Here is a 57,671-nt window from a genome sequence, read left to right on the forward strand (position 1 = left end):
CGTGACGCCGCCACCGCCGCAAAAGGCGCAGCAGGCTAAAATGAGCCCAACGCGCTCGCTGGATATGGAAGCGCTCTGCAAAGATCAGGCGGCCCGACGTTACAACACGGACACGAAAGAAATTGATGTCACCGGCTTCGAACAGTTTCAGGCAAGCTATGAGATGCGCGGTTATACCTTCCGTAAAGAGAGTTTTGTCTGCTCTTTTGACGCGGATGGGCAGTTTTTACATCTTTCCATGCGCTAAGCCCTGCCTTTTTCCCGTTACGTACTGTATATCTTGCAGTCAGCGGGTATACTGGACCCTTCCTTTAAATCCACACGTATCCAGCACGAAATAATATGCAAAAGTTTGATACCAGGACCTTCCAGGGCTTGATCCTGACCTTACAGGATTACTGGGCTCGCCAGGGCTGTACCATTGTTCAACCATTGGACATGGAAGTCGGCGCGGGAACTTCTCATCCCATGACCTGCCTGCGCGCGCTGGGGCCAGAACCGATGGCGACTGCTTATGTGCAGCCTTCTCGTCGTCCGACCGATGGTCGTTATGGCGAAAACCCGAACCGTTTACAGCACTATTATCAGTTCCAGGTGGTGATTAAGCCGTCTCCGGACAACATTCAGGAACTGTATCTTGGCTCGCTGAAAGAACTGGGTATGGACCCGACCATCCACGATATCCGTTTCGTTGAAGATAACTGGGAAAACCCGACGCTGGGCGCCTGGGGACTGGGCTGGGAAGTGTGGCTGAACGGTATGGAAGTGACGCAGTTCACTTACTTCCAGCAGGTTGGCGGCCTGGAGTGTAAGCCGGTTACCGGTGAGATCACCTACGGCCTGGAACGTCTGGCGATGTACATTCAGGGCGTAGACAGCGTTTATGACCTGGTCTGGAGCGACGGCCCGTTGGGTAAAACCACCTACGGCGACGTGTTCCATCAAAACGAAGTGGAGCAATCCACCTATAACTTCGAATACGCGGATGTGGATTTTCTCTTTACCTGCTTCGAGCAGTACGAGAAAGAAGCGCAGCAGCTGCTGGCGCTGGAAAACCCGCTGCCGCTACCCGCTTACGAGCGTATTCTGAAGGCCGCCCATAGCTTCAACCTGCTGGATGCGCGTAAAGCCATCTCCGTCACCGAGCGTCAGCGCTACATTCTGCGCATTCGCACCCTGACCAAAGCAGTGGCAGAAGCTTACTACGCTTCCCGTGAAGCCCTCGGCTTCCCGATGTGCAATAAAGACAACTAAGAGGCGGCCATGTCTGAGAAAACTTTTCTGGTGGAAATTGGCACTGAAGAGCTGCCACCAAAAGCCCTGCGCAGCCTGGCTGAGTCCTTTGCTGCGAACGTCACTGCGGAGCTGGATAACGCTGGCCTCGCACACGGCAACGTTGAATGGTTTGCCGCGCCGCGCCGTCTGGCGCTGAAAGTGGCGAACCTTGCGGAGTCCCAACCCGATCGCGAAGTGGAAAAACGCGGTCCGGCGATTGCGCAGGCTTTCGATGCAGAAGGCAATCCGAGCAAAGCGGCTGAAGGCTGGGCGCGCGGCTGCGGTATCACCGTCGACCAGGCCGAGCGTCTGACCACGGACAAAGGCGAATGGCTGCTGTATCGCGCTCATGTGAAAGGCGAGCGCGCCGAAGTATTGCTGCCGAACATGATCGCCACGTCTTTGACGAAGTTGCCGATTCCGAAACTGATGCGTTGGGGCGCGTCTGACGTCCATTTCGTGCGTCCGGTTCATACGGTAACGCTGTTGTTGGGCGACAAGGTGCTGCCGGCAACGATTCTGGGTATCCAGTCCGATCGCGTGATTCGCGGTCATCGCTTTATGGGCGAGCCAGAATTCACCATCGACAATGCCGATCAGTATCCGCAAATTTTGCTGGAGCGCGGTAAAGTCATGGCCGACTATGAAGCGCGTAAAGCGAAAATCAAAGCTGACGCCATTGAGGCGGCGCGCAACATTGGCGGTAACGCCGACCTGAGCGAAAGCCTGCTGGAAGAAGTCACCTCGCTGGTGGAATGGCCGGTGGTGCTGACCGCGAAGTTCGAAGAGAAATTCCTTGCGGTGCCGTCTGAAGCGCTGGTTTACACCATGAAAGGCGACCAGAAATACTTCCCGGTTTACGCAAATGACGGCAAACTGCTGCCGAACTTTATCTTCGTCGCCAACATTGAATCCAAAGATCCGCAGCAGATCATCTCCGGTAATGAGAAGGTGGTTCGCCCGCGTCTGGCGGATGCGGAGTTCTTCTTCAATACCGACCGTAAAAAACGTCTGGAAGATCATCTGCCGCGTCTGCAAACCGTATTGTTTCAGCAGCAACTGGGTACGCTGCGTGACAAAACCGATCGCATTCAGGCGCTGGCTGGCTGGATTGCCGGTCAGATTGGCGCAGACGTGAACCACGCGACCCGGGCGGGCTTGCTGTCAAAATGCGACCTGATGACCAATATGGTCTTTGAGTTCACTGACACTCAGGGCGTCATGGGCATGCACTATGCTCGCCACGACGGCGAAGCAGAAGATGTGGCCGTCGCGCTGAACGAGCAGTATCAGCCGCGCTTTGCGGGCGACGCGCTGCCGTCTAATCTGGTAGCCTGCGCGCTGGCGATTGCGGACAAAATGGACACTCTGGCGGGGATCTTCGGCATTGGTCAGCATCCGAAAGGAGACAAAGATCCGTTCGCGCTGCGTCGAGCCGCGCTGGGCGTACTGCGTATCATCGTCGAGAAAAACCTGAATCTGGATCTACAGACACTGACCGAAGAAGCGGCGCGTTTGTATGGCGACAAGCTGACCAACGCGAACGTCGTGGACGATGTGATCGACTTTATGCTCGGTCGTTTCCGCGCCTGGTACCAGGATGAAGGTTATAGCGTTGACACCATTCAGGCGGTACTGGCGCGTCGTCCGACGCGTCCGGCAGACTTTGACGCGCGTATGAAGGCCGTCTCACACTTCCGTACGCTGGAAGCCGCGTCGGCGCTGGCGGCAGCAAACAAGCGTGTCTCCAATATTCTGGCGAAGTCTGATGAAACGCTGAATGACATTGTTCACGCATCCGTACTGAAAGAGGCGGCGGAAATGGCACTGGCCAGAGACCTGGTGATACTGCGTGACAAGCTGCAGCCATACTTTGCCGAAGGTCGCTACCAGGACGCGCTGATTGAGCTGGCTTCCCTGCGTCAACCGGTGGATGAGTTCTTTGAGAATGTGATGGTCAATGCGGAAGACAAAGAGGTGCGTATCAACCGTCTGACGCTGCTGTCTAAACTCCGTGAGCTGTTCCTGCAAGTCGCGGATATTTCGCTGCTGCAATAAGCGAATCGTTAATAATAAAAAGCCTGCCACCGCGCGGGCTTTTTTATTGTCAAAAAATGATTAATAGAATCGCTAATAATATTCTGCTAAATGACAATGTATAATTCATTGAGCGGAAGAAAATACTTTAGGAATTTATTAACGAAGGCAAACACGATATTTGCAGTAGAATGCAGACGGGTGCTTGAGACTGGCTGTCTCAGGTATTCACCAGATGGCAGACAGAGAAAAGCCCCACCTGACAATAAATCAAAGTGAGGCCGCCTCTATGCTTCAACACCATAAGAGTAGCCTCTTACCTGTTGAAAATCAACACCGGAGGCTGATGATGCCGCAAAGATGTATATTGTGCAGTTTAATAGTGATATGTCTCACTATTTTATTATTTACCTGGATGGTTCGTGATTCATTATGCGAATTACATATCAGACAGGGAAATAATGAACTGGCGGCGTTTTTAGCCTGTGAAGTGAAACAGTAAGAGCATCTGGCGGGGCGTTGTCCCCGCCATTCTTCTGGTGTGAAGCATTCTCAATGCACCCTTTTACTCTTTGCGTTACTGTGTTTTTCGCCCGATCGGCATAGCGCTATCGGGCATTATCATTATGCGTTTATTGTAACTGCAATTCCGTCAGACAGGTCTGGCTGTCTTCTCGTGTCGCAAAAGCATGAGACGCCATTTTCCCGTTGTAGCTCACCTCGATTATCCCTTCCATATTGCGCGGCAGCCACACGCCGATAAAGCCGTTCTGATGGCTTTTCATCGGTTTCTCAATTAGCACATCGCCTTTGCTGTCCGTGATTTTGACGTTAAATGTGGTGTCAGGCATTTCCCCCTGGCAGCCGGAGAGGCTGTGGTTAAAGCAGGGATGGGTCTGGCGCTGGTAGGGCGCAAAGGAAAGATAAAACTTTTCGCCCAACGGCAGTGTATACGACTGCTCGCCGGAAGAGAGTTTCAGCGCCGTACTGGTAATGGAGGCAGACAGGGGGAGCGGGCGCGCCTGCGGCGTCTGGTCAAGCGCATCGACCATCTGTTCGACGGTTTTACCGGCAAGCCCATGTTCCGCCAGGAAAGCGGCTTGAGGAGAAGCAGCGAAAACAGTGCCGCTGGCGAACAGGCCCAGCGTCAACAGCAGAGGACGTATAGACATTGTATCAATTCCATGTGAAAAGAAAGGATATCACTATAAAGCTTTCCCTAAGGGGAAGGTCAAAGCCAGACGAGGTAAAGTAATGCAAAGACAGGAGGGCAGGACGGAGATAAAAAAAATCCCCGCCGTCTGGCAGGGATTCTGAATACTGAGCTTTTAAAGCTTACAGGCTGGTTACGTTGCCAGCTGCCGGGCCTTTAGCGCCGCTTTCGATGGTGAAGGAAACTTTCTGACCTTCATCCAGAGATTTGTAGCCATCGTTCTGGATAGCAGAGAAGTGTACGAACACGTCTTTAGAGCCATCGTCAGGAGTGATGAAGCCGAAGCCTTTGTCAGCGTTGAACCATTTTACGATACCAGTCATTTTACCGGACATAGTGTATTACCTTTTAAAAAATAAGTGTGCCTTTCGGCGATATGGCGTGCTTTACAGATTTTTTAAGCGTTAAAGGAAATGCGCACTACGAGGGGTATCAACGATAACTCTTGAAGGGGACTGCCTTACTAAACTGCTTTAATGGTCTGTACGTCAAACCGTTGAACGCATTAACTCATGTTACGCCGGGTGATGCAACTTTTATTTTACTTCTTTCTGCTTTATGGTCGAAAAACGGTCCTGAAACAGGACCGTTCATCCTAAGAGACAGGTCATTCCATCAACTGCTTACTGAGCGCCGGGTTAGCTTGTATCAGGCGCATCAGCTTCAATTCGGTACTCGAAGGCTTCACGCGTTTCGATTCCCATTCCTGAACCATGGCGACAGACACGCCTAACGCTCTGGCGAAATCGTCAATTTTAAGTCCGCTGCCCCGTCTGCACTGTTCAATGTCAGTGAGGGAGGCGGATTTTTGCGTCAGGGTCGTTCTCGGCAATTCATCTTTAAAAACAATTTGTTCCAGGCTGCTCAGCAGCTCAAACATCGGATCTTTATATTCCATTTAGAACTCCTGTAAATCACACAGCGGGATCGTGAATTTCATCGAAGCCAGTTAAGAATAGTCGTAAAAGAGAAAGTTTGTGGGCCGTCACAGTTTTTAGTGGATGAAAAGACACGTTTCAGCGCCGCGCAGGATTATTTTGTAGCCTGCTAAGTATCTGATAATGAGCGGATTACGCTACGGTAAAGGACGTATTGTAAAGATTGCAAAAATATGACGCTTCCCGACAGGCGCGCACCTGTCGGGAAAACATCAGGCTTTTTGCGTGGCGTTGCCCGGTTCTTTTGCCGTCCCCGGCGAGGTGGAGAGCTGGCGATTACCCACCCAATATTTCACCATCAGGGCGAAGGCGGAAACCAGCGCAGGGATCGCCAGGAAGGTGAAAATGGTTTCAAAAGCCAATTGCGCCTGCATCAGGAACGCGCCGCTAAACGCGCCAAGAATGCCGCCGAAGCGTCCCAGACCCAGCATCCATGCCACGCCGGTGGCGCGCCCCTGAGTCGGATAAAACCCGGCGGCCAGCGCGGGCATGGACGATTGCGCACCATTCATTATCGTCCCGGCGATAAAGACCATCACGCCCATCAATACCAGACTGCTGGTAGAGAACCCGACCAGGCAGACGAACACCCCGGTCAGCAGCCAGCCCACCGCCACCACTTTGTTCGGGTTGAACTTATCCATTAACGCGCCGAGCACCAGAACGCCAATACCGCCGCCCAATGGGAAGAGGGCGGTAATAATCGACGCCTGGCTCAGGGTCGCGCCCGTTTCGCGGATCAGCAGCGGCAGCCAACTGGTCAACAGATAAAAAATCAGCAGACCCATAAAGTAGGTCAGACAGAGCATGACTGTCCCGAGCGCATAGCGCGGTGAGAAGATCACGCCCAGCGCCGATTTCTCTTTTACCTGGCCGGTTTCATGCAACACAAAATGGGTGGCGTCGGGAACGGGGGCGATGCGGCGCAGAATCGCGCCAATTTGCTGTTGGGATCTGTTTTTAACCACCAGATAACGGGCCGATTCCGGCAGCAGAAACACCAGTATTACCGCCAGCGCCAGCGGCATCACGCCGCCGAGGATCAGTACGCTCTGCCAGCCGTAGTGTGGTATTAACCACGCAGAGATAAAGCCACCCATTGATGAGCCGATCGGAAAGCCGACAAACATCAGGTTCACCAGCAGCGCGCGGCGGCGCTCCGGGGCATATTCGCTCATTAAGGTGGCGGCATTCGGCATCGCCGCCCCCAGCCCCAGCCCGGTTAAAAAACGCAGCGCGGTCAACTGATTGAGCGAACTGGCAAAGGCGGTCAGCAGGCTGAAGCCGCCGAAGACGATGATCGACATGATCAGCACCTTTTTGCGGCCAATCCGGTCCGCCATCGGACCTGCAGTCAGCGCCCCGACGGCGAGGCCGACCAGCGCAGCGCTCATGACTGGCCCGAGCGCGGATTTTTCCACGCCCCATTCGGAAACCAGATCGGAGGCAATGAAGCCAATAATGGCGGTGTCGAATCCGTCCATCGCGACGGTCACAAAGCACAGCACGAGAATCATCCACTGGTATTTCGAGAAAGGATGCTCGTTAATAAACGCTTGAATATCAGTCGTTCTGTTTGTCATGCGGTTATTCCTGCAAAAGCAAGGCGGGGGGACAGAGGCTTTTTTATATTCTCCACCGCAGGCGTTGAAATTGAATGTGCGATTATCGAACATTTATTCGTTAATCGTTCGTTTAATCAAAACATTGAAGTGACGCCTGGGCAATCGTTCCGCCGTGGTTAACGTGCGATAATCGGTCGAATTAGCCGGATATTGTCGGTAAACGGAGTAAAAGCGCTGATAAATCATAGTGCTATTTCTGTACCGCGCCATTCTTCTGACCGCGGTAATTGTGATGTAATTAACAATAAAGTAACAAGTCAGGGAAGGATGTCTGGTGATATAAATTCCGCCACAAGATTATGCAGAAGGGGTATCCTGCGAAGCTGACCTGGACTATCCTTGTGAGCGTCAGGCACGCGTATTGCGTTGTGCGCATTTTTGGGTGAAAGGAGTATAAAAATGGCGACAGGTAAGTCCTGCTCTCGCTGGTTTGCGCCTCTTGCGGCGTTATTAATGGTAGTTAGCCTGAGTGGGTGTTTTGATAAAGAAGGCGATCAGCGTAAAGCGTTTATCGATTTTCTGCAGAATACGATGATGCGTAGCGGTGAGCGCTTACCGACACTGACTGCCGATCAGAAAAAAACATTCGGTCCGTTTGTATCTGATTACGCGATTTTGTACGGCTATTCGCAGCAGGTGAATCAGGCGATGGACGCCGGTCTGCGCCCGGTCGTTGATAGCGTAAACGCCATCCGTGTGCCGCAGGATTATGTCACGCAACGCGGGCCTCTGCGCGACTTAAACGGTTCGCTGGGCGTATTGGGCCAACAGCTACAGAACGCGAAGCTGCAGGCCGATGCGGCGCATGGCGCGCTGAAACAGGGCGACGATCTGAAGCCGGTGTTCGATCAGGCGTATAAAAAAGTGGTAACTACTCCAGCCGAGGCGTTACAGCCGCTGATCCCGGCCGCGCAAATCTTTACCCAGCAACTGGTGCAGGTGGGCGATTTTATCGCGCAGCAGGACACCCAGGTGAGCTTCGTGGCGAATGGTATTCAGTTCCCGACTTCGCAGCAGGCAAGCCAGTACAATACATTGATTGGACCGCTGGCTTCGCAGCACCAGGCTTTTAACCAGGCCTGGAGTGCGGCGGTGAATGCCGTTCAGTAACCGTTAAAAGCCCGAGGGCGAAGTGGCCGGTCGGGCCAGTTCACACCCCTGCCGGACGAGGCGACGCCGCCCTCCGGCAGGGGTATCCATTACCCCGCCACCTGCGGATTCACGCAGTTCTTCCTGACCTTTCCTTGCAGTGCGTCAAGCAAATTATCCACCGCGCAGGCCGCCATGTTGTAGCGGGTTTCATGCGTTGCCGAGCCGATATGCGGTACCGCCACGACGTTGTGCATTGACAGCAATGGAGAGTCAACCGGCAGCGGCTCCTGTTCAAACACATCCAGACCGGCGGCCTGAATCTCACCGTTTTGCAGGGCGGTCACCAGCGCCTTTTCGTCGACCACCGGACCGCGCCCGGCATTAATGAAAATAGCCGAACGCTTCATATGGGCGAACTGTTCCGCGCCAAACAGATGATGCGTTTCGTCGGTCAGCGGCAGGATCAGACAGACAAAATCTGCTTCCTGCACTAGCGTATCAAGATCGCAGTAACGCGCGTTGAAACGTTCTTCCGCTTCGGGATGGCGGCGGCGGGCGTTGTAAAGAACCGGCATACTGAAGCCAAAATGCGCACGCTGCGCCAGCGCGAGACCAATACGTCCCATACCGACGATCCCCAGCGTTTTATGGTGTACATCAGTGCCAAACCAGTCAGGGCCAATACTTTTGGTCCATTGGCCCGCTTTAACGCGTTCGGCGACGTCCACCACCCGGCGGGCGGTCGCCAGCACCAGCGCCATGATCGTGTCGGCCACGGTCTCCGTCAGTACGGTCGGCGTGTGCATCAGCAGCACGTTACGCGCGTTCAGCGCCTCCACGTCAAAATTGTCGTAACCAACGGAAATGGTTGAGGCGGCACGCAACCTCGGCATCTTCTCCAGCAGCGCGCTGTCGACGGTTTGACTGGAGCCGAGCAGACCTTCCGCGTTGGCAAACGCCTGGGCGTACTGTTCAACCGTCTCCGGGCGCAGATTCGGCACCTGGGTAACGGTGACATGTTCTTCCAGGCGGTGCAGTAAATCGTCGGGTAACGCTTTATAGAGAATAATGGACGGCTTCATACGACTCTCCATGAATGTGATTTTACGCGTGGCGTGCGCCAGTCGGTAACTGCTGATTATTCGCGGGTCTGACAATCAGAGTTAGCCATACGGAGGCGAAAAGCGCCACCCCCATAAAAATGTACGAGGCGGACGGGCTGCCGGTGACGCCGTTCAGGTAGCCGACGAACCATGAGCCTAAGAACGAACCCAGCGCGCCCATACTGTTGATGAGCGCCATCGCGCCGCCAGCGACGTTACGCGGCAGCATTTCGGGAATGATGGCGAAGAAAGGCCCGTACGGGGCATACATCGCCGCCCCGGCAATCACCAGCAGGATGTACGAGGCCCAGAAATTATTCGCGCCGACCGCCCAGGAGCCGATGAAGGCGAAAGCGGCAATCAGCAGCAGCGGCCAGACGAACAGTTTGCGGTTCTGCAATTTATCCGATGCCCAGGAGGCCAGAATCATCGCGACCGTTGCTGCCAGGTACGGCACGGAGGAAAGCCAACCGACTTCGACCATGCCGAGGTTCGCGCCACCGTCGCGAATAATGGATGGCAGCCACAGCACGAAGCCGTACACGCCGATGCTCCAGGTAAAATATTGCAGGCAAAGCAGGATAACGTTACGGGAGCGAAACGCCTCGCCGTAGTTACGGACGGCCTTGATGCCCTGTTGCTCCTGTTCGAGTTGGGTTTGCAGCGCTGTTTTTTCCGCATCGGACAGCCAGCCGACCTGCGCCGGTTTGTCGCGAACCAGCGCCCACCAGCAGAATGCCCACAGAATGGCGGGAACGCCTTCGATGATAAACATCTCGCGCCAGCCGAGCGCCTGGATCAGATAACCAGAGACCACCGACATCCACAACACAGTCACCGGATTGCCGAGGATCAGGAACGTGTTGGCGCGGGAACGCTCCGAACGAGTAAACCAGTTGCTGATGTAAATCAGCATGGCGGGCATAACTGCGGCTTCGACCACGCCAAGGATAAAGCGGATCGCGGCCAGCGCGGGAATGTTGCTGACCACGCCGGTCAACGACGCGCAGCCGCCCCATAAGATCAGACAGACGAAGATCAGCTTGCGCACGCTGCGGCGCTCGGCGTACACCGCGCCGGGGATTTGGAAGAAAAAATAGCCCAGGAAGAACAGCGCGCCGAGCAGCGATGAGATCCCTTTGGTAATCCCGAGATCCTCGTTAATGCCCGCTGCGGAAGCGAAGCTGAAGTTTGCGCGGTCAAGATACGCCAGGCTGTACGTGATAAACACGATTGGCATGATGTACCACCAGCGTTTTGCTGCATTTGTTGAGCTTGCCATAGTCAACCTCTGTTGTTTATGCCGCCGCTGTCTGTAGGGTACAGGGGGCCGTTATCATGACGTGACGTTATTCGCCTAACGTTTCACGTGTGGGTAAACCTTCGCTGTCGCCCTGTACCTGAATCGCGAGCGCGCCAATTTTATTGCCGCGGGCGACTGCCTGAGCCAGCGTGCGGCCTTCCAGCAGGGCGCTGATAACACCGACGGCGAAACCATCTCCGGCACCGACGGTGTCTACAACGTTGTCCACCTTGACCGGCGCAACGCTGCCTTTTTCACCGTCGTGGGTTTTATACCAGGCGCCGTCTGCGCCCGTTTTCAGCACCACGGCCTTCACGCCGTGACGCAGGTAGAAATCCGCAATCCCTTCCGGCGTCTGCTGGCCGGTTAATATCATTCCTTCCTTCAAGCCCGGCAGCACCCAGTCGGCCTGAAAGGCGAGACGGTTGAGCTTCTCGACCATTTCTTCTTCGCTTTTCCACAACGTTGGGCGCAGGTTGGGGTCGAAAGATATACGCTTTCCCTGAGCCTTAAAGGTGCGTGCGGTATGCGCCAGTAATTCATATGAACTGCTGGACAGCGCTGCCGCCACGCCGCTCAGGTGCAAATGACGGGCGCGGGAGAAGTATTCTGCGTCAAAGTCTTCCAGTGAAAGACGGCTGGCCGCAGAGCCTTTACGAAAATACTCCACAATGGGATCGGTTCCATTTTCAACTTTCGATTTCAGCTGAAAGCCCGTAGCGTAACCGTTGTCAACGGTCACGCCCTGCGCGTCAATCCCCTCTTTTTGCAGGGTATTGAGCACAAAGCGCCCGAAACTGTCGTTTCCTACCCGGCTTACCCAGCCGACCTTCAGGCCGAGCCTGGCCAGTCCGGTCGCAACATTCAGTTCGGCGCCGGCAACGCGCTTGATAAAGCGATCGACGTCCGCCAGATCCCCGGTTTCTGTCGCGACAAACATCGCCATCGCTTCGCCAAGGGTGATGACATCCAGTGCATTTTTCATGGGTTACTCCTTGCGTAAAACGTCGACGTAGCGGCGGGTGACGGCGGTCAGATCGGTCCCTTCCAGCGGAAACTCGATACCACGCGGTACGTGTGCAGGCAGCGCTGAGAGAAGCGCCAGCCAGCGCGGGTCGGCCCGATCCGGCGGGATAGCGCGGTAGCTGTCGTGGTGCCGTGTCGCTGCCTTAACGTGGACGTATCCAACAGAGGACGCCAGTGCATTGGCGGCCTCTTCCGGCGAGTCGCCTACCCACAGCCAGTTGCCCATATCAAACGTCAACTGTACCGTAAGCGCCTGCTGCTGGCAGGCGGCGTTAAAGCGCCGCATTGATTCAAGACGACCGCAGGCGGTTTGGTCGTTTTCCACCACCAGCGCCATGCCGCTGCTTGTGAGCCAGTCGCGCAGCGTGTCAAACGAATCAATATGCTGAAAATGGCCGAGTGAAACTTTCAGCCACAGCGCACGCAGCGTTTGCGCTTCCTGAAGCAGCGCGGGTAACTGCGGGTTGAGGCTGGCGTCGGTGACGAACAGCGGTTGCGGCACGGAGTAGCAGGCCTGCAGCCCGACGCTTTCGATGGCTGAGGCCAGCGCCGGCAGGGCGTTCAATTCCGCGTCGGTAAACATCTCGCGGCGTATCTCAACGCCGTCGGCGCCTGCGTTGGCGATCACCGGCAGCATCGCGATTTGTCCGCCCGCATCGCGTACGGTGTCATAACCATACGCGGCGGTGACCACCATAATTTTTCTCTGCATGAGGACCCCCGATCTTGCGTGCTTTTTATTACGCTAGATGGAACCGGTTCCAAAGAAAAGTATAGTGTGTCGAAATTATGATCGCCATCACGAAGGGAGATTAACGGGCGGTAGAACCGCGGACGATCAGCTCGCCGGAAAAAACCTGCTCATGGATAGCCTCGCTGCCGCCTTCTATGCGGCGGACTACCTGCTCTACCGCGGCGTAGCCAATCTGCCAGGTGGGTTGTTTTAACGTGGTGATGCCAACACCCGCCAGCTCTGCCCATTCCAGCTCGTCAAAGCCCAGCAGGCCGATGTCGCTGCCCCAGTTGAGGCCAATGCGCTTCAGCGAACGGGCGACCTGCAAAGTCAGCGCGCCGTTAGCCGAGATAACCGCCTTACGCATGCCACGGTGCTGCTGGTGAAATTGACGCAAGGTGTTATCTAACTGCGCGTTTTCCGCCAGCGGGACTTCGGCGTTCTCTGCGACCACGCCAGGGTAGCGCGCCAGCGTGGCGCGAAAAGCGTTGAGGCGTTCGCGGCGGGTATTGACGGTCCCTAACGGCTCGCTAAGAAACAGTAGCGCCTCAAAGCCTTGCTCGAGCAAATGCTCAGTGGCGGTGGTTGCGGCCTGCGTGTTATCCAGTCCCACCACGTCGCAGGCGAAGTCAGGAATTTTCCGGTCGATCAGCACCATTGGCAGCGCGGATTGTTGCAGACGGTTTAAGCCATCCTCGCGCATACCGACAGCGTTCACAACAATCCCTTCGACCTGATAGCTGCGCAGGAGATCAAGGTAGTGCAACTCCTGATCCACTTCGTTGTTGGTGTTACAGACCAGTGGGGTAAAACCCTTCTCGCGGCAGGCGGCTTCTATACCGCTGAGCACGTTAACGGAGTAAGGGTTGGTGATATCGGCGATAATCAGGCCGATGAGACGGGTGCGGCCTCGCTTCAGGCTGCGCGCCATCAGGCTTGGTCGATAGTCGAGATCAGCAATGGCTTTTTCAATACGCGCCAGCAATGCCTCTGAAAGCAGATGCTTTTCGCCGTTCAGATAGCGTGAAATACTGGTTTTACCGGTTTTTGCCGCTTTCGCCACGTCGCTGATGGTAGGGCGCCCTGATTTACTCATCGCTGATTTCCTTACTTTAGATGAGCATACCTTAGCGCGAAAATACCCGGTGGCGCTACGCCTGGCGGGTAGGGGAATCGATTTTCCGGGCCGGAAGGCGTTCAGGCCGCCATCCGGCACAAGAATTACTGAATAGGGCTTAAGGTGATTTCGACGCGGCGGTTCTGGGCTTTGCCTTCCGCGGTGCTGTTGCTGGCGATCGGGTTCGCCGGACCCATACCGCTGGTGCGGATACGGTTAGCGTCTACGCCCTGAGCGATCAGCGAGCTGGCAACGCTATCGGCACGCTGTTGCGACAGACGCATATTCAGATCGTGGCCGCCTGTGCTGTCGGTATAGCCAATGACGTTGACGGCGGTTTTCGGGTATTCCTTCAGTACCATCGCGACACCCGTTAACGTGTTCGCTCCCGCTGGCTTCAGCGTGGCGCTGCTGCTGTCAAAGGTGACGTTGTTCGGCATATTCAGAATGATGTTGTCGCCGCTGCGCGTGACGCTCACGCCGGTTCCCTGCATTTTTTCACGCAGCTTCGCTTCCTGCACATCCATGTAATAACCCACGCCGCCGCCCAGCGCCGCGCCGGCTGCTGCGCCTATCAGCGCGCCTTTGCCGCGATCTTTCTTCGAGGATGACAGCGCCCCAATACCCGCGCCAACCAGCGAGCCAATCCCGGCGCCGACGCCGGATTTACCCGCTTCGCGTTCACCGGTGTAGGGGTTGGTTGTGCAGCCAGATACCGCCAGCGCGCCGCTCACGATAGCAGCAATGACTAAAACACGTTTCTTCATCTTAATTCCTTAATGTCTTTCTTATTTTTACCACGGCAAGCGTGGCGGTAGATTATGACGTGTGAAGTTGAAGAAAATTCCAGGGATCTCTCTGAAATTTGTAAGTAACATTGAACAGAGAAATACATCTACCCCTCTTCAGGAGCGCCATTTTGCCAACGCACAAACCGGTGTTAACCGCGGCCCACTGGGGGCCTGTCCTCGTGGAAACAGACGGAGAGACCGTCATTTCTTCCCGCGGCGCGCTGCCCACGGAGCATCCCAATTCGCTGCAAAGCGCAGTTCGCGATCAGGTGCACAGCAAAACCCGGGTGCGTTATCCCATGGTGCGTAAAGGTTTTCTTGCCTCGCCGGAAAGGCCACAGGGCGTGCGGGGACAGGATGAATTTGTGCGGGTGAGCTGGGACGACGCCCTGGCGCTTATCCATAAGCAGCACAAACGTATTCGCGATACCTATGGCCCGTCCTCTATTTTTGCCGGTTCCTACGGCTGGCGCTCCAACGGCGTGCTGCACAAAGCCGCCACGCTGTTGCAGCGTTATATGGCGTTGGCAGGGGGCTACACCGGGCATCTGGGGGATTATTCCACCGGCGCGGCGCAGGCCATCATGCCGTATGTGGTAGGCGGCAGCGAGGTTTATCAGCAGCAGACCAGTTGGCCCGTTGTGCTGGAACACAGCGATGTGGTTGTACTCTGGAGCGCCAATCCCCTGAATACGCTAAAAATTGCCTGGAACGCTTCGGATGAAAAGGGAATCGCTTACTTTGATGCGCTGCGGCGCTGCGGCGCAGCGGCAAACGGGTGATCTGCATTGATCCTATGCGATCGGAAACCGTCGATTTTTTTGGCGATAACATGGAATGGATCGCGCCGCACATGGGCACTGACGTGGCGCTAATGCTCGGTATTGCCCACACGCTGGTGGAAAACGGCTGGCATGATCAGACATTTCTGGCGCGCTACACCACGGGCTACTCACTATTTGCTGAGTACCTCACTGGACAGCGCGACGGCATAGCCAAAACCGCTGAGTGGGCGGCTGACATTTGCGGCATTCCGGCAGAAAAAATCCGCGAACTGGCGGCGATTTTTCACAATAATACCACTATGCTGATGGCCGGTTGGGGAATGCAGCGTCAGCAGTTCGGCGAGCAAAAGCACTGGATGATTGTCACTCTTGCGGCAATGCTTGGGCAAATCGGTACCCCGGGGGGCGGTTTTGGTCTCTCTTATCACTTCGCCAACGGTGGAAATCCGACGCGCCGCTCCGCCGTGCTGGCCTCAATGCAGGGGAGCTTGCCTGGCGGCACTGATGCGGTGGATAAAATCCCGGTTGCGCGCATTGTCGACGCGCTGGAAAACCCCGGCGCGTCTTATCAGCATAACGGCATGGATCGTCACTTTCCGGATATCCGTTTCGTCTGGTGGGCGGGTGGCGCCAACTTTACCCATCATCAGGACACCAACCGACTGATTCGTGCCTGGCAGAAGCCGGAGCTGGTGGTGATTTCCGAATGCTTCTGGACCGCAGCCGCTAAACACGCCGACATTGTACTGCCCGCCACCACCTCCTTTGAGCGCAACGATCTCACCATGACTGGCGATTACAGCAACCAACATCTGGTGCCGATGAAACAAGTTGTGCCGCCGCAGTATGAGGCGCGCAATGATTTTGACGTGTTTGCCGAACTGAGCGAGCGCTGGGAGCGCGGCGGCGGACAACGTTTTACCGAAGGGAAAAGCGAACGGGAATGGCTGGAGACATTCTACAACATCGCTGCCCAGCGTGGGGCCAGCCAGCAGGTAACATTGCCGCCGTTTGCGACTTTCTGGGAAGCCAACCAGCTGATCGAAATGCCGGAAAACCCGGACAACGCGCGGTTTGTGCGTTTTGCTGATTTCCGTCGTGACCCGGTTGCGCATCCGTTAAAAACCGACAGCGGCAAAATCGAAATCTATTCCCGGCGCATTGCCGGTTATGGCTATGCGGATTGTCCCGGGCACCCGATGTGGCTGACGCCGGACGAGTGGCACGGCAACGCGCAGAAAGGCCAGCTTCAGGTGCTGTCGGCGCATCCGGCCCATCGTCTGCACAGCCAGCTTAATTACAGCGAACTGCGTGAACGCTATGCGGTGGCGGATCGTGAACCGGTTACAATTCATCCCGACGACGCGCTGGCGCGCGGCATCCGTGACGGCGATACGGTGCGGGTGTGGAATCATCGCGGGCAAATTCTCGCAGGGGCCGTGGTGAGCGCTGGCATTAAGCCGGGCGTGATCTGCATTCACGAAGGAGCATGGCCGGATCTGGATCCTGCCGCCGGAGGCATCTGCAAAAACGGCGCGGTGAACGTGCTGACCAAAGATTTGCCCAGTTCCCGACTGGGCAACGGCTGCGCGGGGAACACCGCGCTGGCGTGGCTGGAAAAATATTGCGGCCCCGCGCTGACGCTTACGGCGTTTGATCCGCCTTCCAGCTCATAATCCAGGTGGGATGCTGGGTATCCTCCTGCCATGCGCTGTCTTCAATACGAAAGCCCATCGCATGGTAGAAGTTCACCGCGTTCTGGTTTTTTTGATACACCTCAAGACTCAGCTGCGTAAAGCGCTGTTGCACATACCGCACCAGCGCTTTGCCGATCCCACTGCGCAGCGCGTCAGGCGTGACAAACAGCGCGCCTAAAAAACGATCTTCCAGTACGCTAACGAACCCTTTCAGAAAGTCGTTATCCTCCCACACCCAGGTTCTGGCGGCGGGCAGATACACGTCGCGCACGATCGTTTCGCTCTCGCGCCAGTAGTGTTCAGGAATAAACGGATGGGCAAAGATCGTGCTTTCCAGCCACAGCGCCAGAATCGCCGTCCTGTCGGCGCTACGGGATTCGCGAATCATATTTTTCTCCCGGGTGGCAAAAACAGCCGGTGATATGGTCATTGACCAGTCCGCACGCCTGCATAAAGGAATAGCAAATGGTCGTACCGACGAACTTGAAGCCCCGTTTTTTCAACGCTTTTGACAGCGCGTCGGAGGCGGGCGTAGAGGTTGGGATCTCGCTCAGCGTGGCGGCCTGCGTCACTTGTGGTTGATGGTCGACAAATGACCAGACGAACTGCGCAAATGGTTCGCCGTTTTGCTCCATCGCAAGCCAGGCGCGGGCATTGCCAATGATGGCCTGAATTTTTCCGCGATGACGGATGATGCCCGGGTCGAGCAGCAGCCGTTCGACATCCTCTTCCTGCATCGCCGCCACGCGAACGGGATCGAACTGGTGGAAATTGACGCGATAGTTCTCGCGCTTTTTCAGCACTGTAATCCACGACAGGCCGGCCTGCTGGCCTTCAAGGCAGATCATTTCAAACAGTTTTTTACCGTCGGTTTCGGGGACGCCCCATTCTTTGTCATGGTAGGCAATATAAAGCGGGTCCTGGCTGACCCAGCCGCATCGTTCCATACTTTCCCTCGCTCTCTGAATTGCCTTAAAAATTTCATTCTGCGCGCCTTGACGCGTCTGCGAAAAAGACAATATTTAATACAGGGCTTTTAGCCTGTCATCCTTCTCACAATGACAATAATATCGCCGATTTCGGCTCTCCTCTGGAGTCGCATTGATGATGACAAAAAAAGACGGTGGTCGCCGGGAAATCGTTCTGCTGGCGAGCGTGGTGGCCTGTTCGCTATACATCAATACCGCCAGTGCATGGCAACAAGAATATATCGCCGAAGCGCCATCCGGACATACGACTGAACGCTATACCTGGGACAGCGATCACCAACCGCGTTATGACGACATCCTGGCGGAACGGATCAAATCCTCGCAAAACGTGCCGGGCTTGAGCGTTAACTTTGCGGATGCGTCGCCCCATGAGGCGACCAGTGGCATGAGCATGGGCTGGAATTTCCCGGTTTCAGAGACGGTGATGACCGGGCCGGTCGCCGCGCTCCATTACGACGGTACTACTACATCGATATATAACGAATTTGGCGACAGCGTGATGAATTTGTCCGCCGATCCGTTATGGCATGCCAGCGTGAGTACGCTGGGCTGGCGGGTGAATTCGCAATTTGGCGAGATCAGACCGTGGGCGCAGGTCAGCTATAACCAGCAATATGGCGATAGCATCTGGAAAGCGCAGTCCGGGCTAAGCCGCATGGCGGCTACCTCACAAGACAACAGCTGGCTGGACGTGACCGTGGGGGCGGATATGCTGCTTAATCCGCACATGGCCGCTTACGCAGCGCTCACTCAGGCGGAAAATACGCCCAACACCACCGATTACCTCTATACGATGGGGGTCAGTGCCAGATTTTAACCTTGAATTTACAACTACACCTTAGTCATAACATGGCATGTAATGATAGTGAGCACTAACTTACAATATAAGAGTCAGCTTGCTGAATATATGTCTCGTCATTCATTCCAGATTCCAGGCATTTCATTCCGTTCTGACGGCACTTCATGCCGTTTTTTCCCCGCATAAAATGCATTTCGTTATGGTTGTCGGCAGTGAATTTCCCCTTTTGTTTATGCAGGAATACTGCCATGAAAACTTCAACGTATCAGCGCACCCGTTGGTTGACCCTTATCGGCACCATTATTACGCAGTTTGCCCTGGGTTCTGTTTACACCTGGAGCCTGTTTAACGGCGTACTGTCCGAAAAACTGGATGAACCCGTCAGCCAGGTCGCCTTCTCTTTTGGCCTGCTAAGTCTGGGGCTGGCGATTTCATCTTCCGTTGCCGGAAAGTTACAGGAACGATTTGGCGTTAAACGGGTGACGATGGCGTCAGGCATTTTGCTTGGGCTGGGCTTCTTCCTGACCGCACATTCTTCGAATCTGATGATGCTGTGGCTGAGCGCTGGGGTGCTGGTAGGACTGGCGGATGGCGCAGGTTACCTGTTAACCCTGTCCAACTGTGTGAAGTGGTTCCCGGAGCGCAAGGGGCTGATCTCCGCTTTCGCCATTGGCTCCTATGGTCTGGGCAGCCTGGGTTTTAAATTCATCGACAGTCAACTGCTGGCGACCGTCGGTCTGGAAAAAACCTTCGTAATTTGGGGCGCGATTGTACTGGTAATGATTGTCTTTGGCGCCACGCTGATGAAAGATGCGCCGAACCAGGAGGTCAAAACCAGGAATGGCGTTGTGGAAAATGATTACACGCTGGCGCAATCGATGCGTAAACCGCAGTACTGGATGTTGGCGGTCATGTTCCTGACGGCGTGTATGAGCGGTTTGTACGTGATCGGCGTGGCGAAAGATATTGCGCAGGGCCTGGCGCATATGGACGTCGCGTCTGCGGCCAATGCGGTGACGGTTATTTCTATCGCAAACCTGTCTGGTCGTCTGGTGCTGGGGATCCTGTCGGACAAAATTGCCCGCATTCGCGTTATTACGATTGGCCAGGTGGTGTCGCTGGTGGGGATGGCCGCTCTGCTGTTTGCGCCGCTGAACGCGATGACCTTCTTTGCCGCTATTGCCTGCGTCGCCTTTAACTTTGGCGGCACCATCACTGTCTTCCCGTCGCTGGTGAGCGAATTCTTCGGCCTGAATAATCTGGCGAAAAACTATGGCGTGATTTACCTCGGCTTTGGCATCGGCAGCATCTGCGGTTCGATCATCGCCTCGCTGTTCGGTGGCTTCTACGTCACCTTCTGCGTGATTTTCGCCCTGCTGATTCTTTCGCTGGCGCTGTCTACCACCATTCGCCAACCAAAACGCGATGTGATGAATATGGCGCATGCCTGAATAAAATAAACAATGACAGGACCAGCCGCGTGGCTGGTCTTTTTGTTATTAGCAGTCGCGTGAAAAATCCGTTTTCAAACTTGAATATTTGTAAAAATCTGCTTCGATCACATTATCTGCTGCCACTTTTTCCCTTCCTTGTGGTCTACTTAGCCGCGCGTGTAGATCTTTCCTGTCTGACTACCTTCGCAATTTGTCCTGCCCGGCTGGGTTAGCCGAAGCGCAGGCTGTGTTTACCCCTCGATTTCCAGGGCTTGCTTGCATGAAATACATTACGTCGATGACGCAGCAAAAGCTGAGCATTTTGCTTGCCGTCTATATCGGTCTGTTTATGAATGGCGCGGTTTATTTCCGTCGGTTTGACGGTTATGCGCAGGATTTTACCGTATGGAATGGAATCGCCGCGGTTGTTGAATTGGCTGGCACGGTGCTGGCTACCTTCTTCTTTTTACGTCTCTTTTCCCTGTTAGGCCGTACGGCCTGGCGCGTTCTGGCTTCGCTACTGGTGCTGATCTCCGCTGGCGCAAGCTATTACATGACCTTTATGAATGTCATGATTGGTTACGGTATTGTGGCTTCAGTCATGACCACCGATATCGACCTGTCAAAAGAGGTTGTTGGCTGGACGTTTATTCTTTGGGTGGCTGGCGTAAGCCTCATCCCGCTGGTGTTGATCTGGTTTAACCGCTCGACGGACACCTTTTTGCGTCAGCTTTGTACGCCAAAAGTACGCTGGCGCAGCGCGCTCACCGTTCTGATGGCGGCTTTTCTGGTGTGGGCGCCGATTCGCCTGCTGGAGCTGCACCAGAAGCGCGCCGATCGCATCGCTGGCGTCGACATGCCAAGCTACGGCGGGGTGCTGGCGAACTCGTATCTGCCAACAAACTGGCTGTCCGCACTGGGCCTGTACGCCTGGGCGCAGGTTGATGAATCGTCAGATAACAAATCGCTTATCAATCCGGCGAAAAAATTCACGTATACGCCAACCCAGAATCTTGATGACACCTACGTGATTTTCATCATTGGCGAAACCACGCGTTGGGATCACATGGGCATGCTGGGCTATGAACGTGATACCACGCCGAAGCTTGCGAAAGAGAAGAATCTGGCAATGTACCGCGGCTACTCCTGCGATACCGCCACCAAGCTGTCGCTGCGCTGCATGTTCGTACGTCAGGGCGGGGCGGAGGATAATCCACAGCGCACGCTGAAAGAGCAAAACGTATTTGCAGTGCTTAAACAGTTAGGTTTTAGCGCCGATCTGTACGCGATGCAGAGCGAGATGTGGTTCTACAGTAACACGATGGCCGACAACATCGCCTATCGCGAGCAGATCGCTGCGGAGCCGCGCAACCGGGGCAAAGCGGTGGATGATATGCTGCTGGTGAACGAAGTTTCGCGTTCCCTGGAGAATAACCCGCAGGGCAAACATCTGATTGTGTTGCATACCAAAGGTTCCCACTATAACTACACTCAGCGCTACCCGCGCGAGTTCGCCCAGTGGAAGCCGGAATGTTATGCCATCGACCGTAAGTGTCCGAAGGACCTGATGATTAACTCTTACGATAACTCCATAACCTATGTGGACCACTTTATCGATAGGGTGATTGATCAGGTGCGCGATAAGAAAGCGATTGTGTTCTACGCGGCGGATCACGGCGAATCGATTAACGAGCGCGAGCATTTGCACGGCACGCCGCGTAAGCTGGCGCCGCCGGAGCAGTTCCGCGTACCGATGATGGTCTGGATGTCGGACAAATATCTCGAGAATCCGGCCAACGCGCAGGCATTCGCGCATCTGAAGAAAGAGGCGGAAATGAAGGTGCCGCGTCGTCACGTTGAGCTGTACGACACGATTATGGGTTGTCTCGGATATACCTCGCCCAACGGCGGGATTAACGAGTATAACAACTGGTGCCATGTCCCTGACGGGAAGAAAGTTGCCGCACAATAAGCGGCCTGGCGACTTTCTCGCCGATTAAATGGCATTTTGCGACTAAGGGATTGACGGGGGCGCGCCTGAGCAGTAAGATGCGCCCCGCACTCGGTGATTGGCGCAGCCTGGTAGCGCACTTCGTTCGGGACGAAGGGGTCGGAGGTTCGAATCCTCTATCACCGACCAAATTTAAAGCCCTGCTCAACGAGCAGGGTTTTTTGCATTTGAAGCCAATGAGGATGAGAACCTCCGGGGGAAGAGGTTCGACCCGAGCGAAGCGAGAGAACGTTGCGTCAGCAACGGCCCGCAGGGCGAGCCACGCAGTGGCGAGTCATCCTCTATCACCGACCAAATTTAAAACCCTGCTCAACGAGCAGGGTTTTTTGCATTTGAAGCCAGTGAGGATGAGAACCTCCGGGGGGAAGAGGTTCGACCCGAGCGATCACCGACCCAATTCGAAACTCTGCCATCTTCATTTTTGCTACAAAAATTGCGCCTTACTTCTCACTATCCGTTAACGATTATGTGACATATTCCATTGTCTTTTTTTATCTTTGCATCAATCTTTTTTTGCGTTACTTATGGCTGACCCCAGCATTTTCCGCTGTGCGTTTTAACGTTCATGGCATTAATCGCTCAGATATACAGCATTTCGTCAGAAATTTTTCATAATCTGCACAAAACTTAATCACCAAATGTTGCGAAATATTAAGATTTATATTCTGGCATTACGCGCGTAGCATAAATTTCTCTGCTGAAAATACCCCTCTGGAGTTTTTTTAATCTTTGTTTGTCAATTCTCACCGTTGTCGTAAAACGCGGTTAGCTGTATTGACGTTTTCACATTCTGTTGACAGATTGTAGGGCATGAGGGGCATTTCATGGAGAATCCGCGCTGCAACTCAGTCGTTTAAGTGAATGGAATCCCCACCTCATCACGCCGACCCGGCCGGTCAAAAATAAAAAAGGCCAGGCGGCGCTAACCCACTGCAAAGGGTAAAACAACAACATCACATTTGGAGCAGAAGAATGAGTATTTCCTTGAAGAAGTCAGGGATGCTGAAGCTTGGTCTGAGCCTGGTGGCTATGACCGTCGCAGCAAGCGTACAGGCTAAAACCCTGGTCTATTGTTCAGAAGGTTCTCCTGAAGGGTTCAACCCGCAACTCTTTACCTCTGGCACAACCTATGATGCCAGTTCAGTACCAATCTATAACCGTCTGGTGGAATTTAAAACCGGCACTACCGAAGTGATCCCAGGCCTCGCGGAAAAATGGGAAATCAGTGAAGACGGGAAAACCTACACCTTCCACCTCCGTTCTGGCGTGAAGTGGCAATCCGGCAAAGAATTCAAACCGACGCGCGACATGAACGCCGACGACGTGGTCTTCTCCTTCGATCGTCAGAAAAACGCGCAAAACCCGTACCATAAAGTGTCCGGCGGCAGCTATGAATATTTCGAAGGGATGGGCCTGCCCGATCTGATCAGCGAAGTGAAAAAAGTGGACGATATGACCGTCCAGTTTGTGCTGACGCGTCCGGAAGCGCCGTTCCTCGCCGACCTCGCGATGGACTTTGCCTCTATTCTTTCTAAAGAATATGCGGACAACATGCTGAAAGCCGGTACGCCGGAAAAAGTGGATCTGAACCCTATCGGCACCGGTCCGTTCCAGTTGCAGCAGTACCAGAAAGACTCCCGTATCCTCTATAAAGCCTTTGACGGATATTGGGGCACCAAGCCGCAAATTGACCGCCTGGTCTTCTCCATCACGCCTGACGCCTCTGTGCGCTATGCCAAACTGCAGAAGAACGAATGCCAGGTGATGCCGTATCCGAACCCGGCAGACATCGCGCGCATGAAGCAGGATAAAAACATCAACCTGATGGAGCAGGCGGGTCTGAACGTGGGTTACCTCTCGTTCAACACCGAGAAGAAACCGTTTGATGACGTCAAAGTGCGTCAGGCGCTGACCTATGCGGTGAACAAAGAAGCGATCATCAAAGCCGTTTACCAGGGCGCGGGCGTTGCGGCCAAGAACCTGATCCCGCCAACCATGTGGGGTTATAACGACGATATCAAAGACTACACCTACGATCCTGAGAAAGCGAAAGCGTTGCTGAAAGAAGCAGGGCAGGACAAAGGTTTCACCGTCGAACTGTGGGCAATGCCGGTACAGCGTCCTTACAACCCGAACGCGCGCCGTATGGCGGAGATGATTCAGGCGGACTGGGCGAAGATCGGCGTGCAGGCCAAAATTGTCACCTACGAGTGGGGTGAGTACCTGAAACGCGCCAAAGCGGGTGAGCATCAGGCGGTAATGATGGGCTGGACCGGCGATAACGGGGATCCGGACAACTTCTTCGCGACGCTGTTCAGCTGCGCGGCGGCGAAAGACGGTTCCAACTACTCTCGCTGGTGCTACAAGCCGTTTGAAGATCTGATTCAGCCGGCGCGCGCCACCGATGATCACAACAAGCGTATTGAACTGTACAAACAAGCTCAGGTGGTAATGAACGAGCAGGCACCGGCCCTGATCATCGCTCACTCCACCGTATATGAGCCGGTGCGTAAAGAAGTTAAAGGCTATGTGGTGGATCCGTTAGGCAAACACCACTTCGATAACGTCTCTGTCGAATAATTAAACGCTATCGTCAGGTAAGCGCTACGCCCCCGAAGATCGGGCAGGCGTAGCGCCACCCGGCAGCAGTGCTTTATTCCTTCTCTGTAAGCGGGAAGGGATAAGATTTGTGAGCAATACAGACTCACGGTTCCACGCCGTGCGTCCTGAGAGAGAATCCGGGTTATGTTGCAGTTCATTCTCCGACGTTTGGGACTCGTCATCCCTACGTTTATCGGTATCACCCTTCTCACCTTCGCGTTTGTCCATATGATCCCCGGCGATCCGGTGATGATCATGGCGGGTGAGCGTGGTATCTCCCCTGAGCGTCATGCTCAACTGTTGGCTGAACTCGGTCTCGATAAACCGATGTGGCAGCAGTACCTCCATTATATCTGGGGAGTCATGCAGGGTGATTTAGGCATCTCGCTGAAAAGCCGTTTGCCGGTGTGGGACGAGTTCGTGCCGCGCTTTAAAGCGACGCTGGAACTTGGCGTCTGCGCCATGATTTTCGCCACCGCGGTGGGCATTCCGGTCGGTGTGCTGGCCGCCGTCAAGCGCGGGTCCATTTTCGATCACACCGCTGTTGGCCTGGCGCTGACCGGTTATTCCATGCCGATCTTCTGGTGGGGGATGATGCTGATCATGCTGGTCTCCGTACACTGGAACCTGACGCCGGTTTCCGGGCGTGTCAGCGATATGGTGTTTCTTGATGATACCAATCCGCTGACCGGTTTTATGCTGATCGACACCGCCATCTGGGGCGAAGAGGGCAACTTTATTGATGCGGTTGCGCACATGATTCTGCCCGCAATGGTCCTCGGCACGATTCCGCTGGCGGTCATCGTGCGTATGACCCGCTCGTCGATGCTGGAAGTGCTGGGTGAAGACTACATTCGTACCGCCCGCGCCAAAGGGCTGACCCGCATGCGGGTCATTATTATTCACGCGCTGCGCAACGCCATGCTGCCGGTGGTCACCGTGATTGGCCTGCAGGTGGGCACGCTGCTGGCGGGCGCCATTCTGACCGAAACCATCTTCTCGTGGCCTGGCCTCGGACGCTGGTTGATTGATGCGCTGCAACGACGCGATTACCCGGTGGTACAGGGCGGGGTGCTGCTGGTGGCGACGATGATTATCCTCGTCAACCTGCTGGTTGACCTGCTGTACGGCGTGGTGAACCCGCGTATTCGTCATAAGAAGTAAGGGGCCATCATGTCACAGGTTACTGAAAATAAAGTTATTGCCGCACCGGTGCCGATGACCCCGCTACAGGAGTTCTGGCACTATTTCAAACGCAACAAAGGCGCGGTTGTTGGCCTGGCGTATGTCGTCATCATGATCCTGATTGCGGTATTCGCCAACGTTCTTGCGCCCTATAACCCGGCGGAACAGTTTCGCGATGCGCTGCTCGCGCCGCCGGCCTGGCAGGAAGGCGGGAGTCTGGCGCACCTGCTGGGTACCGACGATGTGGGTCGCGACGTGCTGTCGCGACTGATGTATGGCGCGCGCCTGTCGTTGCTGGTCGGCTGCCTGGTGGTGGTGCTGTCGCTGGTGATGGGCATCGTGCTCGGGCTGATTGCCGGTTACTTTGGCGGCATTGTTGATAACGTCATTATGCGCGTGGTCGACATCATGCTGGCGCTGCCGAGCCTGCTGCTGGCGCTGGTGCTGGTAGCGGTCTTTGGGCCGTCAATCGGTAACGCCGCGCTGGCGCTGACCTTTGTCGCCCTGCCGCACTATGTCCGGCTTACCCGCGCGGCGGTGCTGGTGGAGGTGAACCGCGACTACGTGACGGCTTCCCGCGTGGCGGGCGCTGGCGCGATGCGTCAGATGTTCATCAATATCTTCCCGAACTGCCTCGCGCCGCTGATCGTTCAGGCGTCGCTCGGTTTCTCTAACGCCATTCTCGATATGGCCGCACTCGGCTTCCTCGGCATGGGTGCGCAACCGCCAACGCCGGAGTGGGGCACCATGCTCTCCGACGTGTTGCAGTTTGCGCAAAGCGCCTGGTGGGTCGTGACCTTCCCGGGTCTGGCGATCCTGCTGACGGTGCTGGCATTTAACCTGATGGGTGACGGTCTGCGTGATGCGCTCGATCCCAAGCTGAAGCAGTAAGAGGTTCGAGATGGCGTTATTAAATGTAGATAAATTATCGGTGCACTTCGGCGACGAAGGCAGCGAATTCCGCGCCGTAGACCGGATTAGTTACAGCGTGAATCAGGGCGAAGTGGTCGGTATCGTTGGCGAGTCAGGTTCCGGTAAGTCCGTCAGTTCACTGGCGATAATGGGGCTGATTGACTATCCCGGGCGGGTAAACGCCGAAAACCTGGTGTTTAACGATCAGGATCTGAAACGCATCTCTGAGAAAGAGCGGCGCAACCTGGTGGGCGCCGAAGTGGCGATGATTTTCCAGGACCCGATGACCAGCCTGAACCCCTGCTACACCGTCGGTTTCCAGATCATGGAAGCCATCAAGGTACATCAGGGTGGCAACAAGAAAACCCGCCGTCAGCGGGCCATCGACCTGCTGACCCAGGTGGGGATACCGGACCCGGCGTCGCGTCTGGACGTGTATCCGCATCAGCTTTCCGGCGGGATGAGCCAGCGCGTGATGATCGCGATGGCCATTGCCTGTCGGCCAAAACTGCTGATTGCCGACGAACCGACGACGGCGCTGGACGTGACTATCCAGGCGCAAATCATCGAGCTGCTGTTGGAACTGCAACAGAAAGAGAACATGGCGCTGGTGCTGATTACGCACGATCTGGCGCTGGTGGCGGAAGCGGCGCATAAAATCATCGTGATGTACGCCGGTCAGGTCGTGGAAACGGGCGATGCGCACGATATCTTTCGCGCGCCGCGTCATCCGTACACCCAGGCGCTGCTTCGCGCGCTGCCGGAGTTCGCTCAGGACAAAGCGCGGCTGGCGTCTTTGCCGGGTGTAGTGCCAGGGAAATACGACCGTCCCACGGGCTGTCTGCTCAATCCGCGCTGCCCCTATGCCACCGATCGCTGCCGCGCAGAAGAACCTGCGCTGAACCAACTGGACGGCGGACGTCAGTCAAAATGCCACTACCCACTCGATGATGCCGGGAGGCCCACACTATGAGTACGCACGAGGCCACCTTGCAACAGCCGCTGTTGCGGGCCATCGACCTGAAAAAACATTATCCGGTGAAGAAGGGGATCTTTTCTCCTGAACGGCTGGTGAAAGCGCTGGACGGCGTGTCGTTCACCCTTGAGCGCGGTAAAACGCTGGCGGTGGTGGGCGAGTCCGGCTGCGGGAAATCGACGCTCGGTCGTTTGCTGACGATGATCGAAACGCCGACCGGCGGCGAGCTGTACTATCAGGGGCAGGATCTGCTCAAGCACGACCCGCAGGCGCAGAAGCTGCGTCGGCAGAAAATCCAGATTGTGTTCCAGAACCCGTATGGTTCACTGAACCCGCGTAAGAAAGTGGGGCAGATTCTGGAGGAGCCGCTGCTTATCAATACGTCGCTCAGCAAAGCGCAGCGTCGCGAAAAAGCGCTGGCAATGATGGCGAAAGTGGGGTTAAAAACCGAACACTACGATCGCTATCCGCATATGTTTTCCGGCGGCCAGCGTCAGCGTATCGCCATTGCCCGTGGTCTGATGCTGGACCCGGACGTGGTGATTGCCGACGAGCCGGTCTCTGCGCTTGACGTTTCTGTCCGCGCGCAAGTGCTGAACCTGATGATGGATTTGCAGCAGGATCTGGGGCTGTCTTACGTCTTTATCTCCCACGACCTGTCGGTGGTTGAGCACATTGCCGATGAAGTGATGGTGATGTATCTGGGCCGCTGCGTTGAGAAAGGGACGAAGGAGCAAATTTTCAACAACCCGCGCCATCCGTATACGCAGGCGCTGCTCTCCGCCACGCCGCGTCTGAATCCGGACGAGCGTCGCGAACGTATCAAACTGACCGGCGAGTTGCCCAGCCCGCTGAATCCACCGCCCGGCTGCGCGTTCAATGCGCGCTGCCGCCGTCGCTTCGGCCCTTGCACCCAGTTGCAGCCGCAGTTGAAGGAGTACAACGGTCAACTGGTCGCCTGTTTTGCTGTCGATCAGGACGAGAATGGGCAGAAGCCGGTGACATAACCTTCCCGCAAGGCCGGATGGCGCTTGCGCCTGATCCGGCCTTTTCTCTGTTACTCAATCAATTTCAGCAGCGGCGACAGGCACAGCAGTACGCCGTACAGCAATATCAGCCAGGTTTTCAGGCCACGCAGTTTTTCCAGTTGCGCGACCTTGTATATCAGGAAGCAAGGGATCAGGCAGGAGACAATGCCGTATAGCGGGCTACCGAGCTGGAAGAACACCAGCACCGACACGCGAAATGAGACCCAAATCACCAGTGTCGTCACGATAAACGCACAGATCCCAAGCGTGATCATGCGCGAAGGAATGCGCTCCACGTTGACGATACGACCCAGCAGATTCAGCACAATCCCTTTCATTGCCTCGTGGAAGCCGAGATAAATACCAAAAAACGCGGTCAGGACAGCGAAGATATTCAGTACCGTCGAGGTGATATGGATCACCGGACCGGGAATAACCTGAGCCGCCAGCGCCAGGGCGGAGATGTTTTGCTCGAATGCCGACACCGCTTCTTCGTGGCTGATGGAAAAGGTAAACGAGAAAGAGAAAAACAGAATCACCGCAATCAGCGTGATATAGCTGATGCGGTGGGTGCGAATTGCCATCCGGGTTGCCAGCACCCTGTCGGCCTCGCGCTTGCGATAGGCGATGTTCATCGGATTCAGCACCTGAATAAACACCGCCGAAAAGAAGCAGAACGGAATAGTAAGCAAGACGTCGCGAAAAAACACCGATGCCTGGGGAAAGGCGGTGATATTGGCGAAATTCCAGTGTGGAATCATCGCCAGGCCAAATACCACGATGATCCCCACCTTTACCACCACCATCGGCCCGGAGATTTTGAACAGCAGTTTCTCGCCGCCCGAGGCGATAGCGACCAGCGCTGCGAAGATGGCCGCTTTAAAAAGCAGCGACTGGGAGAGATCGGTCTGGGTCAGGCCAAAGGTACGCAGATAAGACGCGCTGTCGAATACCACGGAAAGCGAATAAATAAAGATGCCGTGGATGATCATCAAAAAATAGATCACCCCGAGAAAAACGCCCCAGTTTTTGCCGAGATAATGGCTAATGACGTCGGTATAGTCATTGCAGGTTTCGCTTTGCGAAAGCGTTTTGAGATACACGTCCTGTACGATCCAGGTCGCCGGATAAGCGATAAGCGACGCGGTGATAAATACCCAAATCCCTTTAAGTCCAATCTGCACCGGCATCAGCACCGTACCCGCGCCAATCGCCATACCAATGCACAGCAATACCCAACCAAAGTCGTAGCGGGTAAAAGGAAGTCTGCGCGAAACCTGTTCGCCTGAGCCGTTAAGATGAGAAAGTGATGTGTCGTGCTGCATGAAGTCCCCTGCCAGAAATAGCCTTCACGGCGTCATGGCCGCAAGGGGACGCAATTCTACAGAAGCGCAGGAGACACTGCCAGCCGATTGAGGATTTGCGAGACGCCACGCAGAGTAAAACACGGGCGGATGTGTAGGCAAACCGCTTGCCGTAGAATCCGCAGCAAGCCGGGGCAACCCGGTGAGGCGCAACGTTGCGGGGGCTTGATCCCTGGCGGCGTTTGTTGCTGGATAAAGAGAAAACCCCCGCACGTTGTTCGGTAAAAACCTGGCAACAAAACGGGGGCTAATCTTGAACCTCAACAATTCAAGGATAGCCGCGAACGGTTGCCATTGCAACACAGGCGGCTATATGACGCTGATTCAGTTAGGCATTGCCTTCTGGCACGATTTAGCGGCTCCAGCCATCGCGGGTATAATCGCGGGAATGGTTGTGAACTGGTTACGTAGCAGGAAGTAATCCTCTGACGGGCGTCTGCCTGCCGCAGTGGCAACATGCGCCCGAACCGGGCCGCAGGGATATCCTTGCGGCCTTTTTCGTTTACTGTGGATACGGCACCCAGTCGCCGCCGTTCAGGCGCACGTAGGGTTTATCCTGGTACTGAATCACCACCGCGTTGGCGTTTTCCGAGACCGCCGCGGTTTGCGGCAGATTACTGGTGAGCTTCGTCCAGTCAACCGGATCTTCGGAGAAGATCTTGCCGTCGAGCACGCGCACCACCAGTTCTGAGATGGCCAGATAGCTGCTCGGTTGGGTAATTTCAATCGGCGCGCCCTGATGCGGCGCTTTCATGCCGAAGAATTTCACCCCGGCGGGGACGTTGGTGATCGACGGGCTGGGGATATCGCGCAGACCGGAGACCTGCATTCTGTCGCCTTTCAGCGCCCCGCCATGTTCCGGCACCACCACCACCATGACTTTACGGCCAGACTTCTCGAGCTGCGTAAAGAACGCATCCAGTTCATCGAAGAATTTCTGCGCACGCGCTTTGTAATCCGCCGTTTTGCTCACGCCAGGATAGTGGTTGCCATCGTGCAGCGGCAGGGTGTTATAGAAGGTTGCGCTGCGCGAATCTTTGTCCTTTTCGGTGGTTTCAAGCCAGCGGTTAAGCACTGCCGTATCGTCATAGACTGGCGAGCCGTCAAAGCCCAACAGCGGCACCGGTAAACCACTCTGATCCATCAGCTCAGCCTGCATACCGCCGTTTTCGCGCACTTCTTTCAGGAAGCCGCCGAACTCACCGTTGTGACCCATCATCAGATGCTGGGCGAAGCCCAGTTTCGACAGATTATCAAACAGATAGCATTCATTGCCGGCTGGTTGATACAGATTGGTATGTGACGGCTGACCGCAGCTGGCGCGCAGCAGGCGAATCGCCGCCGGACCGCTGTAAGAGGTCGCCGAGTTAAAGTGCTTAAACTGAATATCAAAATGCGACCACAGCGGATGTGACATCAGCCCCGCCGCTTCGATATCGGACCACGAAAGCGAGCAGATGTTGATCACCAGCAGTTCAAACGGCTGGGCATCTTCCGGCAGCGCCGCCGGGAAGGGCGTTTTACGTTTTGCTTCCGCGTTGTAAAAGGTGTTCAGCCAGGCGTTGAGGTTGGCGGACGTCGGTGGCGCGGTTTGCGCCGGGATATCACCGACAACCGGCGCGCCTTCAGCGGTGGCGATCGTGGCCGCCGCGGTACCGCCGGTGGTCGTGACGGTGTTGGTCGGCTGACCGGCAGGCCACAGTGAAAAACTCGGCCCCGCCAGCGTCAGAACGTTTAGCCAGACCATTATGGCCACCACAAAAACGGTGACGCGAACCCACTGCGCCAAAAACAGCCACGCCACGAGCAGCACGAACACCGCGCCGATCATTTGCCAGTTAATAAAGCGGGTGACCAGATCGAGCATATAGTCAGTGCTGAACGCCGCGACCTGGGAGCCCTGGCTCATTATACTCTCTGGCCCTGGCAGCCAGGTATCGTGCCAGAACAGGGCAAAACCTATCGGAATGGCGATCCAGTGGCGAAGGCGATGCAGGCTGTAGCGCGGAATCGGCATCAGCAGGAACGCCATGAACACCAGGTTCATCAGGGCGTGGAAGTTAAGATAGCCTGCCCAGAGCAGACCAAATTTCACCAGAAAATAGAAATTCCAGCCCGAAAGTCCGCGCCAGTATTGCCAGAGAGGCGAAGGCGGCGAGGCATGTTGAGTATGTTGAGTCATTTTTTGGTCGCTCTGGGAATTACCGTGCGGCGCAATGTTCCGGCCGGTTTGACATAACGAGGTTTAGCAAATAGCAGACGGGCGGTGTTGCTGAGACGGCGCAGAGAATGACGCGCCAGATAGCCCAGTGGAAAAAAAATCAGCGCGCAGACGATGATGATTTGCAGAATATCGCTGATGGTCATCATGATGAACGCTCCATTTCATCGTCCAGTAAGCGCAGCGGCTGAGGAATTCGACGCCAGACCTTACCATCGTGTTCAGCGTTCAGTACGGGTTTGACCTCCTGGGTGAGCGGCAGCGGCTGACCCCACAGCTCCGGCGACAGCAGACGCATTTGCACCAGTTCGGCGCTGATCTGATTGTCCTCGAACCACACCATGCGGTTAGAGAACAGATCGCCGGTCGGCAGCGGAAAGATGTGATTCAGGGCGGTGTCGAGATCGTTGACCCGGCAGAACGACAAAAACAGCACCAGTCGGTTGCCGCCAATGGTCACAATATCGCCGGTACGGTGTGGGCGGCAAAGCGTTAACGCCTGTTCCACGCGAATACCTGGCACTGGACGCAGCGCCACCATCACCCCTTTGCCGTCGGCGGGGAGCAGGGTATTGCTCATCATATTATTCACCGCGTCACAGAAGACATCCCACTTCTGAAAGCCGCGCAGCTTCATCGGCTGGGTCATCGACAGCAGGGTGGTGATATCTTCCGGCACATAACGGCTGAACTGTTGGCCCTGCACGCTTTCAATCAGCGTCAGGCAGCGGGAAAGCGGGGCGTTCCACGGGATCACCATATTAGCGCCGCAGCCCAGCAGCAGACGTTCGTCGGTGGCGCGCAGGCTGGCGATATTTTCCCGCACAAGAATTTTTAGCGCGCTGCCGCGCTGGCGGCGCAGGGTGTGGATGCTGCGCGCCAGCGGTTCAATCTGACGATTTTGCTGGAGAGAAAAGACCAATGTCGCCGCCTGGGCGGTACGGGCCTCATTGAATAATGCTTCATTACTGTCGAATAATTTCCAGTGCTCCGACAGCGGCGGCGCACCTTCAAGTACGGTCACGTTACTGAGGATCCGCTTTTCGTCGCTGCGGGGCTGGATGTCGGCTTCGGCCTCTTGCGCCAGTTCCCAGCGACCCTGGCGATGGCGAATGGTCAACTGCTGGCGGGCGCTGACTCCTTTCTCGTTGCACCAGAAGGCGATATCCAGCAGGTGCTGGTCGCCCTGAAAACGCATGCTGGCAAGACCAGACAGCGAGCGATATTCCCCCATTAACAGCGAGAACTGTTTGTCATTATTATTCCCAGGGTTAAGCACCAGAACAGAACAACGATGAAGACGTGTCCATTTATTCATTTTATCCAGCCACTGACGCAATCGTTCCGCTGGAATATTTTGCCACGCATTATTTGCGCATATAAGGATGAATAAGTAATGGGTAGGATCAACTGAGCAGAGTATATCGCGGGACATAAAGTATAGTCCCTTCTCTGAATCTGGCATCGAAAATAACTGAATTTTTTCCGGACCTTGCGTTTCGTCTAATTTGAAAACTTTCCCTGGATCGCTGCCCATACTCATCGCCGCGACTTTTGCAGTCCCGGTTTGAAAAGCAATCGTTTGATTCGCCAGGCTGATAGCATCTTCACTGCGATCAGTGTTAACCCACCAGACACCGCCAGTTGGCATATGGCGAAGTTCATCCCATAATGATGAGATACCTATTGAAAATACTGGGTCCACAGCGTTCCTCGGGTCGCTATTTGTCTGCTTATCAGTTTACTAGCGAAAGCGCAGAAATAAACCTAACATTGAAATTAAAACGTATCAGATTTAGCATGTGAATCAATTTGGCTGGCAGGAAGCCTCTTTACGTCGGCCTTTCCGATTCCATGACTCGTATTCTTTGAGTGATGAAAAATCAGAAAATGCGCGGATTCTGACGCCATCAATTTTCGTTGGGAAGGGGGCTGAATGCAAACAGAAAAAATGTCTGAAGCATGGCGAGTATATTCAAAGGGATAAAAAAATATGTCTGACAACGAACCCGATACGCTGCCTGATTCAGCTTTAGGCTATACCTTTCAAAACGATTTCCTGGCCCTGAGCCAGGCTTTTTCATTGCCTGAATTCGATTACACCGATATATCCCAACGTGAACAGCTTGCCGCTGCGATTAAACGCTGGCCGCTGCTGGCTGAATTTGCGCAACAAGAATAAGGGAGTCGTGGATGGCTATTCTGGGACTTCAGGGCATCCGTGGTGGCGTAGGCACGACGTCTATCACTGCGGCGCTGGCCTGGGCATTACAACTGTTAGGTGAAAACGTCCTGGTGGTGGATGCCTGCCCCGATAATTTGCTACGCCTGTCATTTAATGTCGACTTTGTGCATCGCGACGGCTGGGCCAGAGCGCTGCTGGACGGGCGTGACTGGCGCGAAGGCGGAATGCGCTATACCTCGCAGCTCGATTTGCTGCCGTTTGGCCAGCTCACGGCGCCGGAACGTGACTACCCCGATCAATGGCAGGAACGGCTCGGCGAGATTGTCCCTGGCCTCCAGCTGCTAAAAGAGAGCGGCAGGTATTCCTGGATTTTACTCGATTTGCCCACCGGCGCCGCGCCGCTCACTCGCCAACTGGTCAACGCCTGCGATCGTACGCTGGCGGTCGTCAAAGCCGATGCCAATTGCCATATTCGCCTGCATCAGCAGGCGCTGCCCGCCGGTTCGCATATTTTGATTAACGATTTACGCATTGGCAGCCAGATGCAGGACGATCTTTACCAGGTCTGGCTCCAAAGCCAGCGTCGGCTGTTGCCGATGGTTATTCATCGCGATGAAGCCCTGGCCGAATGCATGGCGGCGAAACAGCCACTGGGAGAATACCGCAGCGATTCGCTGGCCGCCGAAGAAGTGTTGACGCTGGCGAACTGGTGTTTATTGCATTATTCAGGCCGCAAAGACGCCGCCGGGAGCGCAACATGAGTATCCTGTCCCGGTGGTTGCTTATCCCGCCGGTCAGCGCGCGCCTGAGCGAGCGCTATCAGGGCTACCGTCGTCATGGCGCGCCAGCGTTTAGCGCGGCCCTGGGCTGTTTTTGGGCCGTTCTGGCATGGGTGTTCATCCCGCTGGAGCATCCGCGCTGGCAGCGGATCCGCGCCGCGCACAAGGCGCTTTACCCGCATATCAACGCCGCTCGTCCGCGCCCGTTAGATCCCGCCCGCTACGTTATTCAAACGCTCTGGCTGATGGCGACCGCCTCGCGTCGACAAACGGCCCAACCGCGCTGGCAGACCTTTTCCCGCCTGGAAGGCGTCCGGGGCCGTTACCATCAGTGGCTGGATAAACTGCCTGAACGGGTCACGCAAAACACAACCCATCTTGATAAGCAAAAGGAACTGGGGCATCTGAGCGCTGGCGCGCGCCGTTTAATCATTGGGATTATTGTCACTTTCTCGCTGATACTGGCGCTGATCTGCGTGACGCAGCCGTTCAACCCGCTGGCGCAGTTTATCTTCCTGATGCTGCTGTGGGGCGTTGCGCTGATTGTACGGCGGATGCCGGGGCGTTTCTCGGCGCTGATGCTGATTGTGTTGTCGCTGACCGTATCATGTCGCTATATCTGGTGGCGCTACACGTCCACCCTGAACTGGGACGATCCGGTAAGCCTGGTTTGTGGACTGATCCTGCTGTTTGCCGAAACCTACGCGTGGATTGTGCTGGTGCTGGGCTACTTCCAGGTGGTCTGGCCGCTCAACCGTCAGCCGGTGCCGTTGCCCAAGGATATGTCGCAGTGGCCGTCGGTGGATATTTTCGTTCCGACCTACAACGAAGAGCTGCACGTAGTGAAAAATACCATCTACGCGTCGCTGGGCATCGACTGGCCGAAAGATAAGCTCAACATCTGGATTCTCGACGATGGCGGGCGGGAAGAGTTTCGCCAGTTTGCCCAGAATGTCGGGGTCCACTATATCGCCCGCACCACCCATGAGCACGCCAAGGCCGGGAACATCAACAATGCGCTGAAGTACGCCAAAGGCGAATTCGTGTCGATCTTCGACTGCGACCACGTGCCGACGCGCTCGTTCCTGCAAATGACCATGGGCTGGTTCCTGAAAGATAAAAAACTGGCGATGATGCAGACGCCGCACCACTTTTTCTCGCCGGACCCGTTCGAACGTAACCTTGGCCGCTTCCGCAAAACCCCCAACGAAGGCACGCTGTTCTATGGGCTGGTGCAGGACGGCAACGACATGTGGGACGCCACCTTTTTCTGCGGCTCCTGCGCGGTGATTCGCCGTAAGCCGCTGGATGAAATAGGCGGTATTGCCGTCGAAACCGTCACCGAAGATGCGCACACCTCGCTGCGTCTGCACCGTCGCGGTTACACCTCGGCTTACATGCGTATTCCGCAGGCGGCGGGGCTGGCGACCGAAAGTTTGTCCGCCCATATCGGCCAGCGTATCCGCTGGGCGCGCGGGATGGTGCAAATTTTCCGCCTCGACAACCCGCTTACCGGGAAAGGGCTGAAATTCGCCCAGCGGTTATGCTACGTCAATGCGATGTTCCACTTCCTGTCGGGGATCCCACGGCTCATCTTCCTGACCGCGCCGCTGGCGTTCTTGTTGCTGCATGCCTATATCATCTACGCGCCCGCGCTGATGATTGCGCTGTTCGTACTGCCGCATATGATTCACGCCAGCCTGACCAACTCGAAGATTCAGGGAAAATACCGCCACTCCTTCTGGAGTGAGATCTACGAAACGGTGCTGGCCTGGTACATCGCGCCGCCGACGCTGGTGGCGCTGATTAATCCGCATAAGGGCAAATTTAACGTCACCGCGAAAGGCGGGCTGGTGGAAGAAGAGTATGTCGACTGGGTGATCTCCCGTCCGTATATCTTCCTGGTGCTGCTTAACCTGGTCGGCGTGGCGGTAGGTATCTGGCGTTATTTCTACGGGCCGGAAAGTGAAATGCTCACCGTCATCGTCAGTATGGTGTGGGTATTCTATAACCTGATTATCCTCGGCGGCGCGGTGGCGGTGTCGGTGGAAAGTAAACAGGTACGCCGTTCTCACCGCGTGGAGATCTCAATGCCAGCGGCGATTGCTCGCGAAGACGGTCATTTGTTCTCGTGTACCGTGCATGACTTCTCCGACGGCGGTCTGGGGATCAAAATCAACGGTCAGGCGCAGGTACTGGAAGGGCAAAAGGTGAATTTACTGCTCAAGCGTGGACAGCAGGAGTATGTCTTTCCCACCCAGGTGGCGCGCGTATGGGGTGAACAGGTGGGGTTACAACTGATGCCGCTGACCACTAAACAGCATATCGATTTTGTGCAATGTACGTTTGCCCGTGCGGATACATGGGCGCTCTGGCAGGACAGCTATCCGGAAGACAAACCGCTGGAAAGCCTGCTCGATATTCTGAAACTGGGGTTCCGCGGCTATCGCCATCTTGCGGAATTTGCCCCAGCGTCGGTCAAAGTAATTTTCCGGTCTCTGACGTCTCTGGTTGCCTGGATTGTGTCGTTCATTCCGCGCCGTCCGGTGCAGGATGATATGGCGGTGCAACCACCGGCTCAGGTTATGGCTCAACAATGATGATAACGCGATGAAAAGAAAACTTTCCTGGATTTGTGCGATGGCAATGGGGATGAGCGCTATCCCCAGTTTCATGTCGAATGCGGCGCCAGCAATACAACCGCAGACAGCGGCTGAGCCAACCGCGGCCCCGGCCATTCCCGTTCAGGCGGACGACAATCAGCCGGTGGGCCAGGTGATGCCGGGCGTGCCGGGAGCGGATGCGCCGATCGTCGCGCAAAATGGTCCTTCGCGTGATGTGAAACTGACGTTTGCGCAAATCGCGCCGCCGCCGGGCAGTATGGTGCTGCGCGGCGTTAACCCGAACGGCAGCATTGAATTTGGCATGCGCAGTGATGAAGTGGTCACGAAGGCGATGCTGAATCTGGAATACACGCCGTCGCCATCGCTACTGCCCGTTCAGTCCCAGCTCAAGGTCTATCTGAATGATGAGCTCATGGGCGTGCTACCCGTCACCCAGGAACAGCTTGGCAAAAAGACGCTGGCGCAGATCCCCATCAACCCGCTGTTTATCACCGATTTCAACCGCGTACGGCTGGAGTTTGTCGGCCATTACCAGCAGGTATGTGAAAACCCGTCCAGCAGTACGCTGTGGCTGGATGTAGGTCGCAGCAGCGTACTCGATCTCACCTACCAGACGCTGGAAGTGAAAAACGATCTCTCGCACTTCCCGGTTCCGTTCTTTGACCCGCGCGACAACCGCGCGATGACGCTGCCGATGATCTTCGCCGGCGCGCCCGATCTTAAACTGCAGCAGGCCGCCTCTATCGTCTCGTCATGGTTTGGTTCCCGCTCAGGCTGGCGCGGGCAGCACTTCCCGGTGCTGTATAATCAACTGCCGGATCGGAATGCGATTGTGTTCGCCACTAACGACAGCCGTCCCGACTTCCTGCGCGAGCAGCCGCCGGTGAAAGCGCCGACGATCGCGATGATCGACCATCCGGAGAATCCCTACGTAAAACTTCTGGTGGTGATGGGGCGTGATGAAAACGATCTGTTGCAGGCGGCGAAAGGTATTGCGCAGGGCAACATTCTGTTCCGCGGCAGCAGTGTCGAAGTGAACGAGGTAAAACCGCTGCTGGCGCGTAAACCGTACGATGCGCCGAACTGGGTGCGGACCGATCGTCCGGTGACCTTTGGCGAGCTGAAAACCTATGAGCAGCAGTTGCAGTCCAGCGGCATCGAGCCCGCCGCCATCAACGTTTCCCTTAACCTGCCGCCGGACCTGTATCTGCTGCGCAGTACCGGTATTGATATGAACCTCAACTACCGTTACACCACGCCGCCGACTAAAGACAGTTCGCGCATGGATATCAGCCTGAATAACCAGTTCCTGCAAGCCTTTAGCCTCACCAGCAACGAAAAGAACAACCGTCTGCTGCTGCGTCTGCCGGTGCTGCAAGGGCTGCTGGATGGTAAAACCGACGTCTCGATCCCGGCGCTGAAGCTGGGGGCGGTGAACCAGTTGCGTTTTGACTTTGAGTACATGAACCCAATGCCTGGCGGTACGGTGGATAACTGTATTACCTTCCAGCCGGTGCCGAACCATGTGGTGATCGGCGACGACTCGACCATCGACTTCTCGAAGTACTATCACTTTATTGCGATGCCGGATCTGCGCGCCTTTGCGAACGCAGGTTTCCCGTTCAGCCGAATGGCCGATCTTTCTGACACCATCGCCGTGATGCCGAAAACGCCGAATGAAGCGCAGATGGAAACACTGCTGGAGGCGACGGGCACGATTGGCGCGCAAACCGGCTTCCCGGCCATCAACCTGACCATCACTCAAGACGGCAGCCAGATTCAGGGGAAAGATGCCGATATCCTGATTATTGGCACGATTCCGGACAAGTTAAAGGATGAGAAGCGTATTGACCTGCTGGTGCAGGCGGCGCAGAGCTGGGTGAAAACGCCGCTTCGCCAGAGCGCCTTCCCGGGGATCATGCCGGATGAGGCCGACCGCAAAGCGGATGCGCAGGCCACTGTCACGTCGAGCGGCCCAATGGCCGCCGTGGTGGGCTTCCAGTCGCCGTTTAACGATCAGCGCAGCGTTATCGCCCTGCTGGCGGACAGCCCGCGCGGTTATGAACTGCTGAACGAAGCGATTAACGACAGCGGCAAACGTGCGGCGATGTTTGGTTCGGTGTCCGTCATTCGCGAGTCGGGCGTCAACAGCTTGCGGGTGGGCGATGTTTATTACGTCGGACATCTGCCGTGGTTTGAACGTCTGTGGTATGCGCTGGGAAATCATCCGGTGCTGTTAGCGGTGTTGGCGGCCATCAGCGTGGTATTGCTGGCCTGGGTGTTGTGGCGCCTGCTGCGCATCATAAGCCGCCGCCGTCTTGATCCAGACCATGAGTAACGCATGATGAACGCGCTGCGTAGTGGAATCGCTGTTGTCCTGATGTTGGCCGCCCTGACCGTTCAGGCGGCCTGTCATTGGCCCGCCTGGGATCAGTTCAAAAAGGATTACATCAGCAAGGAGGGCCGGGTGATTGATCCGAGCGACGCGCGGAAAATCACCACCTCGGAAGGGCAAAGCTACGCCATGTTCTTTGCCCTCGCGGCTAACGATCGTCCGGCGTTTGATACGCTTTTGGCATGGACCGAAAACAACCTGGCGCAAGGCTCGCTGAAAGCGCATCTGCCCGCCTGGCTGTGGGGACAAAAGGATCCAGCGACCTGGGAAGTGCTGGACAGCAATTCCGCTTCTGACGGCGATATCTGGATCGCCTGGTCGCTGCTGGAAGCCGGGCGTTTATGGCAGGAGCCGCGATACACCGATATCGGTAAAGCGCTGCTGAAGCGGATTGCCACTGAAGAAGTGGTGACGGTGCCAGGGCTGGGGTCGATGTTGCTGCCGGGCAAAATCGGTTTTGCCGAAGAAACCCGCTGGCGCTTCAACCCGAGTTATCTGCCGCCGCAGCTGGCGCAGTACTTTACCCGTTTCGGCGCGCCGTGGACCACCCTGCGGGAGACGAATCAGCGGCTGCTGTTAGAAACCGCGCCGAAAGGCTTTTCGCCGGACTGGGTGCGTTACGAGAAAAACAAAGGCTGGCAGTTAAAACCAGAAAAAACGCTGGTCAGCAGCTACGACGCCATTCGCGTCTATCTGTGGGCCGGGATGATGCATGACGGCGACCCGCAGAAAGCGCGGCTGCTCACTAAATTCAAACCGATGGCTACCCTGACAACCCAAAACGGCGTTCCGCCGGAGAAAGTGGATGTCGCCAGCGGCAAGGCGCAGGGCAACGGCCCGGTAGGCTTTTCCGCTTCTTTACTGCCTTTCCTGCAAAACCGCGACGCACAAGCGGTGCAGCGACAGCGCGTTGCAGACCACTTTCCTGGCAGCGATGCCTATTACAGCTACGTGCTGACCCTCTTCGGACAAGGGTGGGATCAGCATCGTTATCGCTTCACCGCCAAAGGTGAGTTACTACCTGACTGGGACCAGGAATGCGCAAGTTCACACTAAGTTTTCTTGGGGTATCGCTCGGTATTGCGCTGATGCCCTTCGCGGAAGCCGCGCCGTCGGCGCAACAATTGTTACTCGACCAGGTTCGGCTGGGCGAGGCCACGCACCGCGAAGACCTGGTGCGTCAGTCGCTCTACCGGCTGGAGCTGATCGACCCGAATAACCCTGACGTTATCGCTGCCCGCTTCCGCTATATGCTGCGTCAGGGCGACAACGACGGCGCTCAAAAGCAGCTCGACAGGCTTGCAGAGATCGCGCCCAATTCGGCGGCGTATAAATCGTCGCGCACCACCCAACTGCTGGCGACGCCGGATGGCCGCCAGGCGCTGCAGGAAGCGCGGTTACAGGCGACGACCGGACATGCGGAAGAGGCCATCGCCGCTTACGATAAGTTATTCAAAGGCGCGCCGCCGGAAGGCGAGCTGGAGGTGGAGTACTGGAGTACGGTGGCGAAAGTGCCTGCCAGACGCGGTCAGGCGATCAACCAGCTTAAGGCGATCAACGCCCGCAGCCCCGGCAATACCGGGTTGCAGAATACCCTGGCGCAACTGCTGTTCGATAACGACCGTCCGGCTGAAGGTTTTGTCGTGCTGGAACAAATGGCGAAATCCAGCGCCGGACGCAACGCGGCGGCAACGCTCTGGTACGCCCAGATAAAAGATTTGCCGGTCAGCGACGCCAGCGTAAAAGCGTTGCAAAAGTACCTCACCGTGTTTAGTGAAGGGGACAGCGTGACGGCGGCGCGCAGTAAGCTGAACGAACAGCAACAACAGCTTGCCGATCCGACGTTCCGCGCCCGTGCGCAGGGGCTGGCGGCGGTAGAGGCCGGGCAGGGCGGCAAAGCGGTTGCCGGGTTGCAGCAGGCGGTGAAAGCGAATCAAAACGACAGCGAAGCCGTTGGCGCGCTGGGTCAGGCGTATTCACAGCGCGGCGATCGCGCCAGCGCGGTGGCGCAGTTTAAAAAAGCGCTGGCGATGGATCCGCAAAGCCCGAGCCGCGACAAATGGGAAAGCCTGCTGAAGGTGAACAGCTACTGGCTGGCGATCCAGCAGGGCGACGCCGCGCTGAAGGCGAATGATATCGACCAGGCCGAACGGTTTTATCAACAGGCAAGACGCATCGACAATAGCGATAGCTACGCGGTGCTGGGGCTGGGCGACGCGGCAATGGCACGTAAAAACTACCCGGCTGCCGAACGTTACTATCAGCAGACGCTGCGTATGGACAGCGGCAACACCAACGCCGTGCGCGGCCTGGCGAACCTCTATCGCGAGCAGTCGCCGGAGCGAGCCAGCGCTTTTATCGCCACGCTTTCCGCCAGCCAGCGCCGCAGTATTGATGACATTGAACGCGGGCTGGAAAACGATCGTCTGGCGCAACAGGCTGAAACGCTGGAGAGCCAGGGCAACTGGGCGCAGGCGGCGGAGCTGCACCGGCGTCGTCTGGCACTGGATCCGGGCAGCGTCTGGATAACCTACCGTCTGTCGCGCGATCTGTGGCAGGCCGGTCAGCGTAGCCAGGCCGACGCGCAGATGCACGCGCTGGCGCGTCAGAAACCTGGCGATCCCGAGCAGGTCTATGCTTACGGGCTGTACCTGTCCGGCGCCGATCGGGACCGCGCGGCGCTGGCGCATATCAACGCGCTGCCGCGCAGTCAGTGGAACCCAAATATTCAGGAACTGGCCGACAGGCTGCAAAGCAACCAGGTATTGGAAACCGCTAACCGTCTGCGCGAAAGCGGCAAGGAGCGTGAAGCCGAAGCGCTGCTACGTCAGCAGCCTGCTTCTACCCGTATCGACTTAACCCTCGCCGACTGGGCGCAGCAGCGCCGGGACGTTACGGCCGCGCGCGGATATTACAGCGGCGTGCTGGCGCGCGAACCGGACAACGTTGACGCGCTGCTTGGGCTGGCGGAGATCGACATCGCTCAGGGCGACAACGCGGCCGCGCGGGCGCGACTGGCGGCACTGCCGACGACCAACGGGTCTTCAATGAATATGCAACGTCGGGTGGCGCTGGCGCAGATGCAACTGGGCGATACCGTGGCGGCCAGACAGACATTCGATAGCCTGATTCCGCAGGCGAAATCGCAGCCGCCGTCGATGGAAAGCGCGATGGTGCTACGTGATGCCGCCAGGTTTCAGGCCCAGAGCGGCGAGCCGCAGCAAGCGCTGGAAACGTATAAAGATGCCATGGTCGCCTCTGGCGTCACCCCGACGCGTCCGCAGGATGACGACACTTTTACCCGTCTGACCCGCAACGATGAAACAGACGACTGGCTGAAGCGCGGCGTGCGCAGCGACGCGGCGGATCTGTATCGTCAGCAAGATTTGAACGTAACCCTCGAACACGATTACTGGGGATCGAGCGGTACCGGCGGTTATTCCGATCTGAAAGCGCACACCACCATGCTGCACGTTGATGCGCCCTGGTCCGATGGGCGTATGTTCTTCCGCACCGACCTGGTCAATATGAATGTCGGCAGCTTCGCAACCGATGCCGACGGGCGTTATGACAACAACTGGGGCACCTGTACGCTGGAAGACTGTAGCGGCAGTCGCAGCCAGTCGGACGCCGGGGCGAGCGTGGCGGTGGGCTGGGCAAACGACACCTGGCGCTGGGACATCGGCACCACGCCAATGGGCTTCAACGTGGTTGATGTGGTTGGCGGCGTCAGCTACAGCAGCGATATCGGGCCGTTAGGGTATACGCTTAACGCGCATCGTCGTCCCATTTCCAGTTCGCTGCTGGCGTTTGGCGGCCAGAAAGACGCGCAGAGCCATAACGGCGACAGCGATGCGATTAACACCGGTAAAAAATGGGGCGGCGTACGCGCCGACGGCGGCGGCATCAGCCTCAGTTACGACAAAGGGGAAGCGAATGGCGTCTGGGCTTCGCTCAGCGGCGACCAGTTAACCGGCAAAAACGTGGCGGACAACTGGCGCGTGCGCTGGATGACCGGGTACTACTACAAGGTGATTAACGAGAATAACCGCCGCGTCACTGTCGGTCTGAACAACATGATCTGGCACTACGACAAAGACCTCAGCGGCTATTCGCTCGGTCACGGTGGTTACTACAGTCCGCAGGAATATGTGTCGTTTGCGGTGCCGGTAATGTGGCGTCAGCGTACGGAAAACTGGTCCTGGGAGCTGGGCGGTTCCGTGTCGTGGTCGCATTCACGCACGAAAACGATGCCGCGTTATCCGTTGACGAACCTCATTCCGGCGGATTACCAAGAGGCGGCGCGCGATCAGACCAATGATGGCGGCAGCAGCCAGGGCTTTGGTTATACCGCCCGGGCGCTGGTGGAGCGGCGTGTCACCTCCAACTGGTTTGTCGGCACCGCTATCGATATCCAGCAGGCGAAAGATTACACCCCAAGCCATTTCCTTCTTTACGTGCGTTATTCCGCCGCAGGCTGGCAGGGCGATATGGATTTACCGCCGCAGCCGCTGGTGCCTTACGCCGACTGGTAATCGCCAGGGTCGGATGGCGCTGCGCTGGCGTGAAAGCCAGATAAGACAACGCCGCCATCCGACGACCTGAACTCAGAAAAGTCCTTTTCAGATACGGCCTCTCTTAATGCCGCTGCAATCGGGTATACTCGGGCGGCAATTTGGGATATCCGGGGGAGACAATATTGCGCGTGAGTCGCTCGTTAACAATTAAGCAGATGGCAATGGTCGCGGCCGTTGTCATGGTGTTCGTTTTTATTTTTTGCACCGTTTTGCTATTCCATCTGGTCCAGCAGAACCGCTATAACACGGCTACGCAACTGGAAAGTATCGCCCGCTCCGTTCGTGAACCCTTGTCTGCCGCCATATTAAAAGCGGATCTCCCCGGCGCGGAGGCGATTCTCGCCAGCATAAAACCGGCTGGGGTGGTTCAGCGCGCCGATGTCGTGCTGCCAAATCAGTTTCAGGCGCTGCGCATGAGCTTCATTCCTGAACGCCCGGTGCCGGTTATGGTCACCCGACTTTTTGAATTACCGGTGCAAATTTCCCTGCCCGTCTATTCGCTCGAGCGTCCGGCGAACCCACAGCCGCTGGCCTATCTGGTGCTACAGGCGGATTCGTTCCGTATGTATAAGTTCGTCATGAGCACCCTCTCCACGTTAGTGACTATTTACTTACTTTTGTCACTCATGCTGACCGTGGCGATTAGCTGGTGCGTAAACCGCCTGATTCTGCACCCGTTGCGCAAAATCGCCCGCGAGCTGAACGATATTCCGCAACAGGATCTTATCGGGCATCAGCTGGCGCTGCCGCGTCTGCACCATGACGATGAGATCGGGATGCTGGTGCGCAGTTATAACCTTAATCAACAGATGCTTAAACGCCACAGCGAAGAGTTGACGGGGAACGCGATGCGTTTTCCGGTTTCCGAGCTGCCCAACAAAGCCTTTCTGATGGGGTTGCTGGAGCAAGTGGTGGCGCGACAGCAGACCACCGCGTTGATGATCGTCACCTGCGAAACGCTGCGTGATACCGCAGGCGTGCTGAAAGAGGCGCAGCGGGAAATCCTGCTGCTCACGCTGGTGGAAAAACTGAAATCGGTGATTTCCCCGCGAATGGTGCTGGCCCAGATCAGCGGCTACGACTTTGCGATTGTCGCTCACGGCGTGAAAGAGCCGTGGCACGCCATCACGTTAGGTCAGCAAGTGCTCACTATTATTAATGAGCGGTTGCCGGTCCAGGGGATCCAGCTACGCCCGAGTTGCAGCATTGGCGTGGCGATGTTTTATGGCGACCTCAGCGCCGAGCAGCTCTACGTTCGTGCCGTTTCGGCGGCGTTTACCGCCCGTCGGAAAGGCAAAAACCAGATTCAGTTCTTCGACCCTGAACAAATGGCGCAGGCGCAAAAAAGGCTGACCGAAGAGAGCGACATTCTTACCGCGATGGAAAACCACCAGTTTGCGCTCTGGCTACAGCCGCAGGTGGCGATCGCCAGCGGCAAGGTGGTGAGCGCGGAAGCGCTATTGCGTTTGCAGCAACCGGACGGAAGCTGGGCGTTACCGGAAGGGCTGATTGAGCGCATCGAGTCCTGCGGCCTGATGGTCACCGTGGGGCGCTGGGTACTGGAGGAGTCTTGCCGTCTGCTTGCCGCCTGGCAGGAACGCGGAATGGCCATGCCGCTGTCGGTCAACCTGTCGGCGCTGCAACTGATGCACCCGACCATGGTGTCGGACATGCTTGAGCTGCTGGCCCGTTATCGCATCCAGCCGGGTACGCTGATTCTGGAAGTGACCGAAAGCCGCCGTATCGACGACCCGCACGCCGCGGTGGCGATATTACGACCATTGCGAAACGCTGGCGTGCGCATTGCGCTGGATGATTTTGGTATGGGTTACGCGGGGTTGCGTCAGCTCCAGCACATGAAGTCGCTGCCGGTAGACGTACTGAAAATCGACAAAATGTTTGTCGACGGTCTGCCGGAAGATAACAGCATGATCACGGCGATTATTCAGCTGGCGCGTAGCCTGAATCTGCAAACGATCGCCGAGGGCGTTGAGAACGAGGCGCAGCGCGACTGGCTGGCGCAAGCCGGTGTGGATATCGCTCAGGGTTATCTTTTTGCCCATGCCGTGACGGCTGAAACCTTCCAGGAACAGTATCTCACGCACAAGTGACGTAATTACAAAACTTTAAAAAGTCCCGGCTTATGCGAGCCAGTTCAAAGTTTTTAACATTTTTGTTTCAATTATGATCCAGGTGCATTTCTGTCGTGTTGTCCGGGTGTTATTTTAAGGCCGCAGGTTAATCATAACCTTACAAGACCTGTGGTTTTTACTTCAAGGACACCCTATGAAAACCTCTCTGTTCAAAAGCCTTTATTTTCAGGTCCTGACAGCAATTGCCATTGGTATTCTCCTTGGCCATTACTACCCTGAATTAGGCGCACAAATGAAGCCGCTTGGCGACGCGTTCGTCAAGCTGATAAAGATGATCATCGCTCCTGTCATCTTCTGTACTGTCGTGACCGGCATTGCAGGCATGGAAAGCATGAAGGCCGTTGGCCGCACCGGTGCGGTAGCGCTGCTTTACTTTGAGATCGTCAGTACGATTGCGCTGATCATTGGTCTGATTATCGTTAACGTCGTGCAGCCAGGGGCCGGGATGAACGTTGATCCCGCGACTCTCGATGCGCAGGCGGTGGCGGTTTACGCCGAGCAGGCGAAAGATCAGGGCATTGTCGCCTTCCTGATGGATGTGATTCCGGGCAGCGTCATTGGCGCGTTTGCCAGTGGTAACATCCTGCAGGTGCTGCTGTTTGCGGTGCTGTTTGGCTTTGCCCTGCATCGCCTGGGCAGCAAAGGCCAGCTGATTTTCAACGTCATTGAAAGTTTCTCGCAGGTCATTTTCGGCATTATCAATATGATCATGCGCCTGGCGCCTATCGGCGCGTTCGGCGCAATGGCCTTCACCATCGGTAAATATGGCGTCGGGACGCTGGTGCAACTGGGGCAGCTTATTATCTGCTTCTACATCACCTGTATCCTGTTTGTGGTGCTGGTACTGGGTTCTATCGCGCGGGCGACGGGCTTCAGCATTTTCAAGTTTATCCGCTATATCCGCGAAGAGCTGCTGATCGTGCTGGGTACCTCCTCTTCTGAGTCCGCGCTGCCGCGTATGCTCGATAAGATGGAGAAGCTGGGCTGCCGCAAGTCGGTGGTTGGGCTGGTTATCCCCACCGGGTATTCCTTCAACCTTGACGGGACGTCGATATACCTGACGATGGCGGCGGTGTTTATCGCCCAGGCGACCAACAGCCATATGGATATCTTCCATCAGATCACGTTGCTGGTCGTGCTGCTGCTCTCCTCTAAAGGCGCGGCGGGGGTAACCGGAAGCGGCTTCATCGTGCTGGCGGCGACCATCTCTGCGGTAGGCCATCTGCCGGTGGCGGGCCTGGCGCTTATCCTCGGTATCGACCGCTTTATGTCGGAAGCCCGTGCGCTGACTAACCTGGTTGGCAATGGCGTGGCGACGGTCGTGGTGGCGAAATGGGTGAAAGAGTTGGATTCCCAAAAGCTCGACGATGTCCTGAATAATCGTGCGCCGGACGGCAAAACGAACGAAATATCCTCATAATCTCACGACTTATGACCGCAGTCCCTTGTGGGGCTGCGGGCTCCTGCGCATAATTGACCCCTGCACCTTAATCCTTCAACATGAAGGCATTGGGTTTATTTCACTTCTGCCGTGACATTTCCATGTTCTTGCGGTCTAACACGAAGTGTTTTTACGTCATATTCAGACTGGCCTTCGCAGGGCTGTCTTTTTATTACCAGGATTGTTGATCAGGGGTTCACATGCAGGGCACAAAAATTCGACTTATAGCGGGCGGTTTGCTGATGATGGCCACTGCCGGCTATGTGCAGGCAGATGCGCTCCAGCCTGACCCGGCATGGCAACAGGGGACGCTGGCGAATGGATTACAGTGGCAAGTGTTAGCCACCCCGCAGCGCCCCAGCGACCGCATTGAGGTCCGCCTGCTGGTAAATACCGGTTCGCTCACCGAAAGTACGCAACAGAGCGGTTTCAGTCATATTATTCCTCGTATTGCGTTAACCCAGAGCGGCGGACTGGACGCCACCCAGGCGCGTTCGCTTTGGCAACAGGGTTTCGACCCCAAGCGTCCGATGCCGCCCGTTACCGTCTCCTATGACTCCACGCAATACAATCTCAGCCTGCCCAACAACCGTAACGATCTGCTGAAAGAGTCGCTGACCTATCTGGCGAATACGATGGGCAAACTGGCGATCACCCCGGAAACGGTGAACCATGCGATCAATAGCGAAGATATGGTCACTACGCTGCCGGTCGATACCAAAGAGGGCTGGTGGCGCTACCGGCTGAAAGGCTCCGCGCTGCTGGGCCACGATCCCGCTGAACCGCTGAAGAAGCCGATCGATGCGGCGAAAATTCACGATTTTTACCAGAAATGGTATACGCCGGACGCGATGACGCTGATTATTGTCGGTAACGTCGACGCGCGGACGGTAGCTGAGCAAATCAACAAAACGTTTGGCGAACTGAAGGGCAAACGCGAAACGCCTGCGCCAGTGCCGACGCTGTCGCCGCTGCGCGCTGAGGCGGTGAGCATCATGACCGACGCCGTGCGCCAGGATCGTTTGTCAGTCATGTGGGATACGCCGTGGCAGCCGATTCGCGAGTCATCCGCGCTGCTGCGCTACTGGCGCGCGGATCTGGCGCGTGAGGCGCTGTTCTGGCACGTACAGCAGGCGCTGAGTAAGAACAATGCTAAAGATATCGGCCTCGGCTTTGACTGCCGCGTGCTGTTTCTGCGCGCTCAGTGCGCCATCAATATTGAATCGCCGAACGATAAGCTCAACGCCAATTTAGGCACCGTGGCGCGTGAACTGGCGAAAGTGCGCGATAACGGTTTGCCGGAAGACGAGTTCAACGCGCTGGTGGCGCAGAAGAATCTGGAGCTACAAAAGCTTTTTGCCACCTATGCCCGCACCGATACTGACATTTTAATCAGCCAGCGCTTGCGTTCTCTGCAAAATCAGGTGGTGGATATCGCGCCGGAGCAGTATCAGCGTCTGCGTCAGGACTTTCTTAATGGTCTGACCGTGGAGATGATGAACCAAAGCCTGCGTCAGCAACTGTCCCAGGAGATGGCTTTGATTCTGCTGCAGCCGAAGGGAGAACCGGAATTTAACATGAAGGAACTGCAGGCCACGTGGGATCAGATTATGGCCCCGGTGAGCGCGGCGGCGGCGACGGTTGAAACGGATGATGCGCATCCGGAAGTCACGGATATTCCGGCCGCGCAGTAACCTGCAATTCTGTTGGCCCGGTAAGCGTAATGCTACCGGGCAACGGTGAATGGCTTACTGTGGCATTGCGTCGAGCGGGATAATTGCCCCGCGATGCTGTATTACCGTGCTGGCGGTCAGGTGTCCGCGCTTCGCAGCCGCTACGGTATCGCCACCGGTCAGGCGAATGGCCAGATATCCTGCGCTGAACGAGTCCCCTGCGGCGGTGGTATCAATGACGTTCTCTTTCGGCAGTTTTACCGCCGGGACGTCAATCAGATCTTGTCCCGCAACAGACACCAGGCAGGAATCCGCCCCGCGTTTCACCACCACTTCCTCTACGCCCGCGGCGTGCGTCCGCGCAATCACCTCTTCTACGGGTTTGACGCCCCACAGCGCGTCTTCGTCATCCAGCGTCAGGAAGGCGATATTGGTGCAGTCGAGCATCTGCTGATACACCTGCTGCGTTTCTTCTTTGCTTGCCCACAGACGCGGACGATAGTTGTTGTCGAAAATGACTTTGCCGCCGTTAGCGCGGCACTCGCGCAGCAGGGACAACAGCTTTTCACGGCTGCCCGGGCTGAGGATCGCCAGGCTAATGCCGCTCAGGTAGAGATAATCAAACGTCGCCAGTTCTTCACAGATCGTCGCAGACTGCTCGCTCTCGAGCCAGAATTTCGCCGCGGCCTCGTTGCGCCAGTAGTAAAACGTGCGTTCGCCGCTGCTGTCGGTCTCAATGTAGTACAGCCCCGGCAGACGGTTTTCCATACGCTGGGTCAGCGAGGTATCGACGTTTTCACCGTGCCATGCGTCCAGCATCTGCTGGCTGAAACTGTCCGTGCCCAGCGCCGTGACGTAGTGAACGGAAAGCGCCGCAGCGTCAACCTGGCGGGCAATATAAACGGAAGTATTCAACGTATCGCCACCGAAGCCGCGCTGAACGTCAGCGCCTTTCTGTGACAGTTCGATCATGCATTCGCCAATCACGGCAATCTTTTTGGACATAGTCGTGAACCTACCTGGAAAAATTAACGTTAGTGTGCGCTGTGGCTGTTTGGTGGTCAATCATATTAAAACAACGTTCCATTATTTTTTTGAGCCAGTCCGTATTCTGCGTTGTTTTTTCCTGACTGTTGTCGTTTTTGCGTGTGACGCAGCATAAAGTTCTTCGCGCGAAGGCCGATAACCCTTGACGAGTCCGGGCAGCCACACACTTAATCACGGGACATCGGCGATGATAAACCAGATTATCCAGCAGCTAAGCACGTCCGCAGCGAGCCCTGAATGCTTGCAGGAGCGTCGCTACTGGCTGCAGTGTGAGCGCGCTTACACTTTTCAGCCTATCTATCAGACCAACGGGCGTCTGTTGGCGGTGGAGCTTCTGACGGTGGTCACGCATCCGGATAATCCCGCGCAACGCATTGCGCCCGACCGCTATTTTGCCGAAGTGGCGGTACGCCAGCGTATTGAGGTGATAAAAGAGCAGCTCTGCCTACTTGAACAAAAGGCAGACTTTTTCCAGCGTCACGCGCTTCTGGCGTCCGTCAACGTTGATGGCCCGACCTTAATCGCTCTGCGCGAGTATCCGCAGATCCTGCAGAATATCGAGCGTATGCCCTGGCTGCGCTTTGAGCTGGTGGAACACATCCGTCTGCCGAAAGAGGCCTCGTTTGCCTCGATGTGCGAGGCAGGACCGCTGTGGCTGGATGACTTCGGCACCGGGATGGCTAACTTTTCCGCCCTCAGCGAAGTGCGCTACGATTTTATTAAGATAGCCCGCGAGCTGTTTGTGTTGCTTCGTCAGACGTCAGAAGGGCGTAACCTCTTCACCCAACTGCTACAGCTGATGAACCGCTACTGCCGTGGCGTTATCGTAGAAGGTGTCGAGACGCAGGAAGAGTGGCGAGACGTACAGCGCTCGCCCGCGTATGCCGCTCAGGGCTATTTCCTCTCTCGTCCGCGACCTTTTGCCTGTCTGGATGAGGTGAATTTGTCGCATTAAATCAGGCTGTTTCCGGTAAATCCGCCTGGCTGGACTATCTTTAGGACAGGCAAGGGAAGAAGTGAGGAAGCAGAACATGACCAGAGCAGGCAAAATTACCGCCGCTGTAACAGGGACTTTCTTGTTGTTGATCGTCGTGCTCATTGTCCTGATCGCGACATTTGACTGGAACCGACTCAAACCGACCATCAACCAGAAAGTCTCTGCGGAACTGAACCGTCCATTCGCCATTCGCGGCGATTTAGGCGTGGTGTGGGAGCGTCAGAAACAGGAAACCGGCTGGCGAAGCTGGGTGCCGTGGCCGCACATCCACGCCGAGGATATTATCCTTGGCAACCCGCCGGATATCCCCGAAGTGACGATGGTGCATCTGCCTCGTGTTGAAGCGACGATTGCCCCGCTGGCATTGCTCACGAAAACCGTGTGGCTGCCGTGGATCAAGCTGGTGAAGCCCGACGCGCGGCTGATTCGTCTGACGGAGAAAAACAATAACTGGACGTTTGATCTCGCCGGGGATGAACAAAAAGATCCCAATGCGAAGCCGTCTTCCTGGTCTTTCCGCCTCGACAACATCCTTTTCGATCAGGGGCGGATCGCCATTGATGACAACGTCAGCAAGGCGGATATTGAGATCCTTGTCGATCCGCTGGGTAAGCCGCTGCCGTTTAGCGAAGTGACGGGAAGCAAAGGTAAAAATGAAAACGCCAACGTTGAGGATTACGTTTTCGGCCTGAAGGCGAAAGGGCGTTATAACGGCGAACCGCTCAGCGGGACGGGGAAAATTGGCGGTATGTTGGCGCTGCGTAGCGCTGATGCGCCATTCCCGGTGCAGGCTGATTTTCGTTCCGGAAATACCCGCGTGGCGTTTGTCGGAGTGGTGAACGACCCGATGAAAATGGGCGGCGTCGATTTACAGCTTACGTTTTCCGGCGATTCGCTGGCGGAACTGTACGACCTGACCGGCGTCCTCTTGCCGGATACGCCGCCGTTTGAAACCGATGGCCGGCTGGTGGCGAAAATCGACAGCGAAAAATCCTCGGTCTATGACTACCGCGGCTTCAACGGACAGATTGGCGACAGCGACATTCACGGCTCGCTCACCTATACCACCGGTAAACCGCGTCCGAAGCTGGAAGGAGATCTGGAGTCTCGCCAACTGCGTCTGGCGGATTTAGGCCCGCTGATTGGCGTCGATTCCGGCAAAGGAGCCGAACAGACCCGGCGTTCAGAACAGAAAAAGGGTGAAAAAAGCGTCCAGCCTGCGGACAAAGTGCTGCCCTATGACCGTTTTGAAACCGATAAGTGGGACGTCATGGACGCCGACGTGCGCTTCAAAGGACGGCGCATTGAGCACGGTAGCAGCCTGCCGATTAGCGATCTCTCTACCCATATCATCCTGAAAAACGCCGATCTGCGTCTGCAGCCGCTGAAGTTTGGCCTGGCAGGCGGCAGCATCAACGCCAACATCCATCTGGAAGGTGATAAAAAGCCTATGCACGGACGGGCGGATATTCAGGCGCGCCGTCTGAAACTGAAAGAGCTGATGCCGGATGTTGAACTGATGCAGAAGACGCTGGGGGAGATGAACGGTGACGCCGAGTTTCGCGGCACCGGGAACTCCGTAGCGGCGCTGCTTGGCAACAGCAATGGCAACCTGAAACTGCTGATGAACGACGGTTTAATCAGCCGCAACCTGATGGAGATCGTCGGGCTGAACGTCGGTAACTACATTGTCGGGCAGATTTTTGGCGACGATGAGGTGCGGGTGAACTGCGCGGCAGCCAATCTGGATATCGTTAACGGCGTGGCGCGCCCGCAGATTTTCGCTTTTGATACCGAGAATGCGCTGATCAACATTACCGGAACGGCGAGCTTCGCGTCTGAGCAACTCGATTTAACCATTGATCCGGAAAGTAAAGGGATCCGCATTATTACTCTGCGCTCGCCGCTGTACGTGCGCGGCACCTTCAAAAATCCGCAGGCCGGGGTGAAGGCGGGGCCGCTGATCGCGCGTGGGGCCGTCGCCGCTGCGCTGGCGACTTTGGTCACCCCAGCCGCTGCGCTGTTAGCGCTGATTTCGCCCTCTGAAGGCGAGGCGAATCAATGCCGAACGATTTTGACCCAGATGAAGAAATAATGTCCTTCGCCGCGTTGCCCGGCGGCGCTATGCTTGCCGGGCTGTCGGGAAGGCACACAGGAGGGTGACCGGATAAGGCGATGCCGGCATCCGGCCAATGACTCACAGCGACTGATGACGCGTCTCGTGTGTTAACAGCAGCGCAATCAGCGTCAGCGCGGCCATTGATGCCAGATAAAGACCCACGGCGGCCAGCCCATAGTTTGACTGCAACCATGCGGCGATATACGGCGCCACCGACGCGCCAAGAATCGACGACACGTTATAGGAGAACGACGCGCCGGTGTAGCGTACTTCCGTGGGGAACAGCTCTGGCAGCAGCGCACCCATCGGGCCAAAGGTCAGCCCCATCAGGCTCAGCCCCAACAGCAGAAAAGCAAACACCAGCACCGGGTTTCCGGAACCGAGCAACGGTTTAAACGCGAACAGGGCAAAAAGGATGATCAGGCTGGTAATAATCACCATGCTCTTACGACGACCAAACGCATCCGCGAGCAGACCTGCAACGGGGACCATTACGCCGAAACCAATGACCGCCATCATCAGCATCCACAGCACCTCATTACGCGGCATGCCCAGCCCAACGGGAGCGGCTGCGGTACTGTAGGTCATTGAATAAACAGTCATAATATAAAACAGCGTGTAGGTCGCCAGCATGATAAAGGTGCCGAGGATTGTCACGCGCACATGTTTAGTCAACAGCGTGCCGAGCGGGATCTTGACCTGTTTTTTCGCTGCGGCGACTTTGGCGAAGACCGGTGTTTCATGCAGCGACACGCGAACGTACAGGCCGATGATCACCAGCACTGCCGAGAAGATAAACGGCACGCGCCAGCCCCAGGTCATAAACTGCTCGTCGGTCAGCAGCCAGGAGAGCAGCAGGAAAGTGCCGTTGGCAAAGAAGAAGCCAATCGGCGCGCCCAACTGCGGAAACGAACCGTACAACGCGCGCTTGCGCGGCGGCGCGTTTTCGGTGGCCAGCAGCGCTGCGCCGCCCCATTCGCCGCCGAGTCCCAGACCCTGACCAAAACGCGCCAGCGCCAGCAGCAGCGGCGCGAAGATACCAATGGTGGCATAGCCTGGCAGCAGGCCGATGATAACCGTTGAAATCCCCATGGTTAGCAGCGACGCCACCAGCGTCACTTTACGCCCCACCCGATCGCCAAAGTGACCAAACAGCGCGGAGCCGATGGGACGCGCGACAAAGGCGATGGCGAAGGTGGCGAGCGACTGCAGCGTGGCGGCTGTCGGGTCGCCCTGCGGGAAGAAGATATGTGGGAATACAATCACCGCGGCGGTGGCGTAAATGTAGAAGTCGAAGAACTCAATGGCGGTGCCAATGAGTGAGGCGACGACGACTTTATTACGCGAGTTGACCGGCGTGTGTTCCTGTTCATTGTCGAGTGTGGTGGCTGTTGCTTGCATACAATTTTCTTATTTTTTGGCGAACGAAAGGCCATATTACGCACAGCAAAAGCGACATTTCAATCTGTAACAACGTAGTGGAATGGCTAAAAAATGGGCAAAAAGCGGATAATTTTTACGCCTGAGATTTCACGTCCATGAAATGCTTCACATAATTGTAAACTTAGTGGATAAAACTGGTTTTCGGTTAAATAAAAGTTACGGACTGGATTTATATGCTGAATCAATGAGTGCTGGCGGAAGTCCATGCCTGGCCGGTCTTAGCTGGCCGGATGAGCGAGTCGCTATCCGGCACGTCGATACCGCCTCTAGCGGTGGCTTTTGCCCGGCATACGCGGGTCGTCTTTGTATTCGGCGGTGGCGATCCACGCGGCGCAAAACAGCGTCAGGCGGGCGAAAAAGTAAAAGAACGCCATCAGCCCCAGCACCGAGCCAAATGCGGCGCCGGACGGCGATTTCACCAGCGCGGGCAGGGTATAGGTCATGATGATTTTGATCACCTCAAAGCCAATCGCCGCAATAAACGTTCCGCGAATTAGCGCTTTTTTGCGCGGACGATGGCGCGGCAGACGCCAGAAAATCCAGAAGAACAACAGGTAGTTGGCGAAGATAGAGATCGTCAGGCCAATCAGACGCCAGGCCGGTTTCAGCCATTCAATGTTGTCCAGATACAGCGCCGAAATAATCATTTGTTGCGCCGAACCCGCAACCGAAGTTATCGACAACGTAATAATCAGCGCGACCAACAGCCCGATCAGCGAGATAAAATCGCGCAGGTACTTTATCCAGATTTTTTCCTGATCCTGCGGCGTGCGTTCCCACACGTCACGCGACTGCGCGCGTATCGCCTCACGCAGGTTACCCATCCAGTTCACCCCCGAATAGAGCGCCACCGCCAGACCCACCAGGCCAACGGTGGTACGCTGCTGCACCGCGGTATTGATGGTGCTTTTCAGCGTGGCGGCCAGCGTCGGGTCGCTGACGTTCATCAGAATCTTATTAAAGATATCCTGCAACAGCGTGGGATGAGAGACGAGGATAAAACCGGCGGCGGCAAACGACACCATCAGAAGCGGAATCATCGACAGAAACGAGAAGTAGGTGATGGCCGCGCCAAACTGATTGCCCAGGCGGTCGTTAAAGCGCTCAGTCGCGCGGATCAGATGCGCAATCATCGGAATGCGCTGAATCTGTTCCACCGTGGTGGTCAACTTTTTCAGCGTCGGGTTGCTGCTTTCCTGCTTCGGGGTCTCAATGGCTTCAGTCGTGTCGACCTTTGGGATCGGCTGGTGTTCAAGTTCCTGAGTGGGGCGTTTTACGTCGTTATCCTGCGTCATCAGGTCGGTCGTCCTTCTTTTGTTCATGTCTGCACAGAGTATAGCTTCTCAGTCCACGTAGTCCCGCATAACGCCGGATAACCATTCCATAAACAAATGGACCCGCCGCGAAAGATTCCGCCGATGGGGATAAAGTAGCGACACCGGCATCGGCGCGGCGCGGTACTGGGGCAGGATTTCGATCAGGCTGCCGCTGCGTAATGCCTCCCGCACGCCGACCCGCGGCACCTGTATGATGCCCAGACCCGCCAGACAGGCGGCGTGATAGGTTTCGGTGCTGTTTACCGTCAGCGTGCCGCCGGTTTTTATCCAGTGTGTGCCGCCGGCGCTGGCGATCTCAAAGCCGGGCGGGCGCGTCCCGAGATTCAGCGAATAATGCACCACGGCATGTGAGGCGAGATCGTCGGCGCTTTCCGGGTAACCAAAACGCTCCAGATACTGCGGACTGGCGCAGTTGATCACCGTCAGCTTACCGAGAGGACGGGCGATCAAACCGGAATCCTTAAGCGTGCCGACGCGCACCACGCAGTCAAACCCCTCGCGGACCAGATCCACCAGCCGATCGCTGCTGCTCAGCTCCAGCTCAATGCCGGGATACTGCTGTAAAAAGGCGGGCAGGCGCGGGATCACCAGATTCCTGGCGACGCCTACCGGCATATCGATCCGCAGCTTGCCGCTGATGCTGGTCG

At 56.2% G+C, this 57,671-nt stretch carries 45 protein-coding genes, 1 tRNA gene, 1 other RNA gene and 1 pseudogene (2 of these 48 only partly in view); 28 read left to right on the top strand and 20 right to left on the bottom strand.

Annotated elements, in window-relative coordinates; genetic code table 11:
- The 4 genes from JY391_RS00835 to hokA all read left to right on the top strand — a co-directional run.
- Positions 1 to 247, top strand: the 3' portion of a protein-coding gene (locus tag JY391_RS00835; RefSeq protein ID WP_211935098.1) for a YsaB family lipoprotein. Its footprint begins 56 nt before the window's first position; only the last 247 of its 303 coding nucleotides appear in the window; its start codon lies beyond the left edge, outside the window; its stop codon occupies positions 245 to 247.
- Positions 248 to 342: 95 nt separating this feature from the next.
- Complete coding sequence (gene glyQ, locus JY391_RS00840) at positions 343 to 1,254, top strand: glycine--tRNA ligase subunit alpha (protein WP_060570235.1); 912 nt, start codon at positions 343 to 345, stop codon at positions 1,252 to 1,254.
- Positions 1,255 to 1,263: 9 nt separating this feature from the next.
- Positions 1,264 to 3,333, top strand: coding sequence for a glycine--tRNA ligase subunit beta (glyS, locus tag JY391_RS00845; RefSeq protein WP_211935099.1), 2,070 nt, complete (start codon positions 1,264 to 1,266; stop codon positions 3,331 to 3,333).
- A 328-nt stretch (positions 3,334 to 3,661) separates the two neighbouring features.
- The gene (gene hokA, locus JY391_RS00850) at positions 3,662 to 3,814 is read left to right on the top strand and encodes a type I toxin-antitoxin system toxin HokA (protein WP_120714894.1); all 153 of its coding nucleotides are present in this window, start codon (positions 3,662 to 3,664) and stop codon (positions 3,812 to 3,814) included.
- Between the two features lie 130 nt (positions 3,815 to 3,944).
- Here the strand turns inward: hokA and cueP are convergent, their stop codons facing one another.
- From cueP to JY391_RS00870, 4 genes are all read right to left on the bottom strand, one after another.
- The gene (gene cueP, locus JY391_RS00855) at positions 3,945 to 4,484 is read right to left on the bottom strand and encodes a copper-binding periplasmic metallochaperone CueP (RefSeq protein WP_205612602.1); all 540 of its coding nucleotides are present in this window, start codon (positions 4,482 to 4,484) and stop codon (positions 3,945 to 3,947) included.
- Positions 4,485 to 4,647: 163 nt separating this feature from the next.
- A complete protein-coding gene (gene cspE / locus JY391_RS00860) occupies positions 4,648 to 4,860 on the bottom strand; it encodes a transcription antiterminator/RNA stability regulator CspE (RefSeq protein ID WP_000014594.1) in 213 nt (70 codons plus the stop codon).
- Between the two features lie 272 nt (positions 4,861 to 5,132).
- On the bottom strand, positions 5,133 to 5,423 hold the full coding sequence (locus JY391_RS00865; RefSeq protein WP_042286829.1) for an HTH-type transcriptional regulator: 291 nt from the start codon (positions 5,421 to 5,423) through the stop codon (positions 5,133 to 5,135).
- A 252-nt stretch (positions 5,424 to 5,675) separates the two neighbouring features.
- On the bottom strand, positions 5,676 to 7,046 hold the full coding sequence (locus tag JY391_RS00870; protein WP_200035549.1) for an MFS transporter: 1,371 nt from the start codon (positions 7,044 to 7,046) through the stop codon (positions 5,676 to 5,678).
- Positions 7,047 to 7,487: 441 nt separating this feature from the next.
- On the opposite strand from JY391_RS00870, the gene JY391_RS00875 reads away from it, so the two are divergent.
- Positions 7,488 to 8,198: a DUF3053 domain-containing protein gene (locus JY391_RS00875; protein ID WP_211935100.1), complete on the top strand. Its 711-nt coding sequence runs from the start codon at positions 7,488 to 7,490 to the stop codon at positions 8,196 to 8,198.
- An 89-nt stretch (positions 8,199 to 8,287) separates the two neighbouring features.
- Here the strand turns inward: JY391_RS00875 and ghrB are convergent, their stop codons facing one another.
- The 6 genes from ghrB to JY391_RS00905 form a co-directional block, all read right to left on the bottom strand.
- Complete coding sequence (gene ghrB / locus JY391_RS00880; protein ID WP_060570233.1) at positions 8,288 to 9,262, bottom strand: glyoxylate/hydroxypyruvate reductase GhrB; 975 nt, start codon at positions 9,260 to 9,262, stop codon at positions 8,288 to 8,290.
- A 22-nt stretch (positions 9,263 to 9,284) separates the two neighbouring features.
- A complete protein-coding gene (locus JY391_RS00885; protein WP_042286817.1) occupies positions 9,285 to 10,565 on the bottom strand; it encodes an MFS transporter in 1,281 nt (426 codons plus the stop codon).
- A 67-nt stretch (positions 10,566 to 10,632) separates the two neighbouring features.
- Positions 10,633 to 11,571 carry a sugar kinase gene (locus JY391_RS00890; RefSeq protein WP_042286815.1) on the bottom strand — a complete coding sequence of 313 codons (939 nt, stop codon included), beginning with the start codon at positions 11,569 to 11,571 and terminating at the stop codon, positions 10,633 to 10,635.
- Between the two features lie 3 nt (positions 11,572 to 11,574).
- Positions 11,575 to 12,324 (bottom strand): sugar phosphate isomerase/epimerase family protein, encoded by a 750-nt coding sequence (locus JY391_RS00895; RefSeq protein ID WP_211935101.1) that lies wholly within the window; start codon positions 12,322 to 12,324, stop codon positions 11,575 to 11,577.
- A 100-nt stretch (positions 12,325 to 12,424) separates the two neighbouring features.
- Entirely contained in the window at positions 12,425 to 13,441 is a 1,017-nt protein-coding gene (locus JY391_RS00900; protein WP_060570230.1) for a LacI family DNA-binding transcriptional regulator, read from the bottom strand.
- Between the two features lie 125 nt (positions 13,442 to 13,566).
- Positions 13,567 to 14,229 carry an OmpA family lipoprotein gene (locus JY391_RS00905; RefSeq protein WP_042286803.1) on the bottom strand — a complete coding sequence of 221 codons (663 nt, stop codon included), beginning with the start codon at positions 14,227 to 14,229 and terminating at the stop codon, positions 13,567 to 13,569.
- Between the two features lie 149 nt (positions 14,230 to 14,378).
- Here JY391_RS00905 and JY391_RS00910 point away from each other — a divergent pair.
- Positions 14,379 to 16,714: pseudogene (locus JY391_RS00910) on the top strand (molybdopterin guanine dinucleotide-containing S/N-oxide reductase).
- Here JY391_RS00910 and JY391_RS00915 read toward each other — a convergent pair.
- The gene (locus JY391_RS00915; protein ID WP_211935102.1) at positions 16,683 to 17,123 is read right to left on the bottom strand and encodes an N-acetyltransferase; all 441 of its coding nucleotides are present in this window, start codon (positions 17,121 to 17,123) and stop codon (positions 16,683 to 16,685) included. The pseudogene JY391_RS00910 and the gene JY391_RS00915 overlap by 32 nt on opposite strands.
- On the bottom strand, positions 17,104 to 17,682 hold the full coding sequence (gene tag, locus JY391_RS00920; RefSeq protein WP_211935103.1) for a DNA-3-methyladenine glycosylase I: 579 nt from the start codon (positions 17,680 to 17,682) through the stop codon (positions 17,104 to 17,106). The genes JY391_RS00915 and tag overlap by 20 nt, the downstream gene beginning before the upstream one ends.
- A gap of 157 nt (positions 17,683 to 17,839) precedes the next feature.
- Between tag and JY391_RS00925 the strand changes: the two genes are divergently transcribed.
- From JY391_RS00925 to dppF, 10 genes are all read left to right on the top strand, one after another.
- On the top strand, positions 17,840 to 18,541 hold the full coding sequence (locus tag JY391_RS00925) for an autotransporter domain-containing protein (protein WP_042286794.1): 702 nt from the start codon (positions 17,840 to 17,842) through the stop codon (positions 18,539 to 18,541).
- A 230-nt stretch (positions 18,542 to 18,771) separates the two neighbouring features.
- Positions 18,772 to 19,974 carry an L-lactate MFS transporter gene (locus JY391_RS00930; protein WP_060570227.1) on the top strand — a complete coding sequence of 401 codons (1,203 nt, stop codon included), beginning with the start codon at positions 18,772 to 18,774 and terminating at the stop codon, positions 19,972 to 19,974.
- A 262-nt stretch (positions 19,975 to 20,236) separates the two neighbouring features.
- Positions 20,237 to 21,928: a kdo(2)-lipid A phosphoethanolamine 7''-transferase gene (eptB, locus tag JY391_RS00935; protein ID WP_060570226.1), complete on the top strand. Its 1,692-nt coding sequence runs from the start codon at positions 20,237 to 20,239 to the stop codon at positions 21,926 to 21,928.
- A gap of 91 nt (positions 21,929 to 22,019) precedes the next feature.
- Positions 22,020 to 22,096 (top strand) — tRNA-Pro (locus JY391_RS00940).
- Positions 22,097 to 22,128: 32 nt separating this feature from the next.
- Positions 22,129 to 22,261: non-coding RNA, RtT sRNA (locus JY391_RS00945), on the top strand.
- 678 nt (positions 22,262 to 22,939) lie between these two features.
- Positions 22,940 to 24,547: a dipeptide ABC transporter periplasmic-binding protein DppA gene (dppA, locus tag JY391_RS00950; protein ID WP_042286785.1), complete on the top strand. Its 1,608-nt coding sequence runs from the start codon at positions 22,940 to 22,942 to the stop codon at positions 24,545 to 24,547.
- Positions 24,548 to 24,712: 165 nt separating this feature from the next.
- Positions 24,713 to 25,732 carry a dipeptide ABC transporter permease DppB gene (gene dppB, locus JY391_RS00955; protein WP_042286783.1) on the top strand — a complete coding sequence of 340 codons (1,020 nt, stop codon included), beginning with the start codon at positions 24,713 to 24,715 and terminating at the stop codon, positions 25,730 to 25,732.
- A 9-nt stretch (positions 25,733 to 25,741) separates the two neighbouring features.
- Positions 25,742 to 26,644, top strand: coding sequence for a dipeptide ABC transporter permease DppC (gene dppC, locus JY391_RS00960; RefSeq protein ID WP_042286779.1), 903 nt, complete (start codon positions 25,742 to 25,744; stop codon positions 26,642 to 26,644).
- A gap of 10 nt (positions 26,645 to 26,654) precedes the next feature.
- Positions 26,655 to 27,638, top strand: a complete 984-nt coding sequence (gene dppD, locus JY391_RS00965; protein WP_042286777.1) for a dipeptide ABC transporter ATP-binding protein — start codon at positions 26,655 to 26,657, stop codon at positions 27,636 to 27,638.
- Positions 27,635 to 28,648: a dipeptide ABC transporter ATP-binding subunit DppF gene (dppF, locus tag JY391_RS00970; RefSeq protein ID WP_042286774.1), complete on the top strand. Its 1,014-nt coding sequence runs from the start codon at positions 27,635 to 27,637 to the stop codon at positions 28,646 to 28,648. Before dppD ends, dppF begins: the two co-directional genes overlap by 4 nt.
- A 50-nt stretch (positions 28,649 to 28,698) precedes the next feature.
- Here dppF and JY391_RS00975 read toward each other — a convergent pair whose 3' ends face one another.
- Positions 28,699 to 29,994, bottom strand: a complete 1,296-nt coding sequence (locus tag JY391_RS00975) for an SLC5/6 family protein (RefSeq protein ID WP_200035554.1) — start codon at positions 29,992 to 29,994, stop codon at positions 28,699 to 28,701.
- Positions 29,995 to 30,346: 352 nt separating this feature from the next.
- On the opposite strand from JY391_RS00975, the gene JY391_RS00980 reads away from it, so the two are divergent.
- Complete coding sequence (locus tag JY391_RS00980) at positions 30,347 to 30,454, top strand: type I toxin-antitoxin system toxin Ldr family protein (RefSeq protein WP_012908207.1); 108 nt, start codon at positions 30,347 to 30,349, stop codon at positions 30,452 to 30,454.
- Positions 30,455 to 30,535: 81 nt separating this feature from the next.
- Here the strand turns inward: JY391_RS00980 and bcsG are convergent, their stop codons facing one another.
- From bcsG to bcsE, 3 genes are read right to left on the bottom strand one after another with little or no spacing between them, the layout of a single operon-like run.
- Complete coding sequence (gene bcsG, locus JY391_RS00985; protein WP_060570224.1) at positions 30,536 to 32,215, bottom strand: cellulose biosynthesis protein BcsG; 1,680 nt, start codon at positions 32,213 to 32,215, stop codon at positions 30,536 to 30,538.
- On the bottom strand, positions 32,212 to 32,403 hold the full coding sequence (gene bcsF / locus JY391_RS00990) for a cellulose biosynthesis protein BcsF (RefSeq protein WP_205612597.1): 192 nt from the start codon (positions 32,401 to 32,403) through the stop codon (positions 32,212 to 32,214). The genes bcsG and bcsF overlap by 4 nt, the downstream gene beginning before the upstream one ends.
- Positions 32,400 to 33,959 (bottom strand): cellulose biosynthesis c-di-GMP-binding protein BcsE, encoded by a 1,560-nt coding sequence (gene bcsE, locus JY391_RS00995; protein ID WP_042286763.1) that lies wholly within the window; start codon positions 33,957 to 33,959, stop codon positions 32,400 to 32,402. The genes bcsF and bcsE overlap by 4 nt, the downstream gene beginning before the upstream one ends.
- Positions 33,960 to 34,247: 288 nt before the next feature.
- On the opposite strand from bcsE, the gene bcsR reads away from it, so the two are divergent.
- The 9 genes from bcsR (at position 34,248) to JY391_RS01040 (ending at position 50,102) form a co-directional block, all read left to right on the top strand.
- On the top strand, positions 34,248 to 34,436 hold the full coding sequence (gene bcsR, locus JY391_RS01000; protein WP_042286759.1) for a cellulose biosynthesis protein BcsR: 189 nt from the start codon (positions 34,248 to 34,250) through the stop codon (positions 34,434 to 34,436).
- An 11-nt stretch (positions 34,437 to 34,447) separates the two neighbouring features.
- The gene (gene bcsQ, locus JY391_RS01005) at positions 34,448 to 35,200 is read left to right on the top strand and encodes a cellulose biosynthesis protein BcsQ (protein ID WP_042286757.1); all 753 of its coding nucleotides are present in this window, start codon (positions 34,448 to 34,450) and stop codon (positions 35,198 to 35,200) included.
- Positions 35,197 to 37,818: a UDP-forming cellulose synthase catalytic subunit gene (gene bcsA, locus JY391_RS01010; RefSeq protein WP_211935104.1), complete on the top strand. Its 2,622-nt coding sequence runs from the start codon at positions 35,197 to 35,199 to the stop codon at positions 37,816 to 37,818. The genes bcsQ and bcsA overlap by 4 nt, the downstream gene beginning before the upstream one ends.
- Positions 37,819 to 37,828: 10 nt before the next feature.
- The gene (bcsB, locus tag JY391_RS01015; protein ID WP_042286752.1) at positions 37,829 to 40,180 is read left to right on the top strand and encodes a cellulose biosynthesis cyclic di-GMP-binding regulatory protein BcsB; all 2,352 of its coding nucleotides are present in this window, start codon (positions 37,829 to 37,831) and stop codon (positions 40,178 to 40,180) included.
- Between the two features lie 6 nt (positions 40,181 to 40,186).
- A complete protein-coding gene (bcsZ, locus tag JY391_RS01020) occupies positions 40,187 to 41,293 on the top strand; it encodes a cellulose synthase complex periplasmic endoglucanase BcsZ (RefSeq protein ID WP_211935763.1) in 1,107 nt (368 codons plus the stop codon).
- A complete protein-coding gene (gene bcsC, locus JY391_RS01025; RefSeq protein WP_211935105.1) occupies positions 41,275 to 44,772 on the top strand; it encodes a cellulose synthase complex outer membrane protein BcsC in 3,498 nt (1,165 codons plus the stop codon). The genes bcsZ and bcsC overlap by 19 nt, the downstream gene beginning before the upstream one ends.
- Positions 44,773 to 44,936: 164 nt before the next feature.
- Complete coding sequence (gene hmsP, locus JY391_RS01030; protein WP_181822361.1) at positions 44,937 to 46,925, top strand: biofilm formation regulator HmsP; 1,989 nt, start codon at positions 44,937 to 44,939, stop codon at positions 46,923 to 46,925.
- 175 nt (positions 46,926 to 47,100) lie between these two features.
- The gene (gene dctA, locus JY391_RS01035) at positions 47,101 to 48,387 is read left to right on the top strand and encodes a C4-dicarboxylate transporter DctC (RefSeq protein ID WP_042286745.1); all 1,287 of its coding nucleotides are present in this window, start codon (positions 47,101 to 47,103) and stop codon (positions 48,385 to 48,387) included.
- 221 nt (positions 48,388 to 48,608) lie between these two features.
- Positions 48,609 to 50,102, top strand: a complete 1,494-nt coding sequence (locus tag JY391_RS01040; protein ID WP_042286742.1) for a M16 family metallopeptidase — start codon at positions 48,609 to 48,611, stop codon at positions 50,100 to 50,102.
- Positions 50,103 to 50,156: 54 nt separating this feature from the next.
- Here the strand turns inward: JY391_RS01040 and kdgK are convergent, their stop codons facing one another.
- Positions 50,157 to 51,086: a 2-dehydro-3-deoxygluconokinase gene (gene kdgK, locus JY391_RS01045; protein WP_205612591.1), complete on the bottom strand. Its 930-nt coding sequence runs from the start codon at positions 51,084 to 51,086 to the stop codon at positions 50,157 to 50,159.
- 229 nt (positions 51,087 to 51,315) lie between these two features.
- Here kdgK and pdeH point away from each other — a divergent pair, with 229 nt between their 5' ends.
- On the top strand, positions 51,316 to 52,083 hold the full coding sequence (gene pdeH, locus JY391_RS01050) for a cyclic-guanylate-specific phosphodiesterase (RefSeq protein WP_042286736.1): 768 nt from the start codon (positions 51,316 to 51,318) through the stop codon (positions 52,081 to 52,083).
- Positions 52,084 to 52,159: 76 nt separating this feature from the next.
- A complete protein-coding gene (locus JY391_RS01055; RefSeq protein WP_042286733.1) occupies positions 52,160 to 54,220 on the top strand; it encodes an AsmA family protein in 2,061 nt (686 codons plus the stop codon).
- Positions 54,221 to 54,322: 102 nt separating this feature from the next.
- Here JY391_RS01055 and JY391_RS01060 read toward each other — a convergent pair whose 3' ends face one another.
- The 3 genes from JY391_RS01060 to JY391_RS01070 all read right to left on the bottom strand — a co-directional run.
- Positions 54,323 to 55,645, bottom strand: a complete 1,323-nt coding sequence (locus tag JY391_RS01060) for an MFS transporter (protein WP_060570215.1) — start codon at positions 55,643 to 55,645, stop codon at positions 54,323 to 54,325.
- A gap of 308 nt (positions 55,646 to 55,953) precedes the next feature.
- A complete protein-coding gene (yhjD, locus tag JY391_RS01065) occupies positions 55,954 to 56,982 on the bottom strand; it encodes an inner membrane protein YhjD (RefSeq protein ID WP_042286727.1) in 1,029 nt (342 codons plus the stop codon).
- A 48-nt stretch (positions 56,983 to 57,030) separates the two neighbouring features.
- Positions 57,031 to 57,671, bottom strand: partial view of a LysR family transcriptional regulator gene (locus tag JY391_RS01070; RefSeq protein WP_042286725.1) — the 3' portion only. 259 nt of this gene lie beyond the right edge of the window; 641 of the gene's 900 nt are visible here — the last part of the coding sequence; its start codon lies beyond the right edge, outside the window — the gene reads right to left on this strand; the stop codon is at positions 57,031 to 57,033.

This window comes from Citrobacter sedlakii (assembly GCF_018128425.1).
In the GTDB taxonomy this organism is placed as follows: Bacteria; Pseudomonadota; Gammaproteobacteria; order Enterobacterales; family Enterobacteriaceae; genus Citrobacter_A; species Citrobacter_A sedlakii.

Coding starts and splice junctions, on each gene's coding strand:
- bcsQ (WP_042286757.1), top strand. CDS start 34,448: ATGGCTATTCTGGGACTTCAGGGCATCCGTGGTGGCGTAGGCACGACG.
- eptB (WP_060570226.1), top strand. CDS start 20,237: ATGAAATACATTACGTCGATGACGCAGCAAAAGCTGAGCATTTTGCTT.
- cueP (WP_205612602.1), bottom strand. CDS start 4,484: ATGTCTATACGTCCTCTGCTGTTGACGCTGGGCCTGTTCGCCAGCGGC.
- glyS (WP_211935099.1), top strand. CDS start 1,264: ATGTCTGAGAAAACTTTTCTGGTGGAAATTGGCACTGAAGAGCTGCCA.
- JY391_RS01040 (WP_042286742.1), top strand. CDS start 48,609: ATGCAGGGCACAAAAATTCGACTTATAGCGGGCGGTTTGCTGATGATG.
- JY391_RS00975 (WP_200035554.1), bottom strand. CDS start 29,994: ATGCAGCACGACACATCACTTTCTCATCTTAACGGCTCAGGCGAACAG.
- JY391_RS00925 (WP_042286794.1), top strand. CDS start 17,840: ATGATGACAAAAAAAGACGGTGGTCGCCGGGAAATCGTTCTGCTGGCG.
- glyQ (WP_060570235.1), top strand. CDS start 343: ATGCAAAAGTTTGATACCAGGACCTTCCAGGGCTTGATCCTGACCTTA.
- dppD (WP_042286777.1), top strand. CDS start 26,655: ATGGCGTTATTAAATGTAGATAAATTATCGGTGCACTTCGGCGACGAA.
- JY391_RS00875 (WP_211935100.1), top strand. CDS start 7,488: ATGGCGACAGGTAAGTCCTGCTCTCGCTGGTTTGCGCCTCTTGCGGCG.
- bcsC (WP_211935105.1), top strand. CDS start 41,275: ATGCGCAAGTTCACACTAAGTTTTCTTGGGGTATCGCTCGGTATTGCG.
- ghrB (WP_060570233.1), bottom strand. CDS start 9,262: ATGAAGCCGTCCATTATTCTCTATAAAGCGTTACCCGACGATTTACTG.
- JY391_RS00900 (WP_060570230.1), bottom strand. CDS start 13,441: ATGAGTAAATCAGGGCGCCCTACCATCAGCGACGTGGCGAAAGCGGCA.
- JY391_RS00865 (WP_042286829.1), bottom strand. CDS start 5,423: ATGGAATATAAAGATCCGATGTTTGAGCTGCTGAGCAGCCTGGAACAA.
- bcsZ (WP_211935763.1), top strand. CDS start 40,187: ATGAACGCGCTGCGTAGTGGAATCGCTGTTGTCCTGATGTTGGCCGCC.
- dppC (WP_042286779.1), top strand. CDS start 25,742: ATGTCACAGGTTACTGAAAATAAAGTTATTGCCGCACCGGTGCCGATG.
- JY391_RS00890 (WP_042286815.1), bottom strand. CDS start 11,571: ATGAAAAATGCACTGGATGTCATCACCCTTGGCGAAGCGATGGCGATG.
- JY391_RS00980 (WP_012908207.1), top strand. CDS start 30,347: ATGACGCTGATTCAGTTAGGCATTGCCTTCTGGCACGATTTAGCGGCT.
- JY391_RS00915 (WP_211935102.1), bottom strand. CDS start 17,123: ATGATTCGCGAATCCCGTAGCGCCGACAGGACGGCGATTCTGGCGCTG.
- cspE (WP_000014594.1), bottom strand. CDS start 4,860: ATGTCCGGTAAAATGACTGGTATCGTAAAATGGTTCAACGCTGACAAA.
- JY391_RS00870 (WP_200035549.1), bottom strand. CDS start 7,046: ATGACAAACAGAACGACTGATATTCAAGCGTTTATTAACGAGCATCCT.
- JY391_RS00895 (WP_211935101.1), bottom strand. CDS start 12,324: ATGCAGAGAAAAATTATGGTGGTCACCGCCGCGTATGGTTATGACACC.
- dppA (WP_042286785.1), top strand. CDS start 22,940: ATGAGTATTTCCTTGAAGAAGTCAGGGATGCTGAAGCTTGGTCTGAGC.
- pdeH (WP_042286736.1), top strand. CDS start 51,316: ATGATAAACCAGATTATCCAGCAGCTAAGCACGTCCGCAGCGAGCCCT.
- dctA (WP_042286745.1), top strand. CDS start 47,101: ATGAAAACCTCTCTGTTCAAAAGCCTTTATTTTCAGGTCCTGACAGCA.
- bcsB (WP_042286752.1), top strand. CDS start 37,829: ATGAAAAGAAAACTTTCCTGGATTTGTGCGATGGCAATGGGGATGAGC.
- JY391_RS00905 (WP_042286803.1), bottom strand. CDS start 14,229: ATGAAGAAACGTGTTTTAGTCATTGCTGCTATCGTGAGCGGCGCGCTG.
- tag (WP_211935103.1), bottom strand. CDS start 17,682: ATGGAACGATGCGGCTGGGTCAGCCAGGACCCGCTTTATATTGCCTAC.
- kdgK (WP_205612591.1), bottom strand. CDS start 51,086: ATGTCCAAAAAGATTGCCGTGATTGGCGAATGCATGATCGAACTGTCA.
- dppB (WP_042286783.1), top strand. CDS start 24,713: ATGTTGCAGTTCATTCTCCGACGTTTGGGACTCGTCATCCCTACGTTT.
- bcsA (WP_211935104.1), top strand. CDS start 35,197: ATGAGTATCCTGTCCCGGTGGTTGCTTATCCCGCCGGTCAGCGCGCGC.
- JY391_RS00930 (WP_060570227.1), top strand. CDS start 18,772: ATGAAAACTTCAACGTATCAGCGCACCCGTTGGTTGACCCTTATCGGC.
- bcsG (WP_060570224.1), bottom strand. CDS start 32,215: ATGACTCAACATACTCAACATGCCTCGCCGCCTTCGCCTCTCTGGCAA.
- yhjD (WP_042286727.1), bottom strand. CDS start 56,982: ATGACGCAGGATAACGACGTAAAACGCCCCACTCAGGAACTTGAACAC.
- hokA (WP_120714894.1), top strand. CDS start 3,662: ATGCCGCAAAGATGTATATTGTGCAGTTTAATAGTGATATGTCTCACT.
- JY391_RS00885 (WP_042286817.1), bottom strand. CDS start 10,565: ATGGCAAGCTCAACAAATGCAGCAAAACGCTGGTGGTACATCATGCCA.
- bcsR (WP_042286759.1), top strand. CDS start 34,248: ATGTCTGACAACGAACCCGATACGCTGCCTGATTCAGCTTTAGGCTAT.
- JY391_RS01055 (WP_042286733.1), top strand. CDS start 52,160: ATGACCAGAGCAGGCAAAATTACCGCCGCTGTAACAGGGACTTTCTTG.
- JY391_RS01060 (WP_060570215.1), bottom strand. CDS start 55,645: ATGCAAGCAACAGCCACCACACTCGACAATGAACAGGAACACACGCCG.
- bcsF (WP_205612597.1), bottom strand. CDS start 32,403: ATGATGACCATCAGCGATATTCTGCAAATCATCATCGTCTGCGCGCTG.
- dppF (WP_042286774.1), top strand. CDS start 27,635: ATGAGTACGCACGAGGCCACCTTGCAACAGCCGCTGTTGCGGGCCATC.